Annotated in this window: 59 protein-coding genes (2 of these 59 only partly in view); 23 read left to right on the top strand and 36 right to left on the bottom strand. The window is 56.6% G+C overall.

Annotated features, from left to right (window positions below; translation table 11 throughout):
- The 3 genes from Q8N00_02690 to Q8N00_02680 form a co-directional block, all read right to left on the bottom strand.
- Positions 1 to 641 carry the 5' portion of an efflux RND transporter permease subunit gene (locus Q8N00_02690; protein MDP2381692.1) on the bottom strand. Its footprint begins 2632 nt before the window's first position, so the window shows 641 of its 3273 coding nt (coding positions 1–641); it begins with the start codon at positions 639 to 641; the stop codon falls past the left edge of the window.
- Positions 635 to 1180, bottom strand: a complete 546-nt coding sequence (locus tag Q8N00_02685) for a response regulator (protein ID MDP2381691.1) — start codon at positions 1178 to 1180, stop codon at positions 635 to 637. Before Q8N00_02685 ends, Q8N00_02690 begins: the two co-directional genes overlap by 7 nt.
- Positions 1181 to 1509: 329 nt before the next feature.
- On the bottom strand, positions 1510 to 2112 hold the full coding sequence (locus Q8N00_02680; GenBank protein ID MDP2381690.1) for a hypothetical protein: 603 nt from the start codon (positions 2110 to 2112) through the stop codon (positions 1510 to 1512).
- A gap of 257 nt (positions 2113 to 2369) precedes the next feature.
- Here Q8N00_02680 and Q8N00_02675 point away from each other — a divergent pair, with 257 nt between their 5' ends.
- From Q8N00_02675 to Q8N00_02660, 4 genes are all read left to right on the top strand, one after another.
- A complete protein-coding gene (locus Q8N00_02675; protein ID MDP2381689.1) occupies positions 2370 to 2666 on the top strand; it encodes a hypothetical protein in 297 nt (98 codons plus the stop codon).
- A gap of 350 nt (positions 2667 to 3016) precedes the next feature.
- Positions 3017 to 3250, top strand: coding sequence for an Arc family DNA-binding protein (locus Q8N00_02670; GenBank protein ID MDP2381688.1), 234 nt, complete (start codon positions 3017 to 3019; stop codon positions 3248 to 3250).
- Entirely contained in the window at positions 3247 to 3678 is a 432-nt protein-coding gene (locus tag Q8N00_02665; protein MDP2381687.1) for a type II toxin-antitoxin system VapC family toxin, read from the top strand. The genes Q8N00_02670 and Q8N00_02665 overlap by 4 nt, the downstream gene beginning before the upstream one ends.
- A 252-nt stretch (positions 3679 to 3930) precedes the next feature.
- Positions 3931 to 4683, top strand: coding sequence for a zinc transporter ZupT (locus Q8N00_02660; GenBank protein ID MDP2381686.1), 753 nt, complete (start codon positions 3931 to 3933; stop codon positions 4681 to 4683).
- 245 nt (positions 4684 to 4928) lie between these two features.
- On the opposite strand, the gene Q8N00_02655 is transcribed toward Q8N00_02660, so the two are convergent.
- The 3 genes from Q8N00_02655 to Q8N00_02645 form a co-directional block, all read right to left on the bottom strand.
- Complete coding sequence (locus Q8N00_02655; GenBank protein MDP2381685.1) at positions 4929 to 5390, bottom strand: YHS domain-containing (seleno)protein; 462 nt, start codon at positions 5388 to 5390, stop codon at positions 4929 to 4931.
- A 147-nt stretch (positions 5391 to 5537) separates the two neighbouring features.
- Positions 5538 to 5819, bottom strand: a complete 282-nt coding sequence (locus Q8N00_02650; GenBank protein MDP2381684.1) for a zf-HC2 domain-containing protein — start codon at positions 5817 to 5819, stop codon at positions 5538 to 5540.
- Positions 5816 to 6409 (bottom strand): sigma-70 family RNA polymerase sigma factor, encoded by a 594-nt coding sequence (locus Q8N00_02645; GenBank protein ID MDP2381683.1) that lies wholly within the window; start codon positions 6407 to 6409, stop codon positions 5816 to 5818. The genes Q8N00_02650 and Q8N00_02645 overlap by 4 nt, the downstream gene beginning before the upstream one ends.
- Positions 6410 to 6824: 415 nt before the next feature.
- On the opposite strand from Q8N00_02645, the gene Q8N00_02640 reads away from it, so the two are divergent.
- From Q8N00_02640 to Q8N00_02610, 7 genes are all read left to right on the top strand, one after another.
- Positions 6825 to 7013: a hypothetical protein gene (locus tag Q8N00_02640; protein MDP2381682.1), complete on the top strand. Its 189-nt coding sequence runs from the start codon at positions 6825 to 6827 to the stop codon at positions 7011 to 7013.
- Positions 7014 to 7037: 24 nt separating this feature from the next.
- Entirely contained in the window at positions 7038 to 7256 is a 219-nt protein-coding gene (locus tag Q8N00_02635) for a hypothetical protein (GenBank protein ID MDP2381681.1), read from the top strand.
- Between the two features lie 134 nt (positions 7257 to 7390).
- Positions 7391 to 7696: a hypothetical protein gene (locus Q8N00_02630; GenBank protein ID MDP2381680.1), complete on the top strand. Its 306-nt coding sequence runs from the start codon at positions 7391 to 7393 to the stop codon at positions 7694 to 7696.
- Between the two features lie 72 nt (positions 7697 to 7768).
- Complete coding sequence (locus Q8N00_02625) at positions 7769 to 8149, top strand: PilZ domain-containing protein (protein ID MDP2381679.1); 381 nt, start codon at positions 7769 to 7771, stop codon at positions 8147 to 8149.
- A gap of 467 nt (positions 8150 to 8616) precedes the next feature.
- The gene (locus tag Q8N00_02620) at positions 8617 to 9066 is read left to right on the top strand and encodes a hypothetical protein (GenBank protein MDP2381678.1); all 450 of its coding nucleotides are present in this window, start codon (positions 8617 to 8619) and stop codon (positions 9064 to 9066) included.
- Between the two features lie 4 nt (positions 9067 to 9070).
- A complete protein-coding gene (locus Q8N00_02615) occupies positions 9071 to 9961 on the top strand; it encodes a CoB--CoM heterodisulfide reductase iron-sulfur subunit B family protein (GenBank protein ID MDP2381677.1) in 891 nt (296 codons plus the stop codon).
- Between the two features lie 21 nt (positions 9962 to 9982).
- Positions 9983 to 10303, top strand: a complete 321-nt coding sequence (locus tag Q8N00_02610; protein ID MDP2381676.1) for a cupin domain-containing protein — start codon at positions 9983 to 9985, stop codon at positions 10301 to 10303.
- A gap of 7 nt (positions 10304 to 10310) precedes the next feature.
- On the opposite strand, the gene Q8N00_02605 is transcribed toward Q8N00_02610, so the two are convergent.
- The 20 genes from Q8N00_02605 to Q8N00_02510 all read right to left on the bottom strand — a co-directional run bounded on the left by Q8N00_02605 (position 10311) and on the right by Q8N00_02510 (position 34764).
- A complete protein-coding gene (locus Q8N00_02605) occupies positions 10311 to 11699 on the bottom strand; it encodes a sigma-54 dependent transcriptional regulator (protein ID MDP2381675.1) in 1389 nt (462 codons plus the stop codon).
- A 3-nt stretch (positions 11700 to 11702) separates the two neighbouring features.
- The gene (locus Q8N00_02600; protein MDP2381674.1) at positions 11703 to 13634 is read right to left on the bottom strand and encodes an ATP-binding protein; all 1932 of its coding nucleotides are present in this window, start codon (positions 13632 to 13634) and stop codon (positions 11703 to 11705) included.
- A 159-nt stretch (positions 13635 to 13793) separates the two neighbouring features.
- Positions 13794 to 15011 (bottom strand): sigma-54 dependent transcriptional regulator, encoded by a 1218-nt coding sequence (locus Q8N00_02595; protein ID MDP2381673.1) that lies wholly within the window; start codon positions 15009 to 15011, stop codon positions 13794 to 13796.
- A 43-nt stretch (positions 15012 to 15054) separates the two neighbouring features.
- Positions 15055 to 16161 (bottom strand): hypothetical protein, encoded by a 1107-nt coding sequence (locus Q8N00_02590; GenBank protein MDP2381672.1) that lies wholly within the window; start codon positions 16159 to 16161, stop codon positions 15055 to 15057.
- A 103-nt stretch (positions 16162 to 16264) separates the two neighbouring features.
- Complete coding sequence (locus Q8N00_02585; protein ID MDP2381671.1) at positions 16265 to 18046, bottom strand: SulP family inorganic anion transporter; 1782 nt, start codon at positions 18044 to 18046, stop codon at positions 16265 to 16267.
- A gap of 147 nt (positions 18047 to 18193) precedes the next feature.
- Positions 18194 to 18361 carry a hypothetical protein gene (locus tag Q8N00_02580; GenBank protein MDP2381670.1) on the bottom strand — a complete coding sequence of 56 codons (168 nt, stop codon included), beginning with the start codon at positions 18359 to 18361 and terminating at the stop codon, positions 18194 to 18196.
- A 190-nt stretch (positions 18362 to 18551) separates the two neighbouring features.
- Positions 18552 to 18875, bottom strand: coding sequence for a hypothetical protein (locus Q8N00_02575; protein ID MDP2381669.1), 324 nt, complete (start codon positions 18873 to 18875; stop codon positions 18552 to 18554).
- Positions 18876 to 18997: 122 nt separating this feature from the next.
- The gene (locus Q8N00_02570) at positions 18998 to 19786 is read right to left on the bottom strand and encodes a hypothetical protein (GenBank protein MDP2381668.1); all 789 of its coding nucleotides are present in this window, start codon (positions 19784 to 19786) and stop codon (positions 18998 to 19000) included.
- Between the two features lie 786 nt (positions 19787 to 20572).
- The gene (locus tag Q8N00_02565; GenBank protein ID MDP2381667.1) at positions 20573 to 21094 is read right to left on the bottom strand and encodes an NADH-quinone oxidoreductase subunit B family protein; all 522 of its coding nucleotides are present in this window, start codon (positions 21092 to 21094) and stop codon (positions 20573 to 20575) included.
- A 95-nt stretch (positions 21095 to 21189) separates the two neighbouring features.
- Positions 21190 to 22782 (bottom strand): NADH-quinone oxidoreductase subunit C, encoded by a 1593-nt coding sequence (locus Q8N00_02560; protein MDP2381666.1) that lies wholly within the window; start codon positions 22780 to 22782, stop codon positions 21190 to 21192.
- Positions 22783 to 22795: 13 nt separating this feature from the next.
- Positions 22796 to 24334 (bottom strand): hydrogenase 4 subunit F, encoded by a 1539-nt coding sequence (locus tag Q8N00_02555; GenBank protein ID MDP2381665.1) that lies wholly within the window; start codon positions 24332 to 24334, stop codon positions 22796 to 22798.
- A gap of 14 nt (positions 24335 to 24348) precedes the next feature.
- Complete coding sequence (locus Q8N00_02550; protein ID MDP2381664.1) at positions 24349 to 25014, bottom strand: hydrogenase; 666 nt, start codon at positions 25012 to 25014, stop codon at positions 24349 to 24351.
- A 4-nt stretch (positions 25015 to 25018) separates the two neighbouring features.
- Positions 25019 to 25978, bottom strand: a complete 960-nt coding sequence (locus tag Q8N00_02545; protein ID MDP2381663.1) for an NADH-quinone oxidoreductase subunit H — start codon at positions 25976 to 25978, stop codon at positions 25019 to 25021.
- Positions 25979 to 25992: 14 nt separating this feature from the next.
- Complete coding sequence (gene hyfB / locus Q8N00_02540) at positions 25993 to 28044, bottom strand: hydrogenase 4 subunit B (GenBank protein MDP2381662.1); 2052 nt, start codon at positions 28042 to 28044, stop codon at positions 25993 to 25995.
- Positions 28045 to 28306: 262 nt separating this feature from the next.
- A complete protein-coding gene (locus Q8N00_02535; protein ID MDP2381661.1) occupies positions 28307 to 29230 on the bottom strand; it encodes a carboxypeptidase regulatory-like domain-containing protein in 924 nt (307 codons plus the stop codon).
- A 291-nt stretch (positions 29231 to 29521) separates the two neighbouring features.
- Complete coding sequence (locus tag Q8N00_02530; GenBank protein ID MDP2381660.1) at positions 29522 to 30529, bottom strand: hypothetical protein; 1008 nt, start codon at positions 30527 to 30529, stop codon at positions 29522 to 29524.
- 22 nt (positions 30530 to 30551) lie between these two features.
- The gene (locus tag Q8N00_02525) at positions 30552 to 31307 is read right to left on the bottom strand and encodes a DUF3365 domain-containing protein (protein ID MDP2381659.1); all 756 of its coding nucleotides are present in this window, start codon (positions 31305 to 31307) and stop codon (positions 30552 to 30554) included.
- 132 nt (positions 31308 to 31439) lie between these two features.
- Positions 31440 to 31757 (bottom strand): hypothetical protein, encoded by a 318-nt coding sequence (locus Q8N00_02520; protein ID MDP2381658.1) that lies wholly within the window; start codon positions 31755 to 31757, stop codon positions 31440 to 31442.
- Positions 31758 to 31789: 32 nt separating this feature from the next.
- Positions 31790 to 32812 (bottom strand): sodium-dependent bicarbonate transport family permease, encoded by a 1023-nt coding sequence (locus Q8N00_02515; GenBank protein MDP2381657.1) that lies wholly within the window; start codon positions 32810 to 32812, stop codon positions 31790 to 31792.
- A 383-nt stretch (positions 32813 to 33195) separates the two neighbouring features.
- The gene (locus Q8N00_02510) at positions 33196 to 34764 is read right to left on the bottom strand and encodes a hypothetical protein (GenBank protein MDP2381656.1); all 1569 of its coding nucleotides are present in this window, start codon (positions 34762 to 34764) and stop codon (positions 33196 to 33198) included.
- Positions 34765 to 35105: 341 nt separating this feature from the next.
- On the opposite strand from Q8N00_02510, the gene Q8N00_02505 reads away from it, so the two are divergent.
- On the top strand, positions 35106 to 35342 hold the full coding sequence (locus tag Q8N00_02505) for a hypothetical protein (protein ID MDP2381655.1): 237 nt from the start codon (positions 35106 to 35108) through the stop codon (positions 35340 to 35342).
- Positions 35339 to 35638: a hypothetical protein gene (locus Q8N00_02500; GenBank protein MDP2381654.1), complete on the top strand. Its 300-nt coding sequence runs from the start codon at positions 35339 to 35341 to the stop codon at positions 35636 to 35638. Before Q8N00_02505 ends, Q8N00_02500 begins: the two co-directional genes overlap by 4 nt.
- Before the next feature lie 10 nt (positions 35639 to 35648).
- Here Q8N00_02500 and Q8N00_02495 read toward each other — a convergent pair whose 3' ends face one another.
- From Q8N00_02495 to Q8N00_02450, 10 genes are all read right to left on the bottom strand, one after another.
- Positions 35649 to 36404, bottom strand: coding sequence for a DUF3365 domain-containing protein (locus Q8N00_02495; protein ID MDP2381653.1), 756 nt, complete (start codon positions 36402 to 36404; stop codon positions 35649 to 35651).
- Between the two features lie 16 nt (positions 36405 to 36420).
- Positions 36421 to 37512 carry a transporter substrate-binding domain-containing protein gene (locus Q8N00_02490; protein ID MDP2381652.1) on the bottom strand — a complete coding sequence of 364 codons (1092 nt, stop codon included), beginning with the start codon at positions 37510 to 37512 and terminating at the stop codon, positions 36421 to 36423.
- A gap of 2 nt (positions 37513 to 37514) precedes the next feature.
- A complete protein-coding gene (locus Q8N00_02485) occupies positions 37515 to 38078 on the bottom strand; it encodes a hypothetical protein (GenBank protein ID MDP2381651.1) in 564 nt (187 codons plus the stop codon).
- A gap of 114 nt (positions 38079 to 38192) precedes the next feature.
- Positions 38193 to 38453, bottom strand: coding sequence for a hypothetical protein (locus Q8N00_02480; protein ID MDP2381650.1), 261 nt, complete (start codon positions 38451 to 38453; stop codon positions 38193 to 38195).
- Positions 38454 to 38652: 199 nt separating this feature from the next.
- Positions 38653 to 39603, bottom strand: coding sequence for a multicopper oxidase domain-containing protein (locus tag Q8N00_02475; GenBank protein ID MDP2381649.1), 951 nt, complete (start codon positions 39601 to 39603; stop codon positions 38653 to 38655).
- 182 nt (positions 39604 to 39785) lie between these two features.
- Positions 39786 to 40406 carry a Crp/Fnr family transcriptional regulator gene (locus tag Q8N00_02470; GenBank protein ID MDP2381648.1) on the bottom strand — a complete coding sequence of 207 codons (621 nt, stop codon included), beginning with the start codon at positions 40404 to 40406 and terminating at the stop codon, positions 39786 to 39788.
- Positions 40407 to 40485: 79 nt separating this feature from the next.
- Entirely contained in the window at positions 40486 to 42351 is a 1866-nt protein-coding gene (locus tag Q8N00_02465) for a transketolase (GenBank protein MDP2381647.1), read from the bottom strand.
- A 173-nt stretch (positions 42352 to 42524) separates the two neighbouring features.
- Complete coding sequence (locus Q8N00_02460; protein MDP2381646.1) at positions 42525 to 42983, bottom strand: fibronectin type III domain-containing protein; 459 nt, start codon at positions 42981 to 42983, stop codon at positions 42525 to 42527.
- 592 nt (positions 42984 to 43575) lie between these two features.
- Positions 43576 to 44409, bottom strand: coding sequence for a sulfite exporter TauE/SafE family protein (locus Q8N00_02455; protein MDP2381645.1), 834 nt, complete (start codon positions 44407 to 44409; stop codon positions 43576 to 43578).
- A 2-nt stretch (positions 44410 to 44411) separates the two neighbouring features.
- Positions 44412 to 44846, bottom strand: a complete 435-nt coding sequence (locus Q8N00_02450; GenBank protein MDP2381644.1) for an Rrf2 family transcriptional regulator — start codon at positions 44844 to 44846, stop codon at positions 44412 to 44414.
- A 264-nt stretch (positions 44847 to 45110) separates the two neighbouring features.
- Here Q8N00_02450 and Q8N00_02445 point away from each other — a divergent pair, with 264 nt between their 5' ends.
- From Q8N00_02445 to Q8N00_02400, 10 genes are all read left to right on the top strand, one after another.
- On the top strand, positions 45111 to 46052 hold the full coding sequence (locus Q8N00_02445) for a glycine--tRNA ligase subunit alpha (GenBank protein MDP2381643.1): 942 nt from the start codon (positions 45111 to 45113) through the stop codon (positions 46050 to 46052).
- A gap of 18 nt (positions 46053 to 46070) precedes the next feature.
- Positions 46071 to 48263 (top strand): glycine--tRNA ligase subunit beta, encoded by a 2193-nt coding sequence (gene glyS / locus Q8N00_02440; GenBank protein MDP2381642.1) that lies wholly within the window; start codon positions 46071 to 46073, stop codon positions 48261 to 48263.
- A gap of 128 nt (positions 48264 to 48391) precedes the next feature.
- Complete coding sequence (locus tag Q8N00_02435) at positions 48392 to 48883, top strand: hypothetical protein (GenBank protein MDP2381641.1); 492 nt, start codon at positions 48392 to 48394, stop codon at positions 48881 to 48883.
- A gap of 28 nt (positions 48884 to 48911) precedes the next feature.
- Complete coding sequence (ppdK, locus tag Q8N00_02430; GenBank protein MDP2381640.1) at positions 48912 to 51758, top strand: pyruvate, phosphate dikinase; 2847 nt, start codon at positions 48912 to 48914, stop codon at positions 51756 to 51758.
- Positions 51755 to 52873: a bifunctional diaminohydroxyphosphoribosylaminopyrimidine deaminase/5-amino-6-(5-phosphoribosylamino)uracil reductase RibD gene (gene ribD / locus Q8N00_02425; protein MDP2381639.1), complete on the top strand. Its 1119-nt coding sequence runs from the start codon at positions 51755 to 51757 to the stop codon at positions 52871 to 52873. Before ppdK ends, ribD begins: the two co-directional genes overlap by 4 nt.
- Positions 52870 to 54159 (top strand): hypothetical protein, encoded by a 1290-nt coding sequence (locus tag Q8N00_02420; protein MDP2381638.1) that lies wholly within the window; start codon positions 52870 to 52872, stop codon positions 54157 to 54159. The genes ribD and Q8N00_02420 overlap by 4 nt, the downstream gene beginning before the upstream one ends.
- Positions 54160 to 54173: 14 nt before the next feature.
- Entirely contained in the window at positions 54174 to 54956 is a 783-nt protein-coding gene (locus Q8N00_02415) for a hypothetical protein (GenBank protein MDP2381637.1), read from the top strand.
- Positions 54953 to 56122 carry an MFS transporter gene (locus Q8N00_02410; protein MDP2381636.1) on the top strand — a complete coding sequence of 390 codons (1170 nt, stop codon included), beginning with the start codon at positions 54953 to 54955 and terminating at the stop codon, positions 56120 to 56122. The genes Q8N00_02415 and Q8N00_02410 overlap by 4 nt, the downstream gene beginning before the upstream one ends.
- 251 nt (positions 56123 to 56373) lie before the next feature.
- A complete protein-coding gene (locus Q8N00_02405) occupies positions 56374 to 57030 on the top strand; it encodes a riboflavin synthase (GenBank protein ID MDP2381635.1) in 657 nt (218 codons plus the stop codon).
- 184 nt (positions 57031 to 57214) lie between these two features.
- Positions 57215 to 57268, top strand: the 5' end (the start) of a protein-coding gene (locus tag Q8N00_02400; GenBank protein ID MDP2381634.1) for a sensor histidine kinase. It continues 1071 nt past the right edge of the window; only the first 54 of its 1125 coding nucleotides appear in the window; its start codon is at positions 57215 to 57217; its stop codon lies off the right edge, out of view.

Raw genomic sequence — 57268 nt, 5'->3', positions numbered from 1 at the left:
GGAATGATGGCGCTTTGGGAATTGACGGCTTTGACCACGTCGGAGGGGGACACGTCGCGGGCCATCATTCGCTGCTGATCGAGGAAGACGGTGATCTGCCGGACCTTCCCGCCCAATGGGGGGCCGAAGGAAATACCGGGGATCGTGGCGATCTGTTGACGGATATTGAAATAGGCAAGGTCGCGAATTTCTTTGGCGCCAAGTGTTTCGCTGCTCACGGAGAGGAGTCCTATCGGCAAACTCGCCACGCCGAATTTATAGACGGAGGGGGGATAGACGCCGGGCGGGAGCAGGCGAATGATGCTGTAGGCCAGGCTGGTCAGTTCCGATTGAGCCGAGTCGATGCTGTATTCCGGCTGGAAGAAGACTTTGATGTAGCTCATCCCGGCGAGCGACTGGGATTCGATATGTTCGACGTAGCTCGCTTCGACGAACCGCTGCTCCATCTTGAGCGTAATCGCGCCTTCCATTTCGGTGGGGCTCAAGCCGCGGTAGAACGTCGTCACGAGAATGGTCGGAATCTTGATCTCGGGGAAGATGTCCACCCGCATCTTTTGATAGGACACGCCCCCGAGCACGAGCATGATCATGCAGAGCGCAAAGACGGCGTAGGGGTTCTTGAGCGAGGCGCGGGTCAGCATGGGGTTTCAATCATATGAGGAACGCGATGTCGAGTGAGCCAATAATGGCAGATATCGCCTATGCATTGAACGAGTTCGGTAAAGGTCCCTGGTTTTATCACATAACCGTTCGCGCCGCTCGTATAACAGCGGGCGACATCGGTTAGATCGTCGGAGGTGGTGAAGACGATGGTGGGGATCGTCGAGAAGCGAAGGTCGGATCGGAGCCGCTTCAGGAAGTCGCAGCCGTCCTGGCCGCGTAGATTAAGATCGAGAAGAATCAGGGATGGCGAGACGGCTGGCATGGTCTCTGTGCTCGCGGAACGCGCACGATCAGAATGTGCTCGTTCGACGCGCGCAGTGGAGACCACACCAGCCGCCTCGCCATGGGAACATCCAGGGATATTGGCTGCCAGGTGATCTAAGAAACGGAGGGCGGCATCCGCGTCCTGCTCGGTATGGAGTGCGACGGTGAGGCCGGTTTGGGCGAGGGCGAGGCGGAAGAGTTCGCATTCGCCAGGGCTGTCTTCGATTAAGAGGATGGAGGGGTGCGTCACCATATAGGAGGGGATATCAGCAGGGATTGTGCCGGGCTCGAAGATGAAGAGGGAAAGGATGGAATAGTGAGGAAGAACAGGGGGTTAAGGCAGGATGATCATGCGAACAACGAACGGCGAGATACGAGCGACGAATTGAAAGATGGGGAGAAATTCCAGAGGGGAGGGGGAAAATTCCAGAGAGAAAAAAGAGCGGGTCCCGTCGTTGACCAGCCCAGCCAGTTTCCCATCCTGTCCCGTTATCATTTTGGGTGGCCTTAGCTGCCAGCGTTCATTCATCAGTTCAAGGGCCGTGCAGAGAGTTTCATTCTTCCCTGCACGGCATGAGGCGGTTACTTCATCTTCCTGGGGTCTTGGTACACCATGAGATGTGCGTAGGGGCTGCCGTCGAACATGATGTAGGTGCCGGAGGGGTTCGGGGCGGTCGGGAGCTTCGTGGAGGCTGAGTCGAAGGGCCACATGATCATCCAATGGGCGGGCTCTTTCACAATCGTGGCCCCTTCCCCCGACATGACGACTTTCCCATCTTTTTCAAAGTGTGAACCGCCGAGAACCATGTAGGCGATGCCGGGGACCGTATTCGTCGGTTTCGGCGCATTGTTGGTAAGGTCTGTCATCCATTGCTGGACGGCCGCGTCCATACACATGGGATCGGGGACCGGGAGGTTCATCACGGTAGGGATGCAGGTGAAGCCGTTGGCGCTTTTCTTGGTCTCGGTCAGCTTGCCGTCCGGTCCGAAGATCATGATACCGGCCTCTTTTGCAATGTGTGCCGGGGCTGCGCGCAAGGCCAGGGCCGTCTGCTCTTTCTCAGAGAGGGCTTTGACTTCTTTGACGGTGGCCCCCTTCTTCGACGCCTTGTCGCCCGCGATGGTGATCGCCGGCATCGTAAGAGCGCTCGCGATCAGGATGGTGATCATCATGTGTCGAGTCATGCTTTTCTCCTCGGTGAAGATTAGTGGCCTATATGCAGAACGCCAAGGCTAGCCCGAACGAAAGGAGAAGTCTATATGACAATCAACAAAGCGAGTGAGTCGTTCCCGGAAAGTGTGGTTCTGTCGGCAGCGCGTCGCGTCCCTGTGTGTCTGTCTCCGTCATGGTCTTCTGCTAATTCTTGACGCATTGGCACCCTGAGATTAGATTCTGCTTGCCGGATCGTTCAGTCCGATTCTTCTCGTGAGGTGGCTGCCACATGGTGTTCCTGACACTCCTCTTTGTATTTGTGACTTTGACCGTTCTCGCCACGATGGCGTGTTTTCGGTTGCCGCGAAATGCCGCCTTGGCCGTCGCGGGGAGTCTGTGGCTGCTGTATGCGTCGTATGAGTACCTGATCTATATTCGTGTCCTCTGCTCCGGCGAATGTAATATTCGGGCGGACCTCTTGGTGATCTATCCCGTTTTGCTGATCGTCACGCTCGCTGCCGCAGTGAATGCGGTGAGGACTCGGCGTATAGCCAAGATCTGTTGCGAGGGTCAGGGACAGAAGTGATCGTGAAGCCAAGGCAGTGGAGAAGAAGTGGGGTTAGGTATTGCAACCAAACGTTGCGAGGGGTGGATTCCCATTCCGTGGCAAGCCCGCTGGGTCTTGAATTATCCGGGCCCTCCATCACGTCACGAGTCGGGGTGATGCCCGGCAGAGCATCGTCTGTGATGATCGTGACGGCATGCAGTTTCTGGTCCTCCTCGCCCAGGTGATCGATCACTAGCGCTCAGTATTCATGACGGTTCGTCGCGAAATCGCCGCGCCGCAAGCCTGCCGCGCACAGTGTCTCTGTCTGTTGACCATGGGGTGATCTCCCGCTATCATTGTGATAGCACAATTCTGTCTAAGGAGGGGGTATGGCGCAGGTTCTTGTTAGGCAGCTCGATAGCAAGATTGTCGATCGGTTGAAGAAGCGGGCGAAGGAGCATGGGCGATCTCTGCAATCTGAAGTGAAGACGATTCTGGAGGACGCAGTGCCTGACTACGAGGGGGCGTGGAAACGGATCGAAGGATTACAGGAGCGATTGAGGAAGTCTAGTCGGAAGTTCAGCGATAGTGCGGCGCTGATTCGTGAGGATCGCGAGCGGTGAGCCGCTACGTGGTCGATGCCAGTGTGGCGATCAAGTGGTTCCTTCCGGAGATCCATTCCGAGGCGGCGATTCGTTTGCGCCGTTCACGCTATCGACTTCATGTGCCCGCACTGATGACGCTGGAGCTCGGCAACGTGTTGGCCAAAAGGATTCGTCGTGGTGAGCTCACTCGGGATGAAGGGGATGTGGTCCTGAAGGAGTTGAAGCAACTTCCCCTCCAGCGGCATGCCGACGAGCGACTCTTTCCCTCCGCCTATCAACTCGCGTTGGCCACGCAACGAAGTCTGTACGATTGCCTCTATCTTGCCTTGGCTGAAGCAGTCGATGGGATTATGGTCACGGCAGATCGTAAGTTCTATTCATCGCTGACGGGGGGATCCTATGGTCGTCGTGTCTTGTGGGTTGAGGACCTTCCCCGGTTGACGTAATCGTTTTACCAGCCAGTTGCTCACCGATCCGGAACACGAACAGCGTATGGCTTGTGATTGCTCGCTGGCCCTCATCTTTCATGACGGTTTGTCGCGAACCCGCCGTAAGCAATTAAACAGGTCTGGAGTCTGTCCCCGAACGCTCAGCCCCGCCAGTGGTCTCTTGCGTGCAACCCCTGAGCGGCTCTCTGTCTTTGGAGTCGTGAAAGTTCAATCTTTTCTTTCCACCCGCCGTTCTGATACAAACGGTCGATGTTGAACTTATTTGCGTTAGGGGCTCTTGCCGGTCTTATTCCTGTCTATCTGGGAATCGGGGCAGCCCTGCTGCTCGGGAAGGTGTTGCCACGATCCTGGGAAGGCGGATTGATTGGTGTTGCGACCGGGGTGTTGCTGTATCTGTTCTTCGATTTGATGCATGAGGCGGTGGAGCTCAGCGGAGCCCGCGATATGTTGTCGTGGGCGGTCTTTCTAGTGAGTCTTGGCGCAAGCCTGGTCGGTCTCGTGGCGCTGGAATCGAAGCAGGTGTTCGGCGTTCGCCACACCAGCCGATTTCTGACGCTCCCCTATATGATCGCGATGGGGATGGGCTTTCACAACCTTGGCGAAGGGCTCGCGATTGGTGCCAGCTATGGAAGCGGAGAATGGGCCCTCAGCATGTTGCTGGTGGGGGGCTTTGCGTTGCACAACGGCACGGAAGGGTTCGGCATTGTCGGTGCTGCAGGAAAAACGTCGGTGCAATGGAAGGATGTGTTTCTGCTCGGGTTGGTGGCGGGCGGTCCGACGTGCATCGGGGTTCTGTTGAGCGGGCAGGGGCTCTCCCCCTATCTGTCCATCTCCTTTTATTCTCTCGCGGCCGGTTCGCTGCTCTACGTCATTCTCTCCCTTACCACGATTTCCTATACCGCGACTCGCCGTCTACAGGCCGCGCTGGGAATATGGATCGGCATTAGCCTGATGTACGTAACCGCCATGTTGCTCACACTCCTGGGAGGGGTGGCCAGTTAGGGATTTCCTGTCGATCAGTTCTCGCTGTCAGGCATATGTTCCTGCCGTCATATCCGGCCTCTCACGGACATTGAGCCACCCTCGTTCCTGCTCCGGCCGTCTCGGTCTCTCGTCGTTCGCCTCCGGTACTCTGGATGACCCTGCTGCAGGACCATAACGGGAAGGTAGGCGCTCGTATTTTTAATGCCTGGCTCTACTCGCCTCGGCCCGCCGCGTTGCTGAGCGGCGGGCTCTCGGTCGGTGCGTTACAATGCGTCGGCTGGCTTGTCCTTGATATCGGACCAGTTGGCAGTGCCCTTCTTAATGAAGCCGGGGATATCTTTCTGCCACTTGTCTTGAATGCCCTTATCCAGGTTCAAGTACAAGGTTCCGTCGACGACCTTCCAGACTTCCGGATCCGCCACGAATTTTTTCCCGACCGCGACGCCATAGGCGCAGTAGCCTCCGAAGGCGGGGAGGTACTGCTTCGGACTGGCGATGAACAGTTTCTTATGCTCGGCGTTGGCGAAGGCGTAGGTCACGCCCTCGTGTGTGGTCACGTGATAGCCCGATCCTCTGACCGGTTTGCCGTCGGTGAAGTAGGCGACGGGGTCATAGCCGCTGATTCCCGGTGTGCTGTGGGTCACGTCTTCAGCAAAGACCGGAACCGCTGCCATGCTGGCCGCCAGCGCCAACCCGGCGAGTAAGAGTTGCTTGAATCCTGTCATGGAGCCCCTCCTTGAGGAATGGTTGCGGAGAATCTAGATGATTCTCTCGATGCTGGTGTATCGCGTGAGCGGAAAAATTCTTACAGCATGGGGGGGAATATTGACGGCGTGAGTCGGCTGCGGAGGAGGGGATGCCTGATGAGTCGGCTAGGTGCGAGAGGAATCGAGCGCGCGTTGTATGCGCGCTTTGGCTTCTGGCGAGAGCGTTGGCGCATCGGCGCGATCATCCTCATCGAGCGTGGTTGCGCGCTTGCGGAGGACGGTACGGAGCAGCGTCAATTGCTGTTGGTAGCGCCGGCAGAGGAGACAGAGGCGGAGATGCAGATGCATGCGCAGGCGGGTGTGCCACGGCAACGATCGATCCATGGCGTCGGACAGCAGCCGAGCCATGTCCTGACAGGTGTAGATGATGTGATATAGCGGGCTCATGAGTTGAGACCTTCCTGTTGCTGGCCGAAATAGCGGCTGGACAAGCAGTCCCTGAGTTGTTTCCTGGCTCGATGCAGGATGACGCCGAAGTTCGTGGGCGTGAGCTGGAGCAGTTCGCAGATCTGCTCGGTCTCAAGTTCATCGAGCTCCCGCAAGGTAAAGACTTGGGCGGCTCGGGGTGGCAGCCGTTCCATGCAACCGGCCAGGGCGTCCCAGAACTGGCGGCGTTCGATTAGTCCGTCCGGTTGTTCCGGCCAGGCTTGCATCGCGGCGGCTTCCGGCTTCCAATGGACGTCGTCGAGAACGACGTCTTCCGCCCTGTGGTCAGCCTGGTCGGGGTTCTGGATCGGTTCCCGGATTTTCCGGCGAAAATAGTCCACGATCTTGTGTTTCATGATGCCGATCATCCACCTGCGTTCCGCCGTCGGTCCGCTCTCGCGGAAGGTCCCCTGCAGGGCTGCCAGAAAGGTTTCCTGCACCAGGTCCTCAGCGACATCTTGGTTCCTCACGCGCACGAGGGCAAACCGGTAGAGGAAGTCTCCATGGACATCAATAAGTGAATGGGAGTCGGCCAGAGTCTGATCCGTCATGCGTCGGGTCCTTTTTCTCCGGTGCCAGTCGAGCCCAACCATGGCGCCGTTTTCAATGATGGGAGCTGATGCAACAGGTCTCTTCTGTGTCTATCGTGGAGGGCGTAGAATTCTTACACTGATCGATAAAGAACGGAAGTCGAGGGCCCATTATCCCTATGAATGGGAGAGCTGGCAAGCGGCTGTCTTCCATTCAGAAATCCCTTTCCCTCACCACGTCTTCCAGACTATTGAGCTTTCCAGGGTTTCATGGACTCCAGGGTTTTGTCTATCGCTGCTCGCGTTTTCCGGTCGTCAAAATACATGTAGGAGCAGCTTGTGGGGTCGAGTACACTAGGATTTGGCTTGGGCTGCTCGGATTTCCGTATTTACGGCAGGTCAGTCCTTGGCAGACGTACCAGCGAGGAATATGACCATGGCAATATCTGTCCAACTGACGGCTCTACGGGACATGCTGCAGGCTGAGACTGGCCAGGCGGTGTTCATCGGCCGCCCTGAGAGTAATGTGATGGGTCTGTACCTCTGGCCCTGGAAGTTGGACGTACCAGCGAATCTTCGTACGATGTCCCCCGTTCCTCAACGGGAGTTTTTGAAGGCCAAGTAACCTGAACTTCCTCTACGGATTCGTGTGCTCGTGCTACCCATGGCGGCATCGGGAATCGAGAATTGTGATGCTCTGGCTGCGGCACTCAAGGCCATCAACGATCACCCGATTCTTGTCGCAGCCGACATGCGTGGGCAGGTGCGTATTGATGCCATGCCGGCGGAGGAGCTTGCGGCCTTGTTTACTGCCGCTGCGTTGCCATTGACATTGTGTCTCGCCTGTACGCTCGAAATCATCGATTAGCTGATAGGCGCATAGTCGTGAACCAGGCCTGCAGGTTGACTCGTTCTTGCTTGAACCGCGCGTTACTAGGGCCAGCCGCCCATCGCTTCCCAATTATTTGGCTAAACGTGTCCTAGTGCAAAGAAAGGACCGGTATGGAGTCTGACGATCGCTATATCAAGGCTAGCCGTTACGATCTCAAGGCCCAGTCCCACAATCGCCGGGTTTTTCATCGTGATTTGGTCGCGCGACCAAGACGTGCGTTCGCCTGTGCCCTCGGCATGGGTCTTCTGAGTGCCTGTGCCGCGTTCAATCTGGTTGATGCGCCTCAATGGATCCGCCATCCGTTCATGGGGTGGCTCTTGGGCGGTCTTGCCTTCCTCTTCGTCTGTTACTTTCTCTGGTGTGCGTTGCTGGGGTGGCGAGTTATCCCGTTAAGCCTGGACAAGCCAAAACCGTGACGCGACCCCTCCAAAGGTAGGATATCGCCCGCCCGGTCCGGCTCGGTAGAATCCGCCATCTTGGAGACTGTGATGGCGCCACCTCATTATTCCCGAACCTATCATCGATTTCCCCTATTCTATCCCGTCATATTCGCGGGGGCTCCATTCGTCGCCGAAGGTGTCCTGACCAGCCTGTCACTGATGGGCTGCTCGGTCATGAGCGATCGAGAAGTCCTCTGCGGCAGTGACGTCCGCGTGAGTGTTCTGCTTCCCAACCATCCGCAGGCCTTGTCTGTTGAGCTTGGCAAGATTAAATGGGTCAAGGGTCATGAGTTCGGGGTGGAGTTCATTCGCCTGCCCCTGGAAGCCCGGCAACGTCTCAACAGCATACTCCGGGTCGAGCTCATCCAATTTCTGAAGACCCGTTCCGGAAAGAGCGAATTCCAGGAGCTCCTCCATCCGAACATCTAGCCGGTATGCCCCCGACGTATTGTCCGGCGTTTATTGTTCTGGCTTAAACGATCCTTCTGCCCTCTCCCTCACTATCAGATTCCTTGCTCGCGCGATACGGCTCTATGCCGGTTCTTGTTGAACTGCCTTTCACCGATTCGCATACCAGTCAACAGCGCCAGAGGGAGTTTGGACGCGATCGGTTCCTCGCGTGTTGATGATTTCTCTTCCTGTTCGCCTGGCATCATGTGATCTGGTTGTTCGTGGCGTGGCTCGACCTGTGGCTGTCCCTGGCGATTTATCTGGTTCGTCTGGTTCATCTTGTGCGTTTGGCGTATCGAGCCAGGGCAATCAGACACGCGAGATAAACTAGAGAGACCGTCCTGCTCTCGCGCGTCGCGTGGGAGTGCCCTGCACGGTGACTTTCCGAAAGTCGGAAGTTATACTCAGAGGCATAGGTTGGTGTCGATGGAATGGAGGCGATGGCGATGAAGGCTTTGTCTGGAATGTTGTGTGGGATCGTGAGCCTTGGGCTGCTCGCCATGCCCGTTGTCGTCGTGGCTGGCGCAGCAGAGAAGCCGGTGACAGGCGAGACGGTGGTCCGTGAAGCGAAGGAAGCAGTGACGGCCACCAAGGACTATACGGTTCAGCAGAAAGAGGCGTTTCAACGCAAGGTGCAAATGGAACTGGAGGAGATGCAGGTGCGTATCACTCAATTGCGTGGACAGGTCGAGCATACGTCGGCGTCGGCTAGAGCGGACATCCAGAAGTCGATTGTGGAATTAGAGAAGAAAAAAGAGCTGGCCAGTAAGAAAGCGCAGGAGATTCATTCCGCCACGGCTTCGTCCTGGGAGCAAGTGCAGTCGAAGGCGGTGGCTGCGATGGACGATCTCCGAGAGTCCCTCAATCAGACCCTGTCACATTTTTCGTCACGGTAGATCCATGAAATATGCTCTCTACCCCGGTTGTGCGGCCCAAGGGGCCACCCCGGAGCTCTATCAATCGACGCGAGCCATCATTGGCCGATTGGGGATCGAGGTCGTCGAGCTCTCTGCCGCCGCTTGTTGCGGCGCAGGGGTGGTGACGGAAGTGCATCCCGAGATGGCCCTGGCGATCAACGCTAGGACCTTTGCGCAAGCCGAACAACTTGGCCTGGACGTCATGACGATCTGCGGCACCTGCCAGGGGGTGATGAGTGCCGCCAATCGGCGGTTGAAAACAGAGGCGGGGACGCTGGATCGTATCAACGCACTTCTGGCGCCGGAGGGACTGGCCTATCATGGCCGGGTCCAGGTGAAGCATCTCCTCTGGATTGTGGTACGCGATATCGGACTGACCCGCCTGGGATCCCTGGTCTCCACGCCGATGCAGGACTTTCGGATCGCCCCGTTTTATGGCTGCTACATTCTGCGTCCGTCGTGGGATCTGGGGTTCGACGACCCTGAGAATCCGCAATCCCTCGAGCGGCTCATTAAGGCCGTCGGTGGTGAGCCAGTGCCCTATGCCGGGAGAACCAAATGTTGCGGATTTCCCATCATCCTTGAGAAGGAAGCCATTGCCGTGGCCATGGCCGGGACGCACATGAAAGAAGCCAAGGAGCAGGGAGCCGATTTTATGGTGACGCCCTGTCCCCTCTGCCACATGAGTTTGGATATTTATCAGGATCGGGCTGGTCGTGCGGTGAATACCGAACTCAACTTACCGATCTTGCATCTGCCGCAGTTACTCGGGTTGGCGATGGGAATTCTGCCCAAGGACTTGGGTCTCTCGCATCATTTGATATCGGTTGATTCTATTCTCGCGTCGCTTGAGCGCCGCCAAACGCAGCCGTAACCGCCCTGAAGGAGTCGTCGCATGGACGTAGTAAATATTGCAGATTATCATCAGTTTAGCAGTGATAAGATGAAGAAAAATAACATGTTTGAAACGCCACGATTCTTCTGCGACATTTACTGCTTCGAGCCAGGTCAGGAACAGAAGGGGCATATTCACGGCGAGCAGGATAAGGTCTATCTCGTGCTTGAGGGCCAGGGTACGTTTCAGGTCGGGGCAGAGAGACGGGTGCTGGGTCCAGGGCAGGGAACGATGGCGCCGGCCGGGGAAGAGCATGGGGTGAAGAATCACACGGGCCAGCGTCTCAAAGTCTTAGTGTTCGTGTCGCCGAATCCTTCGTGATCGCCCGTTACTCTTCCGTGACCTTTTTGAGGCGCCGATCCAGCGCAAATCTCGTGAGGCCGAGATATCTGGCGGCAGTTGTTTTATTGTAGTCCGACAACCGAAGCACTTCCTGAATGATCGCCTGTTCGATATCGGCCAGGGATTGTTTCCCCAGTTTCGATTCGAGCCGGAGCATGCGCTCTTCTCCCTCCACGATGGTCACCGCGACAGATTCCGGTCTCTGCCGCAGTTCGGCAGGGAGGTTGTCCACGGACAGCATCTTGCCATGGCAGAAGATCATGGCCCGTTCGATGATATTGTGCAGCTCACGAATGTTTCCAGGATAGACATATTCCCGCAACAGCGTCATGGCATCCGGCTCGATGTCGACGACATCTTTCCCGAATTCCTTGCCGTATTGGATGATCGCTCTTCGGCAGAGTGGCTCAATGTCCTCGACGCGCTTCCGCAACGGAGGCAGTTCGAAGGAGACCACGTTGAGCCGGAAATAGAGATCCTCGCGAAAGCCTCCTTCGGCCACCGCTTTTTTGAGGTCTCGATTCGTAGCGGCGATGAGCCGGAAATCCACCCCGATATCGTCCGTTCCCCCAAGCCGTCTGATGGTGCGCTCTTGAATCACCCGTAAGAGCTTGGCCTGCATGGTTAGATCTAAGTCGCCGATTTCGTCGAGGAACAGGCTTCCGCCCTCTGCCTTTTCAAGCAGCCCGATCTTTCGCTGGACCGCTCCGGTGAAGGCGCCTCGCTCGAAACCGAACAATTCGCTTTCGAACAGCTCTCGCGGGAGGGCGGTACAGTTCACACCGATAAAGGGGCCCGATGCCCGCGCTCCGTTGTGATGGAGGACCCGCGCAAGATACTCCTTGCCCGTTCCTGTTTCGCCCAGGAGCAGCACCGACGACTTCGGATTCGAGGCCACATCCCGAACCTGGGACAATACGTTCTGCATAACCGGACTCCGTACGTCCAAGCGGGAGAGCGCATATTGGCTGTCGTGCTGTTCGGTTTCGATAGCGAGACGCCGGCGCAGGCTCAAGAGGTCGATGGCGCGATCGAGGACCGGTTCCATGGCATCCAGGTCGACAGTTTTGATGAGAAAATCGTAGGCCCCGAGTTTCATGGCATCGACGGCATCTTGAACGGTGCCATAGGCCGTGAGCAAGATGACCAGGGTCTGAGGGGCCAGCGGACGCAGTTTTCTGAGGGTCTCCAGTCCGCTGAGGCCGGGCATCTTGAGGTCGAGGAGGATCAGGTCGGGAATCTCTTGAGGCAGCGCGGCCAACAGTACGTCGCCGGACTCAAACCCAACGACCCGATGGTGTTTTCGAGTCAGGCGCTTGATGATCGCGTTGCGGATGGCCGGTTCATCATCGGTCACGAAGATGGTCAGTTGCATGCGTTATCCCTCAGAGAATTGGAATTCCTGGCGGAGCGGAAGCCAGATTCTGACGTTCGTCCCTTTCCCGACTTCACTGGTGAGCTGGATGTCGCCCCCATGGCTCTCGATGATATTGCGGCAAATCGCCAGCCCCAACCCCGTTCCCTGCCGTTTTCCGCTCGTAAAGAACGGCTCGAACACGTGGGCTAATGCGTTATCGGGAATTCCGACTCCATGGTCCGTGACTTTCACCACCATGCCTGCCGTTTGACCGCGGGGGAGTTCGAAGGCGGTGACGTCAATGGCTGCTCCTTCATGAGAGGCGTCGATGGCGTTCTGGACCACGTTCAAGAGCACCTGTTTGATTTGGTCTTGATCGGCATGGAGCCTGGTGAGCGTGGGAGAAATGGAACGTGTGAGCGTCAGGCATTTTGCGGTGATGGTCGAGTCGAGCAATTTGACGACGTCGTGGATCAGATCGTTGAGAGGACAGAGCACCGGAGCGAGTTCCCGTGGGCGGGCATAATCGATGATCTGATTGACAATGCGATCCAGCCGTTTGGTTTCTTTCAATATCATTTCCAAATCGGCATGGCGCGGGTCCGACTTGTCAAATTCGTCCAGGAGGAGAAACGCATTGGACCCGATCCCCACGAGCGGGTTCCTGATTTCGTGGGCAATTCCGGCCGCGACCTGGCCGAGCGTTGCCAGGCGTTCTGATCGACTGAGGCGTGTCTGCATCTGATCCAGGGCCGTGATGTCGAGATTGAAGCCGATATAGAAGGGCTGTTGAGTGATTCCTTGCTCAAGGGGAATCCGGCGACTCAATACCTTCCGTACCGAACCGTTCACATGAAGAAAGCGAAACACGGTTTCATACGGTTGGACGTTCTCCACGGCGTGAGCGAATTCGGACAAGACACGGTCCTGATCTTCCGGGTGGATCCACTGGCGAAAGGTGTCCGGATCGGTCACGTGATCCGGGTCGAGTCCCGCAAGCGTTTGGTTGTAGCGGTTGCTGAACGTAATCTCCGTTCCCCTGGTCGTGAAAATGCCGAAAGGGGCGTTGTTGACCAGTCCGCGATACTTTGATTCCGAGGCGGAGAGATTATCATTCAGCACACGGAGGGCCGCTTCAGAATGTTCGACCTGGTCGAGGTGGCTTTGAATCTGAACGCCTAGCCGGTGCATGACTCTCGTGAGATAGCCGATTTCATCTTTTCGTTCGAGCAACGGGATGTTTGAAAAAGAGCCCGCCGGCGAGGATCCAACCGCTTTGGCCAAGGCGACCAACGGACCAGCGATCGAGCGGGCGATGAGATACAACGCCAAGGCCATCAGCCCCAGGGTGAGAACCCCCCCGACTAATATGACGGTGAGAGTCGCTGTTCGATCTTGACTCAATTGAGCCAGTCTCGTTTCGACTCGTTTCTGTTCCTGCTGGTCGAACGTCACCATCAACTCTCGAATCCTGACCATGATCGTCCGGCCGCGTCCTTCTTCGATGTATTGGAGCGCTTTCTCAGGGTGCCCCTTCTTGGTTGCTTCGATGAGGTCCACTTTCTCAATGATAAGCTGCCTCACGAGTGCTTGAACTTCAAGAAATTGCGAGCGGTGGGGGATCTCATCGGAGACCATTCTGGTGAGTTCTTCTCCCACGGAGAAAATACCTTCTTGCGCGGTCCGAAAGGGGCGAAGATAGGGAGTCTGGAGCGTCAACACATATCCGCGAAAGCTTGTTTCGAGATCGACGATGAGCCGCATGTACTGGGCGGCTGAGTTTTGTGTCAGGTATAAACGGTTGAGCTGTTCTTCATCCCGTTCAACCGTTTGGACGCTGTGATAGGTGACGACACTGAGCAGAATGAGGGCGGTCAGCGGGATCACTGACACCAGCAGCAGCTTTCGTTCGATCGGAAGATTATTAAACAGGCGAGTCAGATACTCCCGCATAGACGCTCCAAGTTGGTCTGAATATCCTAAGTTCGAGTCGTGGGATTGTCAAAACACGGCATGCCTGTTTGGCCGCGCACAATGGCGTGACGATCCTGTATTCGTGCAGCACTCGTCGAAACCAAGGCGCCGTGGTACGGCAATCGTCTGTCAGAACTGTCAGGAGCCTACATTGTCTTGTGCGGCCGGTATGGGTGCGGAAAGGTCCCGTAATTCTGCAGGAAGATCGCCTGCCGTTAAGATGGTTCCTTTGCACAAGATCATGGCCCGCTCAATGATATTGTGCAACTCGCGCACATTACCGGGGAATGGATACCGTTGCAGTATTGCGATGGCTGCGGGGTCAATTTCTTTTACGTCCTTATTCAGCTCCATCCCGTATTTCACCATAAATTGTTTGCTCAGTGGGGCGATGTCCTCAACGCGGTTTTGGAGCGTCGGCACTTGCCATGCCATGATATTGAGACGAAGGTAGAGATCTTCTCGAAAGCGTTGTGCCGCAATCTCCTGCTTGAGGTCCCGGTTCGACGCGACCATGACACGAAAGTCCCTTCTGATGTCTTCGGTTCCTCCGACGCGGCGGAAGGATCGGTCCTCCAGCACCCTCAAGAGCTTTCCCTGCATCACCACATCGAGATCGCCGACTTCGTCGAAAAATATGGTGCCGGATTCTGCCTGTTCCAGCAAGCCGAGTTTGCGCTGCTCGGATCCCGGGACGCTTCCACGTTCGCATCCGAAGAGTTCACGCTCAAAGAGGTCGGGCGATAGCGCCGTGCAGTTGATTCTCACAAATGGACCAGTGGCGCGCGCACTATTATGGTGAATCACCCGAGCTAGAAATTCTTTTCCCGTTCCGGTTTCCCCCGTCAGGAGGACGGTCGTCATCTGGTTCTGTGCCGCCTGGGTCACCTGTGCGAGAAGTTGTTTCATGGATGGGCTGTTCGCCACGAGTTCTGCCAATCCGTAGTGACCGGTATCGTGCTCGGTCGCAAACGCGACCCGCCGGCGCAAGAGGAGATACTCCAAGGCCCGGTCGACGACTGGCTCCACGCCTCCGAGGTCCACGGTCTTGATGAGGAAATCATAGGCTCCCAGCTTCATGGCTTCGACCGCATCCTCGACTGTTCCATAGGCGGTGAGAATGATTACCGCGGTATCTCGCGCTTTCGTGCGCAGTGCTTCCAGGGTTTCGATTCCTGTCATTCCTGGCATTTTGAGGTCGAGGAGGATCAGGTCCGGGACGTCGTGCTCGACAGCGGCGAGCAGCTCATCTCCGGACTGGAACGCCCTGACTCGATGCTGGCGCCTGGACAGCCGCTTCACGAGTGCGTTGCGCAATGCGGGCTCATCATCAGTGACAAAGATGCTGGCTTGCATGGAGATTCTCCTTTGTTGGCCCGAGTCGATTGACTCTATGCGTTCAAGCCGCACGGCGCTCAATCATATCCATCGTTCTCGACTGCCAGGCGAGAACTGCGGTGCGCACGTGCATTTTCTCCGCCAGTTTCGGGAATTCGGCGCGGATGACATCGGCGGCGAATTCTGACATGAAGTGGCTCTTGAGTTCCGCGCGGGCACGATCTACGCCGATTTCGTGGTAGGGCGCTTCGGCGAGCAGCAGAAAGCCGTCATGGGGGATACGGCCGGCGAACATGTTGGCCTCGATGATGCCGGCGGCCTTGCGGATGGGGTTGGCGAGGTCGGGGCTGTAGGGGCCGATGATGAGTGCCGTATTAGGCAGGTGCAGCCATTCGAACCCGCGGCCGATGCAAATCATCCATTCCTGATGCTCAAAGTTAAGCTCGCGGTTGGCGTGCCTGACTCCGGCGATGTGGGTGATATTGTCCTGCACCAGGGGCAAAAAGTCCTGGCGTATCTGGTCGGGCATGTCTGGATAGAGCCGTGTCAGCAATGCCGGCAGGGTGTCGTGATCTGTGGAGGAGAGGGTGGATAGATTGAGGACCTCCTCTCCAGCGCCGTGGAGGACGAGGGCGTCTTCGTCGGTCTCGAATCCACACACCACCGGATATACCGTGTCGTGTCGGGTGCCGAAGACCGCCTCCATCTGTTGTTTGATCCCTAAGGTGTGGGCGCGGGCGGCGTTGGTGTCGTAGTTAAAACCGGCACACCCGCGACGGGGGTCCCCCTTGGAGTAATGGTAGGTGAGTAGTGCCAGAGTACGTCGTCCTTGTCGCACCGCGCCCTGCACATGCTCTGTGAGTACTTCACCAAGGTGTGGCCAGCCCAAGTGGAAGCATCCGCCGAGATTGCGGAATGGCAGGATGATGCCGTGCGGTGTGTTGGTAGCCAACGAAATGTTGACGCGTCCATCCATGCACGTGAACGCGGCGATAGCGGTCGGGTGCTGCGCGAGGTAGCGGCTGCGCGCCAGCCATGACTCGGGACTCTGGAATTCCCATGAGTGGCGGCGCGCTCGATCGAGCAGCCAGTCGATGCGTTGTTGTATGGACATGCCATGAATGACCATGCCGTCTGTATTTGCGTGTGACAGCGTTGAATTCGTCATTGTTGCATCCTTCTTGGCCGTTCGGACTCGGCGATCTTGGAGAATGTGCATGCCCAATGATAGCAAGGCTTCCAGACGTGACCCTTGCGTAATTCTTCTTTTCTCATGCGAATGCCATTCGCTCTCGTGGATTATTGACACGGTATCCCAGCACGTGGTCAGAAAACGCGCGAAAATGGTCCATTCCTACGATGGCGCAGGTATGGCCGGCCTCGATGCATTCATCCTGGAAATGGTGCAAATACTCCATCGAGGTATGGTCGACCACCTGTCCCGCCAAGATGATTAAGAAGTTGGCTTTGGAGTTCGTGGGAACGACGAGCGTTTGGTGAAGCGCTTTGTCGAGTTTCATCAGGTTCATGCAGGTGACGGAGGACAGGTAGATTTTATACGGATTCTTCATCTCTCCGACCGTGCCACGGATCGCGCTGGTCGCAACGGTCATGACACTGTACCGCTCACGAGAGCCGCGGCCATCTCCGATTCGAATCACGGGATTGCTGAACAATTCAGTGAGCGCAGCCGGTAGCAGCCTGGCGGTCCGCCAAAAGGACGACTCTCCGGACGGAGCTTCCCGGGCTGAAGCCCGTACCAGGTCGAGACAGAGCACGATGACCTTTGTGAGTGTGCCAAGGACCACTCCTTCCAGCAGATCGGAGGTATACAGGGTGACGACAACGGTGACGACCGCGATCAAGAGTTGTTCCTTGCCGACCGCGAGTATCTTCTGGAAAATTCTGGGTGCGCAGAGTTGCCATCCGACCCAGATGAGCAACGCCGCCAAGACAGATAGCGGAATCAGATTGATGAGCCTCGTTCCGAACCATAAGAGGAGCGCGAGGGAGCAGGCATAGTAAAAGTTGGCCCAAAGGGTTCGTCCTCCGGCCATGATATTAGTCGTGCTTTTCACTCCGCCGGGAATAATCGTCAAGCCACCAGCCAGGCTGGAGAGGATGTTGGAGATACCCATGGCCCGCAAGGTCACGTTGGGATCCGATTTTCGATGGAACGGATCGATCTTGTCGACTGCCGCGATCGTGGCGAGCGATTCCGTGCCATCGATGAGGGTCAGCGTGAGGATCGTGACCAGGAATGCCATCCACAAGTCTTGATTCTGCCAGGCTTCAGAAAAGTGAGGGAAGTGAACGCCATGTTGGAAAATATTGAGGGGCACATTGACGAGGTATTCTTTGGGGAGTTGCAGGAGCCAACTGGCTAACCCACCCAGGCTGACGACGAGGAGAGGCGCTGGGATGAGCGTGGCCCACCGTTCTGTTCTGCTGGAAAGAAAAAAGAGAAGGGCCAACGCCAGCCCTCCGACGAGGAAGATCGCCGGATTCATCTCCTGGATATCGTGAGGAATCGCCAGGATGGCTGCTGGAATGGATTTGACAGGCGGCAACCGGTCTCCCAGGAGTTGCGGGATTTGTTTGATGATGATCAGCATGCCGATCGCGCTCAACATGCCTTCGACCACCGAGACGGGGAAATACAGGGCGAAGCTCCCGGCGCGAAGGAGGCTCAGCACCACCTGGACGACGCCGGTCAGACAAATCGCCACTAGCAAGAGCGGATATCCCACCGCTAAGTCTCCATGGCCGAGTGCGATCATGCCGGCCAGCAGAGCCGGCGCCAGGCCGGCGGCAGGTCCGCTGATGGTCACATAGGCACCACCGAGAAATGGAAAGACCAGTCCCGCGATGATGGCCGAGATGACGCCGGTGATGGGCGGGGCACCGGAGGCCACTGCGATGCCCAGCGAGAGGGGAAGCCCGATGAGCGCGACCTGCAGCCCGGCTAACAGGTCGTAGCGCCAATGCTTGAGCCCGCGTATTCCATTCTGTGGTTTCTCCGTTGCTGGAGTCAGCGATTCATGAGACGACATAGAATTTCTCCTGAGCATTCCGGTTCCCAGTGATCCCGTGCAACGGCCGTCGCCTCAAACTGTTTAGGGGGACACGTTGGGTCGAGGGGCATTCTAGTTGCTGACTCCGGTAAGTGCCAGTACATCTGTTCGACTTCGGGCGCCTCTCTACCTGCCATTGATGGTCATGATTGCCCGGTTCGGAAGATCTGATGAGAAGAACCAGCCGACGAGTATGATCGTGAGCATGAGCATGGTCACCATAATTGTCACCTTGGCCGTCCTGACAAGCAGATCGGCACTCTCTGTCAGGGCTGCTCGCAATATCGGTGGCATCGTCATCTCCCTTGTCTTGTTCTTTCAGGTGTTGGTTGCTCATGTTGCCTCATATGTCTGTGCACAACTGATGCCGATGGAGGTCGCTCGTCTTCGGCGCGCAACCAAGAGCCTTCTACGTATATTGCCAAAGAATGCTGGGGGTTTAGAAATAAACTGATGAGCTGCGAGGGGAGGCTTGCATCGCGGTTCAGGCTTTGGATGAGCGGGATCGCACGGCGCGCACGGTGCGATATCGCTCCTGCTGGCAGATATGAAATGGTTCAGGATTATGTCGTGCGGTCGTTTCTAGTCTGGCGGGAACGTCCGTCAGCTGTCTCCAGCTGTTCGTGACGGCTGGCGTGGGAGGAGGGCTACTTTGGCGGAACGACTGCCGAGCCTCACTCGCGTCAAATTGGCCGGTGATTTTCGTTCCGGTGGCGCTCAGGTCCTGGGCATCAAGAACATGCGCCGTGATCCGCTTTTCTGGGGCAATCCATCGACGGATGCCCCGACATTTTCCCTCGTTCGTCATGTGCGTGCCCTCTTTCGAGCCGTTAAAGGCGAATCGAGCTGGGGTGCCATCTACGAACGACCTGTAATCCTCCGATCAGTATGCTTTGGAGGCTCACACGGTGCTCCATCTTCTCAGACTCCTTACTTCTTTGGCTGAAAGGCGATGTCCGTCACTTTGTTCTCTTCGTCCACCAAGAGCACGGCAGCATCGCCGTTGGACAGCGTCGCCAACCTCGGCTGAACGAGCGGGCGCACCTCGTATGAGTGCTCTTTGCCGTCCGCGGTGCGAATGACAATGGTATTGCCCTTTAGGGGCTTCAGGATCACACCCGAGACCTGACCGAGGTTGCCCTTGAGAGGTGATTTCTTTTGTCCGAGTTCGGCTGCTCGATGCACTGATTCCACGCTCTCCATTGTTACGTCCGCGATCTTATCCAACTCGTCGATGAGAAAGATGGCATCCGCCCCGACGGGAATGGAAGCCACTTTGCTTTTTGCGACCGGTCGTATGAGGTGGGCCTCTTCTTTTCCATCCGGCGTATGAATCACTGCCTTATCGTGTCCGGTTGGCATCGGTTCAGCGAGCTGCCCTCGAACCACACGATGGTGGCTGGTCTCGCCGGCAATGTGCACATCTACCAGTAGATTTTGATCATTCACGGTGATCTCAACCAGGTCTCCTTTTTTGAGTTCCGGCAATCCCTTATCTTTTCGCACGTTCATGGGGAGATACCGAGGTTGTCCCTCACCCATATTGATTTTTGCCTGGTCGCTCCTGATGTCCTCTACCGTGCCAAGAAGCACTCGGTCTCCGGAAAGAAGTTGGGGGTGAGCCTGCGTCAACTCAGATGCTGCACCGGAGATGGAGGCGACTGAGAGCCACCCCGCTGATAGGACCGCAAGTCGCCATACATTATTTCGTTTCATCATGATTTCCTTTCTGTACTGCTGTTGGGTACACATGTTCATGCTCTTCTTCTGGTCATGCACGAATTGAGTGACTCGTCGAGGTTGCTGTTAGCTGAATAACCGCCCATCGCACCTCGTCCTGTTTCGTCAACGGAAGGTCTTCATGCCTCCGGTTGAGCAGGAGAAGCATCAATTGGTTGCTCATGTTTTTACTCGCCGACGACAAATGGCTTCCTAGTGTCTGTCCAGACTATTGGCTGTGACATAGTGTTCAGGTGTCCGTTCGATATCCGGAATCACGGAAATTATCTCTTCATTGCTGAACAGGGGGGCTCCTTCGATTTTTCCATTCCCATCGACTGTACAGAGCAATACAAATGCCATGCAGAGCGTATGTGATATTCGTGCAAAATCATGCGCCTTGTTGCAGACGTGTTCGCGAAAAGAGCGATGTCGCACCAGGCGCACGGTGCGAAGTCGCCCCTGGGGGGCGGGGGGAAACCATTATCGGCACAGCAGAACTTCGATGGCTTGTAGGTCTGAGGCAAAATAAAACACCACCGCTGAATGCTCAAAGAGGCAGCCTGGTAAGGCAGCAGCAAGAGAGGCGGTGATGCGCACTCTATTCCATATGGGGAGCCTCTGAGCAAAGCGAGAACGCCGCATGGATACAGTTGTGTGTTGGCGCGCTGGAGTTGGGTGGGTGAAAGGAGCGACCATTTCATATCTGCTAATAGCAGATATGAAATGGTTCATGGACTCGGCGTGGGGTGGGGCGAGAAAAAGAAAGAGTCAGGTTAGGCTGGTTCAGTCTGTGTGTGAGCCTGTGTCTGTCCGTAATTCTTGGAGCGCCTTGAGGATTTCAGCTGGCCGTGGGGGACAGCCGGGAATGCGGAGATCGACAGGGATATGCTTCTCGACAGGACCAGTCACGGCATAGCTTCCTTTGAAGACGCCACAGTTAATCGCACAGTCGCCGAGGGCAATGACAATCTTTGGATCCGGCGTCTGTTCATACACGTCCTTCAAGGCTCGTTCCATGTTGACGGTGACCGGTCCCGTTACGACCAAGGCGTCGGCATGGCGTGGTGAGGCTGCGATGTGTATGCCGAATCGTTCGATGTCATAGACCGGGTTCGCCAGCGCATTCATTTCCATCTCGCAGGCATTGCACGAGCCGGTATCCACAGCGCGAAATGCCAGCGAGGAACGGAACGGCCTGGCTTTGTCTTTTGCTTCAGATGTCGAGATGTCTCCCTGTGGCGCGGCTGCTGGATGTTGGCCTGTTACGACTCCGGTTTTCAGACTTTTCTTCAAAATTCGAAACATACTTCCTCCGATCTTAGCTTTCAGCTTTCAGCGGTCAGCTCTCAGCTTCGGAACTCTTACTGAAAGCTGAAGGCTGATCGCTGATGGCATGCTCCTCACAAATCATTCCCTGCATAGGACAGACTAAAGCTCTTGTTGATAAGCGGGAAGTCCGGAATGATATTCCCGAGCACGGCCTGTTGGATTGCGGGCCAGTTCGCGAACGAGGGGTCACGGACTTTGCAGCGATGAATGGTTCCGTTCTCTCCGGCCATCACCATATACAGAATTTCACCGCGCCAACCTTCGACGGCTGACAAGGCCCATTCACCGGTTTGTGCCACGCGACTGGGTTCGGTAGCGATCGGCCCCTGCGGAATCTTCAGCCGAATCTCTCTGACCAGCCGCATGGACTCATGGATCTCATCCATGCGAACACGCATCCGCGCCCGCACATCGCCATAGCAATAGTTCACCACCTTGACGGGAAGTTCGTCGTAGGCGGCAAAGGGCCGATCGCGCCGGAGGTCTTGATCGAGGCCCGACGCCCGTCCGACGACTCCCACCACCGCATGATCCCAGGCCGTGGGTTCGGTCAGGACACCGGTGGTCTCCAGACGGTCTATCAGGGAGGCGTTGTGGGCGATGATCGATTCCAGTTCCGAGAAGTCCTGTTCGATGCGGTCCATTTCAGCGACCATCTCGGCCAATTGTGTCGCCGTGAGATCGATGGCGACTCCACCCACCTGGATGACTCCACGGAGAAATCGTGAGCCGGTCAGCCGGTCGTTGAGCTGCATGATCTGCTCTTTCATCCGGCTGCAATGGGCATGGGGCAGGGCATAGGCCGTATCGTTACAGATGGCGCCCACGTCGCCGAGATGGTTATGGAGTCGCTCCAGTTCGAGAAATAGGCTCCGGAGATATCGTCCACGGCGTGGCACTTCCAGCTGCAGCAACGATTCGACCGCCTGGCAATAGGCGAGGCTATGGCCGATGGTTGTATCGCCGGAGACCCGTTCGGCTAAGGGAACTGCTGCGGCCAATGTTTGTTGCTCGAACAGCTTCTCGACTCCACGATGTGTCCAGAAATGGTGCAGTTCAAGTTGCATGATGGGCTCACCTGCCACAGAGAATCGAAAATGGCCCGGCTCGATGATTCCGGCATGGATCGGCCCCACCGGTACTTCAAACACCCCTTCCCCCTCAATGCGGCGGAAATGATGTTCGCCTTGCTGCCGACCCAATACCTGGTCCCAGGGGAAGTCCTTTTTGAGCGGGTGGGTGCCTGTGGGCCAATGTTCGTGCCGAACCAAACGTCGCAAGTCCGGATGCCCCTGTGGAATCAATCCGAACATGTCGCGAATCTCTCGCTCGTACCATTGTGCGGCATGAATGTGCGGCGTGATGGAGGGGAATACCTGATCGTTTCCCGTAAGTTCAGTAGATAGCAGCACCCAGCGGCGGGAGGGCTCCAGGGTGAACAGGTAGTGCAACCCATAGGTGTTACGTACGGGGCGATCGTCGACCGCCCATAAGAGCGTGAGCCTGCCATGTAAGCTCGGTTGGGTATGGAGGTAACGGGTGATCGCCGGGAGGAGATCCTTGGAGACAAGAAAGTGAGAGTATTCTGTCCGAACCTCGTCTTTTTGTACGATGGACGGGAACGCGGCTTTGAGTACTTCGTCGCAGGACCTCGATTCTGCCATGGCAGTCATTCCTCTAGTGAACCAGGATTATTCGCGTCGCCTCTTCCAATAGTTGCCGGATGGGCTGAGGGAGGAAGAACCCAAATCCCACCAACGCCGCAGCGAGCACGATGATCGGCAGATGGCCCAAGGTCCAGGCTTCTCCCCGGACGATTCCCTCCGGCGGGGTGCCCCAGACCATGCCGGTAATGCGATAGAGCAAGCCACTGAATGCAAGTATGGAGCAGAGCAGGAACAGTCCAGTGAGGCCCAGGCTGGTGAATTGGTTCGAGAAGGTCACGGTTACCATGCCGCCGCTGTTGCTCAACCATTGTCCTGGAACCCCTTGCGCTGCCAGGGCTGTGACGATTTGCACTTCGCTGACAAATGAGGCGAAGGGAGGAAGGGCCGATAAGGCCAGCCCCGCGATCATCAAGGCCATGGCTGTCCAGGGCTGCGCAATGGCCAGCCCCTGCACCTGACCGATCTCTACCGTGTGAAAGCGACGGTGAATGTTGCCTGCGGCAAAAAATGCCATCGACTTGGCGAACGCGTGATTCAGCAAATGAAATAGTCCGCCGAAGGCTCCCAGCGGACCTCCGACTCCGAAGCCGATCATGGCGATCCCCATATGTTCGATGCTGGAGTAGGCGAACAGCCGCTTATAGTTGTGCTGAATGAGGATGAAAAATGCTGCCGTCACAAATGAGGCAAACCCGAGCAAGGCCAGCAACCCTCCTGTAAAGGCAGGCGAGACGGCGTGGTCGACAATCATCTTTATGCGGAGGATGGCATAGACCGCGACAATTTCGAGCACACCAGCCAGCATCGCTGCCACCGGAGCCGGCGCCTCGGTATAGGCCTCCGGCAGCCAGCTATGCATGGGCACAAGTCCCACCTTGGTGCCATAGCCCACGAGGATAAAAATGAAGGCCAACTTCAACACATGCGGGTTCAACTGGTCGGCCACAGGCAGCAACTGCGTCACGTTCAACGCCTCGCTGACGTCCCCCAGCACATGCAGCGAGGAATAATAGGTGAGCACCACGCCGAAGAGTGCGAGGGAAATCCCCACCGAACACAAGATCAGATATTTCCATCCGGCTTCCAAGGACTCTCGCCGTCTCCAGAAGGCAATCAGGAAGGTTGTGGCGAGCGTCGTCGCCTCGATGGCGACCCATTGCACTCCAACACTGTTCGCGACGGTCGCAATGACCATCGCCAACAGAAACATGTGAAAGAGGAAAAAAAAGAGGTTGAGCCTTGTGGGGGCGATCACCCCTCGCGCCACCTGGTCGTCCATGTAGGAACGCATGTAGAACGAACAGGCGAGTCCGACCGCCCCGATGATGAAGAGAATGAAGGCCGATAAGGCGTCGAGATAGACCAACTGCCCCAGCGCCGTGAACGGACCATCCTTCAATACGGTCCTGGTGATCATGATTTCCGCCCCCACGAGCAGACTCATACTCGTGAGGTTGATCGCGTGGAGGAGCGAAGACCGATGAACAACCAAACTCAGCCCCCCCGCGAGCAGCGGGGCGATCAACAACACAAGGACTTCGATTATCACAATAAACCCTTCACTTATTCCTTCAGGACGGTGAGGTGGCTGGTATCCACCGTGTCGAACGTGTCTTGCAATCGATTGGTATAGATTCCCGCAATCAACGCCGCGATGAGCACGTCAAAGAACACGCCCAGTTCCACGATTAAGGGCATCCCGTAGGTGGCGGCGGTGGCTCCTAAAAATAAGCCGTTCTCCATGACCAGAAACCCCACCAGCTGCGTGACGGCCTTTTGCCTGGCAATCATCGTGAAAAATCCGATGAGCACGATGGCCAGCGCGATGGCCAGAGAATCGCGCGTGAGCAGAAAACCCAGCGGAATGATGGGCTGCGTGATAAAGAAGGCCAGCATCACCAGTGCGCCGCAGATCAGCAGGCCGGCCGGTACGTTGACGTTCATCACCAGTTCTCGCTTGACGTTCAGACGCTCGATGACTTTCTTGAGCACCCTCGGGATGATGACCACTTTGATCACGCCGGTCAGCGCCGCTGCGATGTAGATATGGTGGTTTCCGGTCAGGAAGGCCACCAGCGCTGCCGTCAGGACGAGAAAGGCCGACTGCAGTGCGAAGAGGTCGACGCAGGCGGAGAGCCGCCGCTGTGCCACGATCGCAAAACAGGTGAGCAAGAGTAAGGCCGAACACAAGTCGACGAGCTGTGACCCAATATGTGGAGAAATCTGCATCGGCTCAGCTCCGAAGAATGTAAAAGAATAACAGCCCGAGGAGCGCCAGGATAAAGGCGACGCCCAGGAGATCCGTTACGCGAAATAACCGCAATTTCGAGAACATACATTCGATGACCCCGATCAGCACGGCGAGCCCTGCAATCTTCACCACGTAGACCAGGAGCCCGATCGCCAATGCGGTCGGCGCCAACGTAGTCGCAATGCCCCAGGGCGCGAAGACGTTGGCAATCAGCGAGAGAAACACAGCCAACTTCAGGCCGGCGGACCATTCGATTAAGGCGAGATAGCGGCCGGAGTATTCCAGGACCATCGCCTCATGGATCATAGTCAGTTCCAGATGCGTGGCAGGATTATCGACCGGCACCCGCCCGGTCTCGGCGAGCGCCACGATGAACAGAGCTGCCAGCGCCATTAGATGCGGGGACGGGTCTGTCACGATTCCTTCCAGCAACGCGGTCTTGTGGACAATGGTGCTGAGATTGGTGGAGCCGGCGGTCAGTGCGATGGCAAAAATTGAGAGGATCATGGCCGGTTCTGTCAGCGACGCAACGATCGCTTCCCGGCTGCTGCCCATCCCGCCGAACGCGGATCCGGCATCGAGTCCTGCGAGGATCAGAAAAAATGTTCCCAGTGCCAGGAGATACACGAGTGCGATGATGTTCCCCGAAAAGTTTAACGGTGTCTGTGAGATGAACGTGGGAACCAGCAGACCCGCCGAGAGCGTGGAGGCGAACAGAATGTACGGCGTCGCAGGGAAGATCCAGGAGGTCGTCGTCGAAATCACCGGCTGCTTGCGGAAGAGTTTGGCGAGGTCGGCATAGGGCTGGAAGATGCTGGCGCCCCGGCGGCATTGAAAGCGCGCCTTGACCTTACGAATCAGGCCTACGAGGAAGGGCGAGACCGCGAGCAGGACGATGACCTGTGCCGTGACGAGCAGCAGGGATTGAATGATTGGGGGCATCCTACTCGCGTCTCCTAGACCGCGAACAACAGCAAAATGACGAGTGTCACGAATATATAGGTCAAGTACAGATGCAGGCTGCCGGCCTGAAGAATACGCAGGCGGTCGGCGATTCGCATGAAGACATGGACCACCGGATCGTAGAGATACTTTTCAAAGACCGGCTCGATATGAAACTCAAAGTGTCGTCGTTTGGCGAAGTAGCGGGACTCTTCCAGGAACTCGGTCTCAAGTTTGATCGTCGGCTGATAGAAGGTGCTGAACACTCGCTTAATCGGTTGGACAAATCCCGTAGCCGTGTACTCCATCCGTGGGGACAGATTGATCCCGCAGCCCCAGGTTTTGTATGCGCGTGTCATCAGACGGCCACCGAAGAGGAAGGCCAAGAGGAGGCCAAGGAGTCCGCCCAGGATCAGCATGGCCGCCAACATGGGAGGTGAGATGCTGGAGAACTGGACGTTTCCTGGCGCCACGGCCCAGCCATCCAGTGCGAGGACCTTGTCGGTGATCGACACGCCGGTCAGAGGGGCGGTAATCCGGTCGAGGAGCGGCACGACGAACATGGGGGCGAGTCCAAGTCCGACGCACAGCAGGGCCAGGATGCCCATCCCGATCCGCATGGCGACCGGGACCTCTTCGGCATGGCGTGCATGGGCACTTCGTGGGAGAGCCAAGAAGGAAATACCGAAGACCTTGGCAAAGCAGGCCAGCGCTAAGACGCCGGTCAAGGCCAGCAGGGCTGCGGCGATTGGCAGCATCAACTTGAGGAATAGAGCCGGGAGTTGAAAGCTCAGAAAGAGTGTTTGGAACACCAGCCATTCGCTCACGAATCCATTGGTCGGGGGGAGAGCCGAGATCGACACGGCGCCGATGAGAAAGAACAGACCGGTCCAGGGCATGCGACGTAGCAGCCCCCCATACTCTTCCATGTTCCGCGTATGCGTGGCGTAGAGGAGCGAACCTGCTCCCAGGAAGAGTAAGGCCTTGAAGATGGCATGGTTGATCGTGTGGTAGAGCCCTGCCAACAGGCCCAGCGCAGCAAACTCCTTGAGCCCGTAGGTCTGAAAGATCATGCCGGCGCCGATGCCGAGCAAGATGATGCCGATGTTTTCCACGCTATGAAACGCCAGGAGACGCTTGAGGTCATGTTCCATGAGCGCATACATCACACCCAGTATGGCCGAGAGGATCCCGACGAGCAGCACGACGAAGCCCCACCACCAGGGGAATTGTCCCCCAAGGAAATCGAAGTAGACCCGGATGAGTGCATAGATGGCCGTCTTGATCATGACGCCGGACATGAGGGCCGAGATATGCGATGGCGCGGCCGGATGGGCGTAGGGCAACCAGACATGCAAGGGCACGATCCCGGCTTTTGTGCCGAAGCCGATCAAGGCGGCGAGAAAAACCAGGGTTCGCATCCCTTCCGGTAAGGCCTGTCCCGGATGACGAAAGGCATCAAACGAGAACGATCCTGCGGATTGAAACAAGATTAAATAGGTCAGGACCACAAAGGCCGTGCCGATGTGTGTCATGACCAGGTAGAAGAATCCGGCGGAGCGGACATCCGCCTTCTCATGCTCTGTGACGACCAGAAAGTAGGAGGCGAGCGACATCAGCTCCCACGCAATGAGGAAGAAGAATCCATTATCGGCAATGACGACGAGTGTCATGGAGAGCAGGAACCCGTTCGTCAAGGATGCCAACGCGGCGACGGAGACCCGGTCATGGAACTCCTTGAGATATCCCATGGCATAGATGGAGGCGGCCAGCCCGGCGAGGGAGATGGTCAGGACGAAAAAGGAGGCGAGCGGATCGAGCCGAATCGCGAAGGCGAGCAGGGGAATGGGCGATGCGACGGTGGCGGTCAACGGTTCGGACGCGACGAGTCCGCTGAGTCCCAATGCAATACCGATGAGACTTGCGACAGAGGCACAGACGCTGCCCACCATCCCTTGCGTCTGCGGCTTTCGCGGGGTACAGAACGGAAGCAGGAGGCCGGCTGCGTAGCTCGCGAGGAGGAGCCTGAGAAGCATGTGCATGCCGTCGGTGCTAGCCAGCATCATGTATGGTGGTTCATGTCGTAGTTGTCTGGGCGCGTGAGCTCAGGAAGAGAGGTGCACGTCCTCATAGAGGACGTGCACCGATTGAGCGGCAAGATCGCCGTCTGAATAGTCTTTCGTTACGTCCATCAATCGTGCACAAGAATCATGCCTGATCCGGTTATGGGCGCTGACGAATCAATGCAGGCACAATGCGCTGCGCATCATCGGTGATGCCATACAGGCTAAAGGGTGCTGGGTCTGTTGTGCACGGGCCATTTCCTCTTTAATGAGCCTGCTTACGGATTATCGGATCGATGTCTTTCTGTGCTTCTACGGTGTAGCGGCCGGATGGATGATCTAACACCTCGTTGGCGTAGAGCCGTCCGGTCGGGGCCTGGACCGCGATATTGGCCTCCACATTCGCCTTCGGGCTGACGGTGACTGTCTGTTCGGTCACGGTACGGATATAGGGATGCCAGATGACCAGCTTATAGGTGCCAGGTGGCACATCGGTCATCGTGAACCGGCCCTGCTCGTCCGTCTTGGCGAAGTACGGATTCGTGATGGCCAAGCCCCAGCTCTCCATATAGGCGTGGAAGCCGCATTGCATGACAAAGGTCCGGCGGCCCTTGCTGAGATTGACCAGTTGCTTCATTGGCGGGCCGGCCATGTGTTTGTGGTACATCCCGGCATCGCTGCGATCCTTCAAGTCGCGCGGATGCTGCGGATTCATCGGCAGGGGCACGTTGAAGAGCACGCGCGCGCCCAAATTCGAGGTTTCATACGCCTGAATGTCGTGCATGACGGGGTCCATGTTGACCACTGTCACCGTTTGATCGTCTCGGACCACAGTTGTGAAGGGGACGAAGAGGCAGTCTCTCGCTTCGATTTGTGGCACGGTCTTTTCCACGAAGGGTTTGCCCTTGTCGATTCCTTCCAGATAGACGACGACCTCACGAAATTCTCCCGCAGACCCAACCTGGAACGGTTGCAGGATGCGCCAGCCTTTGCCATCAGAAATGCGTCCGCAATAATATTGGTCCGGTAACGTAATGAGGTTGTAGCCCTTTGGCTTGGGAACCTGGCCTTCGAGGGTCACGATTCCTGTGATGCTACCTCCGTCCGTTACGGCAATTTCTTCATAAGCCAACACCGGGTTTCCGAATCCGATCGTGGCCACTATCACTGCTGCAAGCATAGAGCGCATTAGATCCTCCTTGTTCTCAATCAGGGGCTCGGCATAAGTCATTTGTGTATGGGGTCGAGTATGAGAGTGGCTCGATCCAGAGTCGGCAGTGGGCCATACCCTCCCTCACTGTGAGATCGTATGCACTGCAGGATAACATAATATTTTTCTGTTGAAGAGGGCTTCTTTATGTCGTTCAAGTTTTTTCAGTACCGAGGCGAGGCCACATTGGGCCAGGGTCTCCCTAGGGCAGATAGTCGGAAGTTTCTCCACCCGTGCCCCCAATCGATATACGGGGCAATTCCAAGAGATCTAGGGGGCGGGTGTTATAAGGAAAATGTGCGGCTTTCCGTCAGCGGCGATTCCGACCCCGGCGATCTGGCCGCGGTCATTGATGCAGCGAGGAGCCAGGGTTTTCCACCCGGACCCTTGTGGAAGAAGGGTGGTGAGATCAATCATTTTCCCCTGGCTATAGAGGAATCCGCGCGAGCCACTTGTTCCGACGATTTGCCCTGCCTCGTTGATGGACAGCGCGGTACTTTCTTGCCCCTCTAACGTTCCCAAGTCCGTCATCTTTCCATCCGCGTAAAGAAACGCATGTGCTTTATTGGACCCTGCGATGTTCGCGCTCCCCACGACGTGGCCACGGTTATTGATGTTATTCGCGCGACTATCCGTTCCTCCCAGGGTTCCCAGGTCCGTCATCCTGCCTTGCTGGTACAAGAAGGCATGGGTCTCGTCACTGTAGGCGCTGGCATAGCCGACAACCTGACCGATGTGGTTGATATCCGTCGCCGCACTTTCTTTGCCCCCCAGGGTGCCTAAATCCGTGAGTGTCCGTCCTCGATACATAAACGCATGGCGCTCAGACGGGAAATCGGATCCGGGCACTGGAATGAGGGTGTACCATCCCACCGCCTCAGCCAAATCGTTCACCGCCAACGCAATCCCAGGTGGTCTCACAAACGCGGCGAGGTCTATGAACTTGCCGTCGTTGTAGATAAAAGCGTCTCGTCCAATGTTCCCCACGATCTGGCCTTTATCATTGATGTCCATGGCGCGACAGCCGATTCCACCGCACGTGCCGAGGTCGATGAATTTCTTCCCGTCGAACCACCATCCCGTGTTCCTGGTCTGGCTGATCGGGATGGCTCCGGCCAATTGACCGTTGTTGTTCAGGCTTTCGACCGTGCCACCGACTGCAATCGCTCCGACATCCTTGATGGTGTATTTGTCCGCTGCCGTCGCGAGAGCGTCGACACTCAACCAGGCAATCATTGCACATAGTCCGATGGCCCAATATACGCGCGACCATTTCATCAGATTCACCTCCTGAGACATTTTATTTCACAGCATCCAGAGGAATCGAGACACTAATCGCACCGGCCAAATCCCCCTCTTCGGCTCCTTCTTTGCGATACCCGGAAATGTCCAACTCTCCAGCCGGCCCACCATGACAGGTCAGGCAGTCTCTCGTGTAGTAGATGGGGGTCAGTACGCGCAGTGTATTATTGCCGGTTTCCATATCGCTAATGGTGACGGATTGACTCGGCTGCGTCAGTAATCGTCGAAGCACGGCTTCCTCGTATGGGTCAGGGGCATTCTTAGGATTGCGTGGCCGGAGCGTCGTCTGCTTCAGCTGGATGCCCGAATGGGCCGAAAACCGGCTGGCTACCCGACTGCCGAAGGTGGCCGGGATAAAGTTCTTATATCCGACTCCTTGCTGGTTGATCACCGGCTGCGCCTCTGCGACCACGTCCTTGCTCGCATCTAAGAGTGCGCGTAAGAGGTTCGACGTTTCCGGAGGCAAGTGAGCCGAAGCCGGATGTGTCAGATCGACACCGGTGCGGGTTCGAAACTCGTTGATGACTTGTCGCTCGAACACCTCGGGCGTAAATCCCTTTGCGCCTTTGTTGGGATCGTCGATCAATAATTGATTGCGATCGATGATCACTCGTCCTGTACTGAGGAGCGTGGCGATCAAGCGCGCCGCTTCTTCCGCTTGATAGGGCGTGACGCCCGCCTCTGCATAAGGCCCCACTAGGCCTAAGCTACCGGCAACGATGATTATCAGGATTCTCTGTGCGACACGGGTCATACTCGTCTCCTTCACCTTGTTGGTCTAATCCGACTCACGGCTTGTCCCGTCCAGCACTTCAGATATTGATCAGCTCTTGCGTGCGACCGTGGGCCCACTGGGCACATGATGTTGCAATTGATTCTCGACGTCTCATGTCCCAGGCGAAGCCGGGGCCCGACTCAGCACTTCGATCTCATGTTGAAAGGCGGTGACAGCATAATCTGGTTGAAGGGTTCGCTCCACCTCTTGGAGAATGAGATGTGCCAGGGGCTTGGGCAGGACCAGAAGCATTTTGAAGGTCTGGTCGCTCTCGAGTTGACCTGTACGGGTACCATGTGTTCCCCATCCTGAGGCGACATCTTCAATGGTATACCCAGGAGCTCCTGCACGTTTGACCAATTCTTTTAACGCGGGTTCCATGACACGTTCGGTAATGATGGTCAGTAGTATCGCCTTTTCCATGTGCATGTGAGTCTATCCTCTCGTCCGTTCCCTGTCGGTCATGATCCGAATACTAGTTTCGCGAGCCAAAAATACAGAGGGATGCCCATTGCAATATTGAATGGGAACGTAATTCCCAATGATGCCGTGAGGTAGAAGGAGGGATTCGCTTCCGGGAGCGAGATGCGCATGGCCGCCGGTGCGGCGATGTAGGATGCGCTCGCCGCCATGACGCCCAACATTGTGGCGCCGCCGACGCTCAGCCCGACAAAGCCCCCTATGAGCACACCGATTGTTCCATCAATAATCGGCATGACAATCGCAAAAGCGATGAGGAATGCACCGACCGCTCGCACCTCGGCCAGTCGCCGGCCGGCGACCAGGCCCATTTCTAACATGAACAGACAGAGGACGCCCTTGAAGAGGTCTCCGAAAAATGGTTTGGTCACCGCAATCCCGTCCGGTCCGGAGATATAACCAATAACAAGCGCACCCAACAGGATGATGGAGCCAGTGCCAGTCAGTGCTTCGTGCAGGACGGGCCGAATCCATCCGGCACGTGCCTTCGTTGCCCCATCCGGCTCACTGTGGTTTCTCGTTTCGATTTGAAGCGCGACTCGTGCCAGCAAAATTCCGACGACCACCCCGGTTGGTTCGAGGATCGCCAGAAACGCGGACAGATATCCCTCGGGTCTGACTTGGAGGCTGGATAAGAACTGCGTCGCGACGGCAAAGGTGACCGCGCTGACTGATCCGTAATGGCCTGCGATTGCCGCCGAGTCATGGATGCTGAACTTTCCCATGTAACGGAGGATGAAATAGCCTCCGATAGGGATCAGGGAGCCCAATAAGAAGCAGGCGACGATCGGCATCCAGATTGCCATGATTCCCACTTCACGGATTTCAGCCCCTCCATGCAAGCCAATGGCGGCTAACAGATACAGTGTCAGTCCGATGTAGAGGGCATCGGGTACTTTGAGCTCCGACCGGAGCAATGTTGCCAGGATGCCCAACGCAAAAAAAAGCGGCATCGGGGCGGTCAGGTTATGGCCGATGGCGTCAAGTAAGGTGTGATCTACCATTCAGTCTTCCTTCCGATGTCATGTTGATCCAAGCAGATATTTTAAATATCGCAAGTTCTGTTCCGCCAGCATGCGGTTGCCCATGAAGTCCACGTCGGCCTGAAATCGTTATCAGGCGCAGCTTTTTGCGAAAACTCGCAGATCGATCGCAAGTTTTGTCTTGAGCCTGAATTTGAAGTCGAGCGGATCCGCTCAGTGCGCTCTGTGCGAATCCTGAGGTGTGAGAAATTGTTGCGGACGATACTGACGTGGAGAGATGGTGTCCTGGGGATCGGGTGCATGACAAAAGTGCAGGATTTTCCATTGCCGGTGACTGCCTGTCCATTGACTTGGTCATGCTGCTGATAGAACGGCTGCGTTGGGCAAGTGGCATCGCGGACACGCTAGAATCGCCAGAAGAACGACAGTTGTATCCGGTGGTTCTCGGCATTGGCTCCATCTGCATAGGTGGTACGAACCCAGTTCGTCATCAGTGCTGCTCGGATTTCCTGAGTGAAGTCATGGAACACATAGGCATAGTAGGTGGAGTCGCGGATGTAGATACTCTGTGCTGTTCGGAGCGCCCCACCACAGAACGCTGCCGTCACCGTACAGGTCATTTCGCTGGCGTTGGAGGAGTAGATGGTCCCATAACCGCCTCCGACCCACGTTTTTCCTTGATCGGGGAGATAATACGTCGCATGCACCATCATCGAGGTCGAACGGATCGCTTCGAATTTTCCGGTTTGATTGCTCACGGCTGCAAGTCCGGCGTCGATGTTGGTCTGACCGAAGGCCGCTCCGCCAAAGCCGCTGTTTGAAGTGGAACTCCCGCACACCGGATTGCAGACTCCCCAACTCAATCCATTAAACATATCGGATATACCGGCACCTGTGACACCCTCCATCACGACGTGCGCGGTATGACCCAACTCTCCATTCTGTGATGGGAGAACCGGAATAAATAGGCTAGAGGAGAGCCCCCAACCAGGTACGTATGTTTGACCTCCCAGATTGGGTTGGTTTCCCGATGAAGTCGTCGGACCTCCGGTATTCGCTTCAAGTCTCCGTCCGACTCCGCTGATTTGGAGGCTCAACGGTTTGAGAGAAATGTCGCCTGTCGAAGAACCGGTGTAGGGTGCGAGCAGGCCGTGATAGGCGACCTGAACTCCCGCAACGAAAGAAGGAAGATTGGCATCGGTTTGTGGAGGCCGCTCCACGGAGAAGACGGGCGTCAGGGACAGGGTATCCGTCACGCGAAGTCGTTTGGAGATGCTGGCCTGAATCCAACGATTAAACAGGTTTGCCGGAGTGGCAGCCACCGACACTTGTCCCCTCGAATAGTCAGACATGAATCCAAACCGGGACCAATCCTGCCCGATCTTCACATCGACTGCTGGACTTTCCACCAGGAAGTACATTTGAAAGATGCGTGCGTCCGGGCTGGTCCGCAACGTGAGATTGGACACTCCGGGGCTGCCGATCGCCGGTTCGTTCCCCAGGAAGTCGATGGATCCATAAAAACGGCTTTTGATGCTGTCCCGTTCCGGGGCTCGCACATCGAGCGTGATCCGGCTGTTCCTCGGGCTGGTTTGAAGCAGGCTGTTGGCGCCGCCCAGCGTATTGCTTCGCAGGACCGGCCGATTACCGATGATCTCCTCATAGCTCCGCGTGCTATCCCCGATAAAATCAATTTCGGCGAAACCTCCCAATTTGACTTGCAGCCCGTTTTTCGTGATTGCCGTCGCCTGCTTCACATATTGTGCTTCGTCGGTTTTCGTACGTTGCTCTTCTTCGACTGCTTGATCGTATTCCTGCTGCGTAATGATGCCTTTGTCCAGGAGGAGCCGCAGCGCACGATGATCATCTCCTCCCGCGAGACTCTGTTGCGAGAACATGAGCGTTAAGAGGAGAGCAACCGCTCCAGCGATAGCTTGCCCCGTCGTGATTCGAGCTCGACACGTGATAGCCATCAATTTCTCCTGAGGCGATGTGTGGTTGATGTCAGAGAAGAGGCTCCCAGCAAGGACAATGCCATCTGAGAGTGGTGAAAGAGCGCGTGAAATTCCTTGTTTCTTGGAGGATCGATTCTGAATTCGAGCGGATCCACACAGACCGCACCGTGCGAAACGGCGAAGCAGCGTGGATTTTGCGTGTCAGTTGCGCAGGATGAGAATCAGGATTTTCTGAATTAACCACAGCAGTCGAGTTGTTAGGTTGCTAAAAGTGATGTGGTGTGGGCGGACTGAATATTGCAATGTGTTCGATCAACAGCGGTTTCAGTACGAGGGGCTGAAGCAAGATGGCTGCTCACATGGTTGAGATCACGATGCGAGAAATTGAGGATGCCGTTCATCGACTGGTGGCGCAGCATCGCCGGGTGACCTTTACGGTGCTCTCGGCTGCATTGCCTCAGTGTCGATGGCAGATGCTGTTTCAGGTGCTGCATGATTTACAGGAGAAAGGGCTCGTGGTCCTGGCTCCTCTTCCGTGGGATTACGAGATTCGTGCGAAGGACGCTAACGTGCGAATCGATGGGAGGACCAGGTGACTGTATTGAGACTGATCGAATCAGTGGCCGACATCTCGCCGGAGGTCAGGGGCACGCCGATCGAGGATCTTCTTCGCTATCACAATATGGGAGCGACTCACAGTCCCTATAGTCAGGCAGAAGTTTTAGTAGGGATGTGTATGGACCATCGTGAACGGCTGAGTTTCCCGGAAAACTTTGCCTATATCATTCGCTCGGCGGGGTGCAACTTGCGATATAGCGAGGTCGCCATTTCAGACTATCGCATGCCGCGGTTTGATGGGATGCAATTGTTCACGCTGTGCCAGCTCCTTTGAATCCCTCAAGCTAAGGCCGGCTCAGGGTTACCGTGATCGCTCCTGCGAGGTCGCCGTCCTTATGGCCTTCCATGGGGTATCCGGAAATATCCAGCACGCCTTTTGGTTCACCGTGGCAGCTGAGGCAGGCCGGTACATAGTAGATCGGCATGACGACCCGCAAGGTCTGGCCTTGATCGGTGAGTTCACTGACATAGGCTTCGGCGCGAGGCCGTCCGGACAGCCATTTCAGTACCGAGGCCTCGTATTCGTCCGGTTCATTCTTGGGATTGCGTGGGTGTAAGGTGGTTTGCTTCAGCCGCACGCGTGTTTGTTTGGAGAACCGCGCAGCGGCCTGGCTGCCGTAAGTGGCCGGAATGAAGTTTTTGTACCCGATTCCCCGCTGGTTGATGACGACTTGGGCATCACGGACCACTTCTTTGCTGGCGATCATGAACGCCGGCAAGAGCTCTTTGGCGAGGGGCGGCACTGTGACCGTTGTGTTGTGCAGTTTTGCGAGATCGATGTTGGTCTGCTCGCGAAACTCCTGGACGAGTTGTTGCTCAAACACTTCGGGTGTAAAGCCCTTGTCCCCCTTATGTTGATCGTCAATCAATGGTTGGTTCCGCTCAATGACCAGCCGACCCGCCCTGAGTAGCTTGGCCAAGAGTCGAGCGGTTTCCTCCGCCTCTGCACGATCGACCGCCCAGCTTGTGCTCGGGGTTACGGCTCCGAGGGCGAGGATCGCGAGCATTCCCGCGATGGCGGCACATCGTATGCGGTTCATCGGCGTATCCTTTCTTTCATCGTGGCCTGGTGTCAGCCAGTCGGCATTGGCCTTGATCGTAATGCTGAGGCATTTTTTCTGCGGCAAACGGAAGCCCTTCCGTTGCGGCCCGGCGAGGATAGGCGTAATTTTCATCCAGCCAGCGGTGCCGCATCTCGGTGAGTCGGCCCGACTCATCAAGCCGGAACAGGAGGTCATTGAGGAACCGTCGTAACCGATAACTCTCCTCGTCGGTGACGATCGCATACTGTTCACGGGTCAGGACCAGTGGTTTGCCATTTTTCAATGTGAGGAGCTGCCAGTCTTTACGGACTCGACGTACCGTATAGTCGAGAACCGGTTCTTTCCCAAGAATAAGGTCTATCGGTGGGCGTTGGGACTCGAAGGCAGCGGGAAGCGAGTCGCAGAGCACGAGCGTGATGCCTTTCAGATTCGCCTCCGCATAGAATTGGGCACTGGTGCCTTCTTGAACGGCCACGGTCAGCCCTGCAAAGGCTTCGGACATGAGATGTGCATTGGCCACTCGTTCAGAGGATCGATGGATATAGGCACTCACGCGTTCAGCGACGTCAGCACGTGCGGTGATACCACCGATACCCCCCGCCTCGAAGTAGGGGCTCGAATAGGCGAGGCCAATTCGTCCAGGTGCTGCCACATTGGCACTAATAGAAGAGACAAACAAGTCGAGATTGCCTTCCGTTAGCTCGATGAAGAGGTTTTGAAAACGAATCAGTTGTAGCGTCGGCACGATCGGATCCTTGTTCCCGCAACGCTGCGAGAGAGCCGCGCTGATTTCGCGCACGAGCTCGACATCAAGGCCTGTGACGCGTAGCCCTTCGTCTGTATAGATGGCCGGGAACACGAACGGCTGAAAGGGTTCAACTGCCATGCCGACACGGACCTGGCCCCTGGCGCAGATCGCATCAAGTTCGTTCGTGGCGATGGGATGCAGCAGTTGGACCGTATCGATCACCAGCCCACAGCCCTGCAGCATGAACGCGATGAGCAATAGTGACGTCCACCCGCGCAACATCACGATGAATAATGGCGCGCCGGTTCCGGCCTCATGCCGTGGCGCTTCCAAGGTCGCGTGCCATGTGTGAGGCATGCTCAAAACCGAATCCCTGTTGTAATCAACCATTGTTGGGTCTGCCCGGCTTCCCCGCGAAAGTCGATCCCGTACTGAGTATATTGGACGGCCGTGTCGACTGAGACGCCCCGCCCGACCGGAAATCTGACGCCAACTTGGCCGCCTATGAGATGTCCCGGCCAGGTGTTGCCTGGACCGGGAAGAGTGCCCCCTCCGATGAGGCCCAGGTAGGGGATCGCTCGGTCTTCGAGGGGGCCGAAGAGCACATGCCGGATTACGCGGTTGATCGGCATCCCCTTAGGAAAGTCCAGAATGTCGATAAAGTTATTCCATCGCGGATTCAGATAGAGCGAGTTTTGATCGGTGGTAAAGGTCTGCGTATGGTTGCTGTAATATTGGTATATCGTGCGAACCTCGAGGTCCCCATAACGGAGCGCTGTGAAACCAGCTTGAACTCCAATCACTCGATTGTCAGGGGCGAATGTCCGTTGGCTGAATGTCACATCGAAGCTGAATGGCCGGACGGGGAGCCATTCGAGCAGCGCATCCTGTGCACGAGCCTGCGAGGCGAGCAGGCTGGCCATTAGACAGATGATTACAGCAGCGAGGTGGCGGCAGGGGCGCTGAGGCCCACAGGGTTCGGCCGGTGTTTGTATCGATAACATGCTTGTGTTGCGTGGGCGACGAGCGACCGGTTCCTATTTGGCTGGTGCTGTTATCTCGGTCCGCTTAGGGGCGGTGATGCATGATTGCATAATTTCGATGTGGCAGGAAAGGGCGGTGCCGATTGTCGTCTGAGCGACCGTGAGCATATCCCGTGCGGAGACGTTTCCCTCCTCGACATCGAGGAGCAGATGTCCCGGGACGCTGGTGCCATCGACCGCAAAGACTCCATCGGTCTGTTGCAAGGCCGTTACAAGGGTCTGCTGCGCTCCGTGACAGTCTGTTCCTGTCAGCATGAGGGCAATGCGCTCTTTGGGTGCGGCAGCCGAAATAGGGGAGTGGAAAAGGAGTGTGGCCATGCAGATGGCTGTGAGGAGCGTAACCCTGGTTGATATGACGTTCAACATGATTTGATACGTGTGGGCGAGATACTCTTGGGCTCGGTCTTGGCAGGGAGCGATCCGCCAACGGCGGATCGCTCCCTGCTCCAGCCGCTTATTTTGCTGGTAGTACCCACGGCACCATCGGCATGAGTGGTGCCGGCTTGGCATCGGGGCCTACCAGCAACACCGCAATGGCGCCACGAAGCGCACCGGTGAGTGAGTGCGTCACGATCGGATAGGCTCCGGCTGATTCAACCACCACGTCGAACGTGGCTGCGCTGCCAGGGCCGACGACATAGGTCTGGACGCCAGTGAGTTTGTTTGCGGGGTTGCCGCTCTCATAGACGTTGTCCCAGATTTCACCGATGGGATGGAATGAGGAGAATTCATTCGGGCCCGCGTTAACGAAGTAGATGCGAACGCGTTCGCCTGGCTTCGCATCCAACTTGCCGCCGCCGGTGACGAACGGGTGGTATTTGAAGATCCCGCCGTTGAAGAGCATGTTGTCATACTTGCGGTCGAACATGGCCTGCACATCGTCGGGATTTTTGAAGAACTCTGACTGCACCAGGACATATTCGCGATCCGCTTTCGCCCAGACTTTCGCATTCTTGGGATCAACGATGATGGCGCCGAACATGCCGCGGGCGACATGTTGGATCATCGGAGGCGCTCCGCAATGGTAGAAGAAAATCCCCGGCTTTTTCGCCACAAAGGTGAAGCTGATGGTTTCGCCGGCATTGATGGCCCGATAGTTCTTCAAGAAGTCGATTTCTGCGGCATGGAAGTCCATGGCATGAGGATTCTTGTTCGTGGCGGGGTTGGTCAGGGTAAAGTTAATCGTGTCGCCTTCGGTGACGCGGACGACTGGCCCCGGCATGGTTCCGTTGAAGGTCCAGGCGGCATACTTCTCTCCGCTCCCATCGATGACGATATCCGATTCCACGGCTGTCATGGCGATGTCATGAGTCTTGGCCCATGCCGGTGCCGAGAGGGCCAGGCCTCCGACGAGTAAGCCCGTAAGGATGGCACGAGTGCCATAGTGGTGTCGCGATGATTGCATGGTCTCTCTCCTTCGCTAGTTGAAAATGGATGGATTCGTGGTTGTGTAAACCAGCGGTCCTCTATATTCAGGGTTCCAAATCCTAGATGTCGATAGAATCACCATACGCTAGGCCGATGGTAATAAACATGACATATGTCATGTTTATGAAATTCGTGCTGAAAGGGGTGCGACGTGCGAGATTATGAGAGGGAGGCAAGGGCTTTGAGCCCTTTGAGGTCGCGAATCAGGAGGCGGTTGGCGGTGCCGGAGACCAACTGGTCGCGCTTGAATCGGCCCATGATTCGAATGGCTGTTTCTGTGGTGATCCCGACCATGTTGGCCATGTCTTGTCTGGTCATCCGAACCGTCAGGCGGATTCCATTCGGGTCTGCGATTCCGTTACGGGTTGCAAGGTCCACAAGCAAGGAGGCGAGCCGTTGGTCGGCGCGGTCGAGCGCGAGATCTTTCGTTTTCTCCTGTGCTTCGTTTAAACGATTGCCCAGGTATTTAATGACTTCCATCGCGGCATCGGGATTTCGCCGCAGTATCTCGAAATAGGATTTCTTTTTCATCCGGAGAATGCTGACGTCTCCCATGGGCTGGGCCGAGCCTGGATGAGAGGTGCCGTCGAACGTGGCTGCGTCGCAACAGAACAGATCCCCCGGCATCAGCATCTTCAGCGTACATTCCTTTCCCTCCGGCGTGGACTTTACGCACTTGACGGTTCCTTCCTTGACGATGTGGAAGTATTCGGTAGGATCGCCTTCGCGGAAGATGTAGTCGTGCTTGCTGTAACGGGTTTCGGTCAACTCTTGGAGCATGCGTTGGCGGTCCGCTGTGGAGAGGATGTTCAGAAGGGGAATGCGGTCCAGCCCTTGAGGAAGGACTGGACCAGACGGCTTACTTGGTGATTTGCTTGGTCGCTTCGACAATCGAGCGTGCTCCGATCCCAAAGTGATCCACGAGTTCGTCCGGCTTTCCGCTGTGTGGAATGACCCGAACCGCGAGTTTGTGTACTCGTAACCCTTCTGGGCCAACCGCACTGAGGACTGCGTCGCCTAACCCTCCGTGGGCATAGTGGTCTTCCACCGTCAGGATGCGTCCCTGCGTGGCCCTGGCACTGTCGATCAAGGTGGTGCGATCGATCGGTGCGATACTGTAGAGGTCGATCACTCGTACGGAAATTCCAACAGCCTTGAGCTGATCGTAGGCTTTGAGCGCTTCGAAGAGTGTTACGCCCGCTGCGATGATCGTGAGGACGTCCGAGGCGCTCTGGCGAAGGACTTTGGAGCCACCGATCTGAAAACGCTCCTCTGGTCCATAGATGACAGGCGCTTTAGGCCTGCCAGCGCGGAGGTAGACCATTCCTTTGTGAGCGGCTGCTATTTCCACCAGTCTGTAGGTGCAGGTGGCATCTGAAGGATAGAGGACGACGACGCCTGGCTGGGCCGCCATCATCGCGATATCTTCGAGTCCCATTTGCGAGGGGCCGTCTTCGCCGATGCTGACGCCGACGTGTGTGCCCACCAGCTTGATGTTTGACTGGCTGATGGCTGCCATCCTGATGAAGTCGTAGGCGCGAGTGAAGAACGCCGCAAAGGTTGCGACGAAGGGAACCTTGCCGCAGGCGGCAAGCCCGGCTGCCGCGCCAAGCATGTTTTGTTCAGCGATGAAGTTTTCGAAAAACCGATTTGGAAACTTCTTGCCGAACTTATCGGTATAGGTTGAGTTCTTGACGTCGGCGTCGAGTCCGACCACCAAGGGGTTTACCGCGCCGATAGCTTCGAGCGCAACACCGAACGCTTCGCGCGTTGCGGCGGAATCGCCGAGCTTATAAGGTGACGGTGGCAGCGCGGTGGGAGCGGTGGCGACCGGTGTTGAGGCTGTGGGTTTGACGGTCTGAACGGTCCCATTGCCTGGTTTCAGCTGCTTGGTCAATTCATCGAGGGCCTTTTGGAAGTCCTCTCCCTTGGGCACTGGTTTCCCGTGCCAATTCGGGCTGTCTTCCATAAACGATATGCCGCGGCCTTTGAAGGTCTTTGCGAGCAGAACGGTTGGCTTACCTTTCGTGCGTGAGGCTTCATCGAAGGCGGCGACGAGGGCGGCAATGTCGTGTCCGTCGACGACGATGGCATGCCAGCCGAATCCTGACCAGCGCGCGCGATAGGCCTCCATGTCGTGCTGTAACATCGTGGGATCGCTTTGACCGAGTCGATTGATATCGACCATCGCACAGAGATTATCTAATCCATGGTGGCGTGCGACCTCTGCTGCTTCCCAGACAGATCCTTCGACGGATTCACCATCGCCCATGAGGACATAGGTGCGGTGATCGAGCTTGTCGACGAATTTGGCATTGAGCGCGATGCCGATGCCGACTGGGAGGCCTTGACCCAATGAGCCAGTTGCCATATCGACGAACGATAAGCGGGGCGTCGGGTGTCCTTCGAGGTCGGACGTCAAGGTACGTAACTTCAAGAGATCGCTTTTGGGAAAGAGGCCGGCCTCTGCCCATGCGGCATAGAGTAGTGGCGCGGCATGGCCTTTCGACAGGATGAACCGGTCGCTGTTCGCGGCTTTGGGATTCTTGGGGTCATAACGCATGACAGAGAAGAAGAGTGTGGCGACGATGTCGGCGGCGGAGCAGCAACTGGAGGGATGGCCACTGGCCGCTTCAGTCGTGGCTCGAACGCTTTCAATGCGGAGCTGCGTGGCCTTGTTCTGGAGCGCAGTGAGGGTGTCGGGCGAAACGGTTGAACTGGCCATCGAAACTCCTTTCAGGATTGATTACCGAGGAAGCCGGCACACACTTCTCTAGTTCAGAGATCGGTTGCAACGCGGCGGGGCTTGAGGCTAACAAAAAATAAATGGGGGAGTCAATGAAAGGATCTGTGCAGATGGGATGAGGAATAGCAGTGTTATTTAGGCGATCAGTTAGTCTACACGGAGGAAGAAGGCGTGACGGTCGACACTTCACTTGAGCAGGCACTTTCTAGTCCGTTGTAGGCACTGACTGTAAAGTAGTAGCGCGTATTGGGTTGAAGGCCAGTGATCATGGCCGACGGGGAGCCAACGTACTGTGATTGTTCATAGGCGCAGCTGCCCGGTTGACCTGGTGATTGACGACCGTAATAGACGAAGTACGCCATGACGGAGGGGTCCGGGACCGGACTCCATGCGAGAGAGGCCGTTGCTCCTGCCACCGGTGCTGATCCTCCACTGCTACTACCTGGAGCGTTCCTGCCGGGAGTGCTACTGCCCGGAGTCACCGTGACGCTAGGGTCGCTGCCGATCTCTCCTTCTCCTCCTCCGCAGCCAGTCAGGAGGGGCACTGCGGCAAAAAGAAGTACCGCAATAATTGTTGTGAGGCGAAATTGAATCTTGCTAAATGATGGCATGTCCTACTCCGAGTAAAAGTGTCATGTTCTGTTTCTGTAGGTGTTGTCCGCCTGGCGCCTATTGCTGGCAAACAGTAGATATGGGATGGCACATGAGCAATGGTCGTGCCATAAATACAAATCGTAAGCTATTGATTTATAATATTATATTTGCCATGTGGCATGGCTGGCATTATGGCCACTGTAGGACATGCATGGAAAACCATACAGGCCTCATACGAATCGAAGATGGTTGTCCTGACAGGCCTATAGCGGCCCTATCGTGGTCGCGCATGAGTGGAGGGTTAAGCAGGATGTCGCAGTGAGAGCGATGTCGTAATCAACTCGATCGAACGTGCGCTCGCGAGTGTGTTTGGCTGTGTTCTGGTCAATGATGGAGCCTGCTGTGCAGGTATGGTCTAGCGGGAGGGTCGTGTTGTAAGAGGGAAGGGATGTGAGGGGAGGTGAGGAGGCGTATCGTGTCGTGAGAAATTCCCAAGTGGTTTGGTTAGTGACCAGGCGGGGAGTCGTATGGATTGAGCTGCGCGAAAAGAGAGGGGAGGCTGATCAGTCTATTATGTGTATTTGGTCGCCGCTATGTACTTGTACTCCCTTATGGGACGGTTCTATCCCGAAAGTAACGAAACAGTAGGTAGGCATTGAGGATCATCACGATCGAGAGGATGCTGTAAGTGGTGACGGCAGCGGCCAGGTTCAATTCGATCAGTACTCGGGACATGCCGAATGCGACGATCAGAGCATCGAAGGCCATGCAGATCCGTCTGAAGGTTTCAGGGTCCATCAAACGGATGAGATAGCTTCCAAGGGGAATTCCCAGCAGGACGCTGGGGATGATGTAGGGAATGATCTCCAGGCTCTCGACGCTATAGAGCCCAATGAAGTAGTAGGCGATTCCCGTCATGACCGCTTCCCCTACTCGAATGACGCCCAATGCGGCGCGAAAATCCTGTTTTGCATATCCTTGATTGTTGAACAGCAGCGCAAGCGGAGGGCCTGAGATCGTCGTCACGGAATAGAGGGTTCCAATTGCCACTCCGAACGGGACCGCGATGGCCTTTTCGGCTTTGATGGGTTTTCTGATACCGGCAGCCTGAAGCAGAATCAAGGGCAGCAGCATAAAGTAGGTCACAAATTTGACCCAGGACGGATGGACGAGGGAGAGGATATAGCTACCGATCGCGACACCGATCAGAAGGCCGATCAAAATGGGCGCCACGCGCCACCAAATGTTCGGGACGCTTTTGCGGTTGATGAAGAGGACGTACCCATTGATTACTAATTCCACCAGGACCAACGCGGGATTCAAAATACGGTTGGTATAAAACAGTAGTGCGACGGGAACCGTGATCGAAGAAAATCCGTATCCGAGGGCCCCGTTGACGATGGCGGCTATGAACGTGATCAGGACTAGTACGACTACATCCATAATTATCCTTTGTGATGTCCGCAGGCGAAGTCGTCGAGTGTGTAGTGGTCCAGGATGCCGGCAATGGCATCACGCACGGTGCCCATCACGTGCTGTACCGGACATTGGGCATGCTCGGCATAGGGGCAGTCCGCACATTTTTGATAGGCAGTTTTGCTCACACATCCGATGGGGGCGAGAGGGCCATCCAAAATGCGAATCACTTGGCCGAGGGTGATTTCTCCCGGAGGTTTGATGAGCGCGTAGCCACCCTTCATGCCTCGACGGCTAGAGAGGAGGCCGGCTCGTTTTAGCGCAAGCAGAATCTGCTCAAGGAATTCGACGGGGATATGCTGGCGCTCTGCGATCTGGTGCCGCTGGAGCGTCGCCTTGCCGTAGAAGAGTGTGAGTTCCAGCAGTGCGCGAAGTCCGTATTCGCTTTTTTTGGAGAGCTTCATGGGAATAGGTAATGCCGAGTGAGTCAATCAAGTATTAAGACAATAGAGGACTGATAAGGCTACGTCAAGAGCAGGCGGGTGGAGATCAATCGCTGTCACTCCCGTAAGTTCGTCAAGAATTAAGACCAAATCAGGCGGTCTATACTGATGCAACTCCTTGATCATAGAGGGATTGTTTCTTGACAGCTTGTACGCATTCCTGTTAGTTTCTTCCTTCGCCATGGGGCATTCACTCAGTAGTTTCACCACCTCGCAGGACCGATTGTGAACTACCAGGATCTCATTCTCACATTGCATCATTACTGGGCCGACCAAGGTTGTGTGATCCATCAACCCTACGATCTCGAAATGGGTGCCGGGACCTTCCATCCAGCCACATTTCTTCGGTCCCTTGGTCCGGAACCCTGGCGAGCTGCCTATCCCCAACCCTGTCGCCGTCCCACGGATGGGCGATATGGCGAAAATCCGAATCGCATGCAGCACTACTACCAGTATCAGGTTGTCTTGAAGCCGGCTCCGGACAACATTCAAGCGTTGTATCTGGAGAGCCTGGCCCAATTGGGGATTGATCCGAAGCAGCACGACATCCGGTTCATTCAAGACGACTGGGAGTCTCCTACGTTGGGTGCCTGGGGCCTGGGCTGGGAGGTGCGTCTCGATGGGATGGAGATCACGCAGTTCACCTACTTTCAGGAAATCGGCGGGATCGAGCTGAATCCCATTACCGTTGAAATCACGTACGGGACCGAACGCATCGCGATGTATCTGCAACAAGTGAATAACGTTTTCGACCTCGCCTGGAACGATTCAGTCACGTACGGAGATATCCATCACGAAACCGAAGTGCAGTTCTCGACCTATAATTTCGAAGAAGGCGATGTGGCGATGCTCATGGCCACGTTTCAATCGTTCGAGGGAGAATGCAAACGGCTGCTGGCGAATCGCGAGAAGTGGTTGACCCTTCCGGCCTACGAATTCTGTATCAAGTCCTCGCACCTCTTCAACCTACTCGATGCCCGGGGAGCCATCAGCGTGGCAGAACGAACAGGCTATATCGCCAGGGTTCGTGCGCTGGCGCGCCAATGTGCCGAACGCTATATCGAAGAGCGAGCGGCGATGGGGCATCCGCTGCTCAATCGAGGCGGGGAGCGAGACGGAGCGAAGTCAGCCACGTCGCGCGTGAGAACTACGGTCCGCCGCGCATAAAGAACGACAGAGAAATTCATGACAAAGAAGACTCAACCGTCTCGCGGCCCTGTCCCTCCTGCGAAAAAGATAATCCGCCCTTCCCCTGTGAAGGCTGCCGAGTTGTTGCTTGAGATTGGCGTGGAAGAACTGCCCTATCAGTTTATCGCGCCTGCGTTGGCAACATTGAAAGAGGCAGCGGAACAGTTATTCAAGGACCACCGCCTCGCGTTTCAATCTGTTCGCACCTTGGGGACGCCACGACGGTTGACCTTGGTGGTTGAGGGCCTGGCGACGTTGCAACTCTCGATGGCCAAGGAAGCGATGGGGCCTTCGAAGTCGGTGGCGTTCGATCCAGCTGGTCAGCCGACCAGAGCGGCAACGGGATTTGCTGCAGGGCAAGGGGTCGCGGTCCATGAACTGCAAGTGCGTCAGACTCCGAAGGGGGAATATCTGTTTGCGGTGAAGCAAGAGCTGGGTCGGCCAACCAAGGTGGTTCTGGGAGAACTTCTTCCACTGTTGATCGCGAAACTGTCGTTCCCCAAAGCGATGAAATGGAATACCACCGGCGTTCGGTTTGCTCGTCCAGTACGGTGGCTGGTGGTAGTCTATGGAGGGGTCACGCTTCCGATCGAAGCTGCGGGGATTACCGCCGGCAACAAGACGCTCGGCCATCGCGTCTTAGGGAGCTCGAAGGGGTTCGTGGTTCGGGACTCCGGGTCCTATCTGAAGGGGCTTGAACGGCAAGGCGTCACTCCAGATCCCCAGCGTCGCCGCCATATGATCGAAGAACAGATTGCGACTCTCTGCAAAAAATCAGGGCTCTCGTTGAATGTCGACGCGGACTTGTTGGATCAGGCGGTCTATACGACCGAATGTCCCAACGCCATTATCGGTTCCTTTAAGCCTGCCTATTTAGAAGTGCCGCAAGAGATTCTGATTACCTCGATGAAGGAACATCAGGGGTTCTTTTCCTTGATGCACAAAGAGACCGGGAAGCTCGTCCCCCATTTCATCGCGGTGACGAACAATCGAGCTAAAGATATGGGATTGATTCGCGAAGGCAACGAACGGGTCCTGGCTGCGCGCCTGGCCGACGCGAAGTTCTTTTTTGACGAAGACCGGAAGGTCACACTCGAGGACCGGGTGCCGAAGCTGGCCGGGGTCACATTTCAGCAGAAGCTCGGCACGATGGAGAAAAAACAGCAACGGGTCAAGGAACTGGCTGGCTTCATTGCGTCGACGGTGCGACCGCAGGACGACGAGCTCAAACAGGCTTGCGAGAGGGCCGCGGGGCTGTGCAAGGCGGATCTTCTGACGGGTGTCGTCGGTGAGTTTCCTGAGTTGCAGGGCATCATGGGGGGTGAGTACGCGAAGCATGGCGGTGAATCCGATGCGGTGAGTCAGGCCATCAGAGAGCAATATCTGCCGCGTTCGATTGAAGGTGAGTTGCCCAAGACTATCGCAGGTCAAGTGCTGTCGTTGGCCGATCGGCTGGATTCGATTGCGGCCTTCTTCTATGTGGGACTCGTGCCGACCGGATCGGAAGATCCCTTTGCCTTGCGTCGGAATGCCACGGCCGTTGTCAGGATCATTCTTGAGGGAAACCTGCGCATCGACCTGGGGAGTTATGTCGATATCGCGAGAAACCTCGTCATCGGTGATGGATTCAAAGGGGGAGCGGACTCTGCCGAAGATGGCCGCCGCCGGATGACAGAATTTCTTTTCGAACGGGTTCGGCACTATGCCAGAGTTGTCCATGGGTTACGCGACGATGTCATCGAAGCGGTGCTCAAGCAGGCGCACGGCAAGACGCTCGACCTCGTCGATCTTGTGCAGAGAATGAAAGCGCTTGAGGCTGTGACCACTAAGCCGGAATTCGATCCGTTGATCGTCGGCTTCAAACGCGCGCACCGGCTGGTCGAGAAAGAGAAGTGGGAGCGTCAGCCGGTCGATAACGCGCGGTTCGAACATCCCACTGAGTCGGCGTTGTACCAGGCTACGGTGGATGAGCGGGCCAAGCTTATGTCCGGGATGAAGCGGGGTGACTATAGCCAGGCTCTGGACGCGCTGGTGCGTTTGAAGCCTGCCATCGATGCGTTCTTTGCGGCAGTCATGGTCAATGCCGAGGATCAGGCTGTCCGGAGTAATCGGTTGTCGTTGCTCCAAGAAGTGGATGACTTCTTTAACTCATTCGCGGACTTTTCGCAGATTGTGGTACAAGGGGGATAGGCCTGGAGGGGACTGATGATTTTCTGTGCTCGCGCAACGCGCGGTCTGGGAAGGCCCTCGTTGGACGCGCGCAATAGGGGACTCATCCAGATCGCCTATTGAGCGAGAGCAACCGGTCTGGTGAGGGGATGGATCACGCATTGTCAGACGATCAGCGTCGGGCGAGTAAGGTCCGTCGGTTCACGTTTGGCGTGTCTCTTGCTATGACGATTCTCTGCAACGTGATCGTTCTGATCGGGTTATGGGCCAGTGGGATTAACCTTGATGAGCTGGCAGCGACTCCCGATGTATTCAATTCCAAAAAGGATGTGTGCCTCCGGCTCGGCTGGAAATCCGTTGCTGAAGCGGCGGACCCGGTCCGCCTCTGTTCGGAATGGGTCAATCTTGCCGATCCATCAGGCAAGACGCATCAGCTTCAACGGGAGATTAAGCTCAAACAAGGGCCGGATGGGTTGTATTATGTCGATCAAGGAATTCACGCCGACTACCGGTTGCTCATATTGATGTTGTTTGTCGTGGCCGTCATTGCATTCGGGCTGGTGGCGAAATGGTATCTGATCAGCCGGTATCGGCTGCGTCTCAAGTCCGTCGCCGGCCAAGGGGCATCACTCGTCCATTGAACTGAACTCAACGCGAAGGAGAGGCAGCGTGGCAAAGAAATACGTGTACTACTTCGGTGACGGCAAAGCCGAAGGGACCTCCAATATGAAAGAGCTCCTCGGCGGGAAGGGCGCTGGCCTGGCGGAGATGACGAATCTTGGCATCTCCGTTCCGCCCGGCTTCACGATTTCTACCGAGGCCTGCGTGGAATATTATAAGAACGGGAAACAGTATCCTCCCGGCATGTGGGACGCCGCGCTGAAGTCACTGAAGCGGGTCGAACGGTCGATGGGGATGGGGTTCGGCGATCCTGAGCGGCCGCTGCTGGTCTCGGTCCGGTCCGGCGCCAGGGCTTCGATGCCGGGCATGATGGATACGGTCCTGAATGTCGGTCTCACCACTAAGACGGTCGAGGGGTTGGCGGCAAAAACACGCAACGAGCGGTTTGCCCAGGACAGTTATCGGCGGTTTGTGTCCATGTACGGCAGCATCGTCATGGGTGTGCAGCGCGAACATTTCGAAGCGATCCTCAAGCAGAAAAAGGCCGAAGTCGGTGTGACACACGAGACCCATCTCGATGCGAGGCACCTTCGTGAGTTGGTCGCCAGCTTCAAGGCGCTCATCAAGGAAGAGACCAAGAAAGAGTTCCCCGACGAGCCGCTTGAGCAACTTCGTTTGGCGGTCAACGCCGTCTTTTCGTCCTGGTTCGGTGCGCGGTCCGTTACCTATCGGCGTCTCTATGGGATTCCCGATTCCTGGGGCACGGCGATCAATGTGGTGGCGATGGTATTCGGCAACATGGGAGAAACGAGTGGAACCGGTGTCGCGTTCACGCGCGATCCGGCAACCGGCGATAAGAACTTTTTCGGCGAGTGCTTGATGAATGCTCAGGGCGAGGATGTTGTGGCCGGCATCAGGACTCCGCTGCCAGTGAATGCGCTCGCGAAGAATGTGCCTGAGGCCTACAAGGAGCTGGAGCACACCTATAAGAAGCTCGAAAAACATTACCGGGATATGCTCGATTTGGAGTTTACGATCCAAGAGGGCAAGCTCTACATGCTCCAGACCAGGGTCGGCAAACGGACTGGCATTTCTGCTGTAAAAATTGCAGTCGACATGGTGAGAGAGGGCCTCATCTCGAAGCAGGAAGCGGTGCAGCGGGTCGGGCCTGAACAATTGGCGCAATATCTCTATCCGATTTTTGACACGAAAGAAGAGTCGAAATCCAATCCGCTGGGGAAGGGACTCCCTGCCGGTCCTGGCGCAGCAGCCGGGAAAATCGCCTTGACTCCCGATAAGGCCGTGACGATGAAAGCGGCTGGCACCCGTGTGGTGTTGGTTCGCCAGGAAACGAGCCCGGACGATATTCATGGGATGAACGCGGCGGCGGGATTCTTGACGGCACGAGGCGGGATGACCTCTCACGCGGCAGTGGTCGCCCGGCAAATGGGCAAGGTCTGTGTCGCCGGCTGCGATGCGGTGGAAGTGCTGGATGCCCAGTCCGTTCGTATCGGCGCCAAGGTGTTTCGGGAGGGGGATTATCTTTCGATCAATGGTTCGACCGGCAATGTGTATGAAGGGGACTTGCCCGTCGTCGAATCTGAAATCATTCAAGTGATTCAGGGCAAGTTGGACCCGAAGCAGTCGGACAAGTATCAGCGGTTTGCGTTGATACTGTCATGGGCCGACAGCGTCAGAACACTTCGCGTCCGTGCGAATGCCGATGTGCCGGATCAGGCGAAAATCGCGCGTGGATTCGGAGCGGAAGGCATTGGCCTCTGCCGGACAGAACATATGTTCTTCGCCGAGGATCGCATCCCGATCATGCAGAAGATGATCCTGGCACGGACCAAAGAGGAGCGGGAAAAGTTTCTTGATCAGCTCCTGCCGCTGCAAAAACAGGATTTTATCGGGCTCTATCGCGAGATGGCGGGTTTCCCGGTGACCATTCGTCTCCTCGATCCGCCGTTGCATGAATTTCTGCCGAAACGTGAAGACTTGATGGTGGAGATTGCGCAGTTGGAATTGACCGGGCGCGACGGAGCCAGGCTCGAAGAGAAGCGCCGGTTGCTGGCCCGCGTCGAGGAACTCCACGAGTTCAATCCGATGCTCGGGCTCCGCGGCTGCCGGCTCGGGATTACGATGCCGGAGATTACCTGCATGCAGGCGCGGGCCATCATGGAAGCCGCCTGTGAGCTGGCGAAAGAAGGGAAGAAGATCGTCCCGGAGATCATGATCCCACTAGTGGGGATGGTCTCGGAAATGAAGGCACAGAAAGACTTGATCCGAGAAATCGCGCAGGAGACGATGAAGCGGTATAACGTGAAGCTCACATATCTTGTGGGCACGATGATCGAGTTGCCACGGGCTGCCGTCACGGCGGATCGTATTGCGACCGAGGCGGAGTTCTTTTCATTCGGGACGAATGACTTGACCCAAACGACGTTCGGATTCTCCCGCGACGATGCCGCGAAATTCATCGATTTTTATCAAACCAGCAATATTCTGGACGCGGATCCCTTCGCGGTGCTCGATCGAGAAGGGGTGGGGGCCTTGATGAAGCAGGCCATCGCCGGCGGGCGGAAGAGCCGCCCAGGGATCAAGCTTGGCATTTGCGGTGAACATGGCGGCGATCCCAGTTCCGTGGAGTTCTGCCATCAACTTGGATTGGATTATGTGAGTTGTTCGCCCTATCGTGTCGGCATTGCGCGGCTTGCGGCGGCCCATGCGGCCTTAGCCGAAGCGGGCGCGAGCGCTGTCCCTTCTCCGCGCAAGCGGTCAGTGCCGCGTACGAAGGCGAAGAAGACGACGACGAAGAAGGCGGCGAAATCCACGAAGACGAAGTCGGCTCCGCAGCCTCGCAGCCGATCGCGCGTCACGCGCAAGAAGCGGTGACCGCGACCACGACGCACCTCCACTTCATGACCCTGGCGCTTCGCCTTGCGGCGAAGGGCCTGGGTCAGACCAGCCCGAATCCCATGGTCGGGGCCCTCGTGGTCAAGAACGGTCGCATCGTCGGCCGCGGGTATCACCACGGACCAGGGCAACCTCACGCAGAAATTCTTGCGCTCAATCAAGCAGGGTCTCGTGCCAAGGGCGCGACGCTCTACGTCACGCTTGAACCCTGTTGTCACCTCCTCAAGCGAACTCCACCCTGCGTACCGATAGTGATCAAGTCCGGAGTGCGAACGGTGGTGGTGGCGATGACCGATCCGAATCCTCCAGTGAACGGTCGTGGTGTTGCGGCCTTACGCCGTGCCGGGATGACGGTGACGACTGGTGTTGCACGAGAAGAAGCCATGCAGATGAATCGCGCCTATCTCCATTGGGTAAAGACCGGCCGTCCCTTCGTCATCCTGAAAGCCGGGATGACATTGGATGGAAAGGTGGCCACGGCGATGGGCGAGTCTCGCTGGATTACTGGTCCGCTTGCTCGGCAAGACGCGCATCGACTGCGGAGTCAGGTGGATGCGGTGATCGTCGGGGTCGGTACCGTGCTCAAGGATAATCCCACTCTCACCGCTCGACTCTCAGATCGCCCGCTGAGGCTGGCCACGGGGCAACCGTTACGTGTCGTGCTCGACAGCACAATCAGGACGCCGACGAAGGCAAGGGTCTGTGCCAAGCAGGACCAGGCGAGGACCTTGATCGTGACGACGAGTCGTGCCTCAGAATTACGCCGTCGCGGACTCGAATTGGCAGGGGTTGAGGTGGTCGCTCTTCCGCTAAAGAACCGACAGGTCTCCTTCCCGGCGCTTATGACGATGCTGGGCAAGCGTGGAATCACGTCGGTGCTCATCGAGGGAGGCAGTACCGTCAATGCCACAGCGTTACGTGAGAAACTCGTCAATCGCATCCGGTTCTATCTTGCGCCCATTCTTATGGGAGGCCAGGACGCGAAGGCGGTGATCGGGGGGCGGAGTCCGAAACGTTTGGCCCAAGCATTGCCTTTACGTCACGTCACGGTTCGCCGCATCGGGGAAGATCTGGTTGTGGAAGGAGATCTGTGACGCGCAGGTTCCTTTGTGCGGTCCTGGCCATGATTCTGGCTTCGTGCATCGTTCATGGAATGTATGCGATTGCGGCTGCCTCATCAGTCGATCTCACGCAGCAGGTTTTCCAGTACCTCGATAGCAGAGATACGGACGAGGCTGCGCGCATCCTACAGACCATTCTGTCTGATCCAGATGCCACGATCGACGAGATCATACGGATCATCCAAACCGAGCGGAACTATGTGCCACAGCCGACTGGAACGATGCCAGACGAGCGAATCGAGGTGCGGGGCCATACCCATCACCTGGCGCTTTCCGTTCCTTTGACCTATCAGCTGACGAAGGGGTATGGACTGGTGGTCTGCCTGCATGGCGCAGGATTTACCGGTGAGGCCTATCTGGAACGATGGCAGGCCCGATTGGGGGAGGACTATGTCTTAGCCTGTCCAACCGCTCCGATGGGTGCCTGGTTTACGAGAGGTGCGGAGGAGCTGGTGCTGGAGACGATTCGCTCCGTGCAACGGCGGTACCACATCGATCCTGACAGAGTGTTTCTCACCGGCATGTCCAACGGTGGAATTGGTGCCTGGGTGATCGGTATGCACGATGCGCCCCTGTTCGCCGGCATTGCGCCAATGGCTAGCGGACTCGACAATGTGCTGCTGCCGTTTTTGGCCAACCTGCGCTCCACGCCGCTCTATATCATTCATGGGGCCAAGGATCAGGTGATGCCGGTTGAACTCAGCCGCACCATTACGAAAGAATTGACGAGGTTGGGCTACCCCTTTGTCTATCGGGAGCATGATCGCGAGCATCCCACGGCTGGCGGGCATTACTTCCCCAGAGAGGAATTGCCAGATCTGGTGACCTGGTTCAACGCGCAGCGCCGAAATCCAGTTCCAACGACGGTGACGGTCGTGCGTGAGGCAAGCCATTTTCAATCGTTCGGCTGGGTTCGTATCGATATTACGGACGCAATTGCCGCATTTTCGGAAGACCTGGTTTCCAAGCGAGATGCGCTGACCAGGGAAAAACGTTATGCCAGACTGGAGGCGTCTGTCACAGCGCCGAACCGGATTGAGGTTGAAACCAGCCTAGTGCGGCGGTACACGCTATTCCTGAACGATCAGCTGGTCGACCTCTCCAAGCCTGTGACGATCGTCACGAACAAGCAGGTCTCGTTCGAGGGAAAGGTAGCCCAGACCGTCGAGACCCTGTTGCGTCAAGCGCGCCTCCGTCAGGACGCTCGCCAGCTGTTTCCCGCTCAGTTATCCATTCAGGTCTTGTCGCAAACTCCATGACGTTCCTGGTGGCGATGCAAGGCAGATTGTGGGCGATACTGTTGGGGGGTGTCGTTGGGCTCTGGATCGTCCCAGTACAGGCAGAATCCTGTGTGCTGTCGTCGTATCATGTGGGTCTCACGTTTCCGGTGTCGAAGGTTGAACCACGATGGGCTTGTCCCCTGCAGGCGATAGTCGATCATTACACCACAGCCAACAAGATCGGGCCGACGGAGATCCCGATTTCCGAATCGGTCTATCAGTATCTGTTGGACCGGCCACCGGTGGCTGCGGCGTTGATCAATCGGCTCGATTTCGCCCCCTATAAATCGGAGGGGCGTGGACCCGGTCGATTTTGGGGGGACGATGGTGAAGGGACATCGGGCATCGTCGAACTTGTTTATGGGGATATGGCCAATCGGATTTACTATCTGGAGGGTACTCATGAGAGTACGGTATTGCCGCAGGTGATGGGAAAGGCGGTCGTGTTCGTGAGAATGAATCCGGTGAAAGACGGAGACGGGAGGGATGCGGTTGAAACGACGCTGGTGGCCTACACGAAATTGGACAGCCGCATCCTGGCAGGGCTCCTGTCACTCATTCGGCCCTTGGTCGGCAACATCGTGGCCCGGAAGCTGACCCAAGGTGTGCAGGTCGTGACTCGGCTGGGATTAGAAATACGGCAACACCCGGACCATGTTCTGTTCGAGGCGACCGACCCGCCATCGTTGCCCGATGACGAGGTGGTCTTGTTGAAGCAGGCGATGGAGACGGTACATTTTCGCGGGGCGATCCAATCGGGGGCTGCGGTCCGATGACGACGTCACGCAGTTTCACCCTGCTCTGCACCGTCGGCGTGTTTTGCTTCATCAGCTACAACATGGTCCGGATGCCGGTGTTGGCCTTGTTCGCAGAGTCGCTCGGGGCCAGTCCTGAACGGATCGGGCTAATCGTGTCGGTCTCCACATTGACCGGGGTGTTCCTCAAGTTGCCGTCCGGCGCCCTGTCAGACATCTACGGACGGCGGTTTCTCTTGCAGATCGGCGTGGTCGCCTTCGGGCTTCCACCGTTTCTCTATCCCTGGGTCACGGATCTCGATTGGCTGACCGCCCTGCGCTTCTTTCATGGGCTCGCCACTGCGATCTTCGCACCCAGTGCGCTGGCGACTGTGGCAGATCTCTATCGAGAACGACGCGGTGCGGCGCTCGGGACCTACACGGCCTCGACGCAATCCGGTGCGTTGCTCGGTCCCCTCATTGGCGGCTATCTGATCTACGCATCGGGATTTCCCGCTGCGTTTATGACGGCCGGCCTCTTCGGCTGCATCGCCATTGCCATTTTCTATAGCCTGCACCTCACGCCGCCGCCTCCGCGTATTCAAGAAAAGGGGATGGCACCGCTGTTGGCGGAGATGTGGAAGGGTTTCAGGGTCGTCGCCAAGAATCGCAAGGTCCTCATTACCAGCTCGACCGACGCAGCCAAGATGATTGCGAACGGGGCCTTGATGGCCTTCCTCCCTCTCTATGGGATCTCGATAGGCTTGAATCCAGGAGAAGTCGGGCTGCTGTTTACGGTCCAGGCCCTCACGTCGCTTGTGTCGAAGCCGATTATGGGTCGGGTGTCCGATCGCGTCGGGCGTCAGCCGCTCATCGTTATCGGCCTCGTGATTTGCGCAGCGACCTTCGTCTGTATCCCTCAGGTGTCGATGTTCTGGCTACTCTTGTTGCTCTCGGCGGGCTTTGGATTCGGCGAAGCCGTCGTCTCGTCCTCCTCGTCCGCGTTGGTCGCCGATAGTTCTGAGTTCAAGACGCTTGGGGCAGGGATGGGTATGCAAGGAACGATCGGAGACATCGGCCATGCCAGTGGGCCGCTATTGGCAGGGGTGCTGATTGCGCACCTGAACTATGCCAACGCCTTTGCGATCATCGCGGGACTGCAACTCATTGCCGCTGCGCTGTTCTGGATGACGGTGAGACGAACATAGACTTGGTGTGGGCGAGAGGCCAGTTGTGATCAGAAATATAGTCTCGCCTCGTGCCATGTGCCCTTCGCCTGGTTTCTGTAGGCTTTGGCAACGAGCCGTCATGAATAATGTGGACGAGTTCTATATAATGTCCAGATGATGGAAGAAATCGCGTCAGAGAACATCGTCATCGGAGCCTTGGCCGTCATCGGTTTGATGGTGCTGATCGTACTCTTTGTCTATGTCGTGAAACGGATCATGAGGGACGAGTAATGTTCACAGGTATCGTAGAAGAGCTTGGCGCCATCATCTCGATCGAGAAGACTCTCGTCGGAACGAGGATGACGGTTCTGGCTTCAACCGTCATGGGCGACCTCAAAATCGGGGACAGCATCAGCGTGAACGGCACCTGTCTGACCGTGGTGAGCAAGAGCGAGCACAACTTCTCCGTGGAGGTGTCCCCCGAAACCCTGTCCGTGACCAGCCTTGGAGAACTCACTGCAGGCGCGCCGCTGAACTTGGAACGAGCGATGAAGCTGAACGAACGGCTCGGCGGGCATTTGGTGGCAGGTCATGTGGACGGCATCGGCACGGTTCGGAGCCGCCAGCAGGATGGGAACGCCATCCTGTTCATGATCGAAGCTCCGCCGGAGGTTCTGCGCCATTGTATTGTGAAGGGGTCCGTCACCGTGGACGGCATCAGCCTGACGATCAACCAGGTGACTGATCGTGGCTTCTCTGTTTCGATTATTCCACACACGGCGAAGGTCACGACTCTGGGCCTCAAGCAAGTCGGCGATCAGGTCAACCTCGAATCGGACTTGATCGGGAAATACGTCGAACGATTATTACAAGAAAGGGGACAGGTTCCGACCAAACCAACCCCGGTCATCGACAAAGACTACCTCCAGAAGCGCGGACTCCTCTAACGCTCGACTTGAGTCCTCGGCTCGATCTTGAGCGTGACGAGAGGTCCACATCGACATGCTCTGTTCAAACGTGGTTACATGCATTACTGGCTGGGTCGGCCGATCATACGTCTTGTCGTGGGGCAAGCCGCATACATTGGTTTTCCGTGCCCGCTGAGAGCGGATAATCCATCGGGAGCTAGTGATGAACAGAGAGGTTCGACAAGGATTCATTGCGGCCGGTGTCTCAACAGCGACG

The sequence above is a fragment of the Nitrospirota bacterium genome, assembly GCA_030684575.1.
Classification (GTDB): Bacteria; Nitrospirota; Nitrospiria; order Nitrospirales; family Nitrospiraceae; genus Palsa-1315.
The sequence above is the reverse complement of the archived record's forward strand: the minus strand, read 5'-3'. Positions and strand labels throughout refer to the sequence as shown.

Bases quoted from the DNA above. Each gene is read 5' to 3' on its own strand.
- Q8N00_02685 (MDP2381691.1), bottom strand. From the start codon at position 1,180: ATGGTGACGCACCCCTCCATCCTCTTAATCGAAGACAGCCCTGGCGAA.
- Q8N00_02680 (MDP2381690.1), bottom strand. From the start codon at position 2,112: ATGACTCGACACATGATGATCACCATCCTGATCGCGAGCGCTCTTACG.
- Q8N00_02675 (MDP2381689.1), top strand. From the start codon at position 2,370: ATGGTGTTCCTGACACTCCTCTTTGTATTTGTGACTTTGACCGTTCTC.
- Q8N00_02670 (MDP2381688.1), top strand. From the start codon at position 3,017: ATGGCGCAGGTTCTTGTTAGGCAGCTCGATAGCAAGATTGTCGATCGG.
- Q8N00_02660 (MDP2381686.1), top strand. From the start codon at position 3,931: ATGTTGAACTTATTTGCGTTAGGGGCTCTTGCCGGTCTTATTCCTGTC.
- Q8N00_02655 (MDP2381685.1), bottom strand. From the start codon at position 5,390: ATGACAGGATTCAAGCAACTCTTACTCGCCGGGTTGGCGCTGGCGGCC.
- Q8N00_02650 (MDP2381684.1), bottom strand. From the start codon at position 5,819: ATGAGCCCGCTATATCACATCATCTACACCTGTCAGGACATGGCTCGG.
- Q8N00_02645 (MDP2381683.1), bottom strand. From the start codon at position 6,409: ATGACGGATCAGACTCTGGCCGACTCCCATTCACTTATTGATGTCCAT.
- Q8N00_02640 (MDP2381682.1), top strand. From the start codon at position 6,825: ATGGCAATATCTGTCCAACTGACGGCTCTACGGGACATGCTGCAGGCT.
- Q8N00_02630 (MDP2381680.1), top strand. From the start codon at position 7,391: ATGGAGTCTGACGATCGCTATATCAAGGCTAGCCGTTACGATCTCAAG.
- Q8N00_02625 (MDP2381679.1), top strand. From the start codon at position 7,769: ATGGCGCCACCTCATTATTCCCGAACCTATCATCGATTTCCCCTATTC.
- Q8N00_02620 (MDP2381678.1), top strand. From the start codon at position 8,617: ATGAAGGCTTTGTCTGGAATGTTGTGTGGGATCGTGAGCCTTGGGCTG.
- Q8N00_02615 (MDP2381677.1), top strand. From the start codon at position 9,071: ATGAAATATGCTCTCTACCCCGGTTGTGCGGCCCAAGGGGCCACCCCG.
- Q8N00_02610 (MDP2381676.1), top strand. From the start codon at position 9,983: ATGGACGTAGTAAATATTGCAGATTATCATCAGTTTAGCAGTGATAAG.
- Q8N00_02605 (MDP2381675.1), bottom strand. From the start codon at position 11,699: ATGCAACTGACCATCTTCGTGACCGATGATGAACCGGCCATCCGCAAC.
- Q8N00_02600 (MDP2381674.1), bottom strand. From the start codon at position 13,634: ATGCGGGAGTATCTGACTCGCCTGTTTAATAATCTTCCGATCGAACGA.
- Q8N00_02595 (MDP2381673.1), bottom strand. From the start codon at position 15,011: ATGCAAGCCAGCATCTTTGTCACTGATGATGAGCCCGCATTGCGCAAC.
- Q8N00_02590 (MDP2381672.1), bottom strand. From the start codon at position 16,161: ATGACGAATTCAACGCTGTCACACGCAAATACAGACGGCATGGTCATT.
- Q8N00_02585 (MDP2381671.1), bottom strand. From the start codon at position 18,046: ATGTCGTCTCATGAATCGCTGACTCCAGCAACGGAGAAACCACAGAAT.
- Q8N00_02580 (MDP2381670.1), bottom strand. From the start codon at position 18,361: ATGCCACCGATATTGCGAGCAGCCCTGACAGAGAGTGCCGATCTGCTT.
- Q8N00_02575 (MDP2381669.1), bottom strand. From the start codon at position 18,875: ATGACGAACGAGGGAAAATGTCGGGGCATCCGTCGATGGATTGCCCCA.
- Q8N00_02570 (MDP2381668.1), bottom strand. From the start codon at position 19,786: ATGATGAAACGAAATAATGTATGGCGACTTGCGGTCCTATCAGCGGGG.
- Q8N00_02565 (MDP2381667.1), bottom strand. From the start codon at position 21,094: ATGTTTCGAATTTTGAAGAAAAGTCTGAAAACCGGAGTCGTAACAGGC.
- Q8N00_02560 (MDP2381666.1), bottom strand. From the start codon at position 22,782: ATGGCAGAATCGAGGTCCTGCGACGAAGTACTCAAAGCCGCGTTCCCG.
- Q8N00_02550 (MDP2381664.1), bottom strand. From the start codon at position 25,014: ATGCAGATTTCTCCACATATTGGGTCACAGCTCGTCGACTTGTGTTCG.
- Q8N00_02545 (MDP2381663.1), bottom strand. From the start codon at position 25,978: ATGCCCCCAATCATTCAATCCCTGCTGCTCGTCACGGCACAGGTCATC.
- hyfB (MDP2381662.1), bottom strand. From the start codon at position 28,044: ATGATGCTGGCTAGCACCGACGGCATGCACATGCTTCTCAGGCTCCTC.
- Q8N00_02535 (MDP2381661.1), bottom strand. From the start codon at position 29,230: ATGCGCTCTATGCTTGCAGCAGTGATAGTGGCCACGATCGGATTCGGA.
- Q8N00_02530 (MDP2381660.1), bottom strand. From the start codon at position 30,529: ATGAAATGGTCGCGCGTATATTGGGCCATCGGACTATGTGCAATGATT.
- Q8N00_02525 (MDP2381659.1), bottom strand. From the start codon at position 31,307: ATGACCCGTGTCGCACAGAGAATCCTGATAATCATCGTTGCCGGTAGC.
- Q8N00_02520 (MDP2381658.1), bottom strand. From the start codon at position 31,757: ATGCACATGGAAAAGGCGATACTACTGACCATCATTACCGAACGTGTC.
- Q8N00_02515 (MDP2381657.1), bottom strand. From the start codon at position 32,812: ATGGTAGATCACACCTTACTTGACGCCATCGGCCATAACCTGACCGCC.
- Q8N00_02510 (MDP2381656.1), bottom strand. From the start codon at position 34,764: ATGGCTATCACGTGTCGAGCTCGAATCACGACGGGGCAAGCTATCGCT.
- Q8N00_02505 (MDP2381655.1), top strand. From the start codon at position 35,106: ATGGTTGAGATCACGATGCGAGAAATTGAGGATGCCGTTCATCGACTG.
- Q8N00_02495 (MDP2381653.1), bottom strand. From the start codon at position 36,404: ATGAACCGCATACGATGTGCCGCCATCGCGGGAATGCTCGCGATCCTC.
- Q8N00_02490 (MDP2381652.1), bottom strand. From the start codon at position 37,512: ATGCCTCACACATGGCACGCGACCTTGGAAGCGCCACGGCATGAGGCC.
- Q8N00_02485 (MDP2381651.1), bottom strand. From the start codon at position 38,078: ATGGCCAGCCTGCTCGCCTCGCAGGCTCGTGCACAGGATGCGCTGCTC.
- Q8N00_02480 (MDP2381650.1), bottom strand. From the start codon at position 38,453: ATGCTGACAGGAACAGACTGTCACGGAGCGCAGCAGACCCTTGTAACG.
- Q8N00_02475 (MDP2381649.1), bottom strand. From the start codon at position 39,603: ATGCAATCATCGCGACACCACTATGGCACTCGTGCCATCCTTACGGGC.
- Q8N00_02470 (MDP2381648.1), bottom strand. From the start codon at position 40,406: ATGCTCCAAGAGTTGACCGAAACCCGTTACAGCAAGCACGACTACATC.
- Q8N00_02465 (MDP2381647.1), bottom strand. From the start codon at position 42,351: ATGGCCAGTTCAACCGTTTCGCCCGACACCCTCACTGCGCTCCAGAAC.
- Q8N00_02460 (MDP2381646.1), bottom strand. From the start codon at position 42,983: ATGCCATCATTTAGCAAGATTCAATTTCGCCTCACAACAATTATTGCG.
- Q8N00_02455 (MDP2381645.1), bottom strand. From the start codon at position 44,409: ATGGATGTAGTCGTACTAGTCCTGATCACGTTCATAGCCGCCATCGTC.
- Q8N00_02450 (MDP2381644.1), bottom strand. From the start codon at position 44,846: ATGAAGCTCTCCAAAAAAAGCGAATACGGACTTCGCGCACTGCTGGAA.
- glyS (MDP2381642.1), top strand. From the start codon at position 46,071: ATGACAAAGAAGACTCAACCGTCTCGCGGCCCTGTCCCTCCTGCGAAA.
- Q8N00_02435 (MDP2381641.1), top strand. From the start codon at position 48,392: ATGGATCACGCATTGTCAGACGATCAGCGTCGGGCGAGTAAGGTCCGT.
- Q8N00_02415 (MDP2381637.1), top strand. From the start codon at position 54,174: ATGCAAGGCAGATTGTGGGCGATACTGTTGGGGGGTGTCGTTGGGCTC.
- Q8N00_02410 (MDP2381636.1), top strand. From the start codon at position 54,953: ATGACGACGTCACGCAGTTTCACCCTGCTCTGCACCGTCGGCGTGTTT.
- Q8N00_02405 (MDP2381635.1), top strand. From the start codon at position 56,374: ATGTTCACAGGTATCGTAGAAGAGCTTGGCGCCATCATCTCGATCGAG.